This is a genomic window from Rhizobium ecuadorense, assembly GCF_001187535.1.
GTDB classification, from domain to species: domain Bacteria; phylum Pseudomonadota; class Alphaproteobacteria; order Rhizobiales; family Rhizobiaceae; genus Rhizobium; species Rhizobium ecuadorense.
Genome location: NZ_LFIO01000947.1, coordinates 1 through 54,951, shown reverse-complemented (window position 1 = coordinate 54,951; position 54,951 = coordinate 1). Strand labels below are relative to the sequence as shown.

Below are 54,951 nucleotides of genomic sequence, written 5' to 3'. Positions count from 1 at the left end.
ATTCGACGAGGCCGGCCTCTTCCAGGATCTGGATGCCGGTCGCTACAGTCGATTGCGGCAGGGAAAGCGCCTGGGCGATATCATTGATATTCATCGGCCCTTTGGCGCAGAGCAGCTTCAGCATCTCGACCCGCGCCGGCGCCGAAAGCGCCCGGATCGCCTCATTATTTTCGCCGGCGGCGATCGTCAAAAACGAACGTTCCATCATCCCCCCAAGAATTCCCGAGGGAATGATGTATATCGGAAATTGTGATACATCAAGTGGGGTGTTTAAACAATTGATGGAATGAGGCGGCGTGGTTCCGGCCTCGCGGGTATGACTCCCGAGGCCACACTCTCGAGCGGGAAATGCCAGCTCTGGCATTTGGGTTCTGCTGAGCAATAGACTGATTGGTCTGCGGCGGTGCCATGGAAAATTGTATTTCGCGGAAAAAACCGTGAGAAAGTACTACCGAGCGAATCGAGACAGAATTTGGAGAGTAAAATGGCGCGGAAGGCCCCGCGACGCGGAGAGCTGTTTGAGATCGATCTCGGCGATGGTCGTTACACCGTTGCAATGGCTTTAAAACATCCCTTGGTCGTTTTTTTCGACGTGATTTCAGGGGGCGAAATTGCACCCCAACCAAACACCGACATGTCGCTTGCCTTCAGATGCTGGGTCATGGATAGCGCGTTCCGCGGAACTGGCTGGCGAAGCATGGGTGTCTTCGAGCCAAATCCGGATTGGGAAGATATAGCTTTCGTAAAGACTGATGTCATTTCTGGCGCGGTAAAAGCATACCGGGACGGCGTCGAGGTACCTATCACAATTAGTGACGCCGCACTGATGGAACCAGCCGCCGTGTGGAGCGGGAACCATGTTATCGATCGTCTCAGGGATCATTTTGACGCGAAGCCCAATAAGTGGCTTGAATCTTTAAAAAATGTCGGGGGCGGGGTATCCGGGATCAGGAAATGATCTGAGGATGCTCTGCGCCGATAGTGCCGAGATGCAACTCATCGATCTGCCAAGAAATCTCACCCGGCAGCAATTGCCGGCTCCGCAGTTTCTGATCCACCCCCAACGTTGGACCGTCATCGCAGGCAGAATAGCTCAAAGCGAGGGGCAATTTCGAAGATGAGAAATTAGGATTTTACGAGCGCCGTTCTTCGCACCCTTGTGACCAAAGCCAGCATGTCATTCGAAGAGATTTCCAGATGATTCAGGATGCTGAAATGCCACTCAGGAAGGTCAAATCTGAGCTGGATAAAACAATGGCCGACATTGATTTCATGAAGATCAGCGGCCTCTTGTACGGTCGGAAGGGTGACTGTGAGATCCAGAAGCTTGTTGAATGGAACCTGTTCGGCAGGCCGATCAACAACTTCGCATGCGATTTCGGGCTGCGAAACTCGGATGCCCTGAAATTTTCTGAAGAGTGTTTGAAGCTTTATAGTGGGGCGTTTTTCGGATCCGAAAGTCAGGCGAATTGGCCATTCAATGTGAGATGCCAGCTCGGGCAATATTATTCATGGGGGGTGCGCAGCTCGTTACAGCTGAGCGACTACAATCAGAACCTGTTGCTGATGCTCGACAAAGCCCGATCCGATATCCTGAGGTTCACCGGCGAAAAAGCAGGATCGGTCAGCACGATAGAGGAGTATTGCGATTTACTGATCGGCAACCCCGATTGGATGCCATGGGATTGGTCGCATGGCGCGGCAAGAGCAGCTGAATATGTCTTTGTCGCATCAAAGATCGGCATAAGTCCATCTGATATGCGGGGTAATCTCGCGCAATATGAAAATGTAAACATCAAATCGGGACTCAACAGAAGCGTTAACGTTCATGAATATCTGGAAAAAGTAATTCGCCACCTTGAGATAAGTCGTGGGGTGGCGAAATGACAGAAGATGAGCGTGAACTGATCATGGAGCTCGTTGCGCTGCCTTACACCAGATTCGCCAGGGAAGCGATTTCGAAACAGGCGTTCCTCGGGCGATTTCGGGACGGGGGAGACGGGAAGGTTCTAGCAAAGGAACTCTTAGCCGAGGCGATCGAATCGAAGATTGCAGATGACGTGGAATGCGCATTGATCGTTGGCTTCAGCTTCGGCTTTACCAATGAGAGTCTGGATCTCCTTTTGCAGTTGCTACAGGAGGGCTGGCATTTCAAGCATGAGGATGTTGTCTCTGCTCTGGCCGATCTGAAAGCACCGGAAGCCGTCGAGGCCCTTTACGAAGTCACCCATTGGGTCCCGAGCTATTTGGAGTTTGACGACGCCCGAGCGCTTGCCGTCAAAGCTATTTGGGCACTCGGCGCGATCGCCGACCCCCGGGCGCAGGCCTTCTTGATGGCGTTAAGCACGGATCAAAATATCATCATCCAGCAAAACGCATTAAAGCAGCTGTCGATGCGGGCGGGAAGGTTCACGTAGCGGATGGGTTGCTGAAGCTCACTCGACCTTATAGGCAGAATTATCGTCAGCGGAAGGGCGCACGGGCAATGAAATATATAAAGGTCAAATGGCTGCATTCGCTGCCGGACATGCCCGTGCTTCTCTACAGCGAATTGGATCCTGATATGTGGGAGGTCCGAAAGGTCGAGGCCTACGCCGACGGCACGACAGACTTTGCCGATTGTGATGAGAGTTCGGGCAGCACCGAGCTGGGTATCGAACCTTGCCCTTTATTGGAGGTCATCGCGGCCGATCCCGAGTTTGAACCGGAGGTGATATCGAGAGAAGAGTTTGAGGCGGTGTGGCAACACGCAAAAGGGACGGCTAGAGCGAGGGGCGTCCGGAATGATCGGACGAACCTCAGCATTGGCTCAACAGCTGACGACGACGGATAGCACCCTGACAGCCTGAAAGATCGGAAGGCAGATCACTATGGATTCTATTTCAAGGCTGTGCGCCTGGTTCGAGCGCCAATGCGTGGGCGAATGGCATGAGGACCATGGAATCAAAATCGATACCATCGACAATCCTGGTTGGTCGATGAAAGCCGATCTCGCGGGAACGGGCCTTCAGAACAAGGAGTTTCCGGAGATCCGAGTTGAACGATCGCAGCATGACTGGTTTGTTGCTCGCAGAAATGATCAAGCCTTTGAGGCATTTGGTGGGCCAATGAACCTCAATGAAATGATTGAAAGTTTCCTCGCTTGGACGGAATAGTTGCCGCTGAGAGCGTGAGGGTGGCTTTGCAAGGAATGGAATGTCAATGCCGACTGGACGTAAAATAACCCTCCTGCCACGCAGCCTTACCTCGGCCGATTTGCCTGATCCATTCTGGGAAATCGATCTTCTCAAGGAGCAGGGTTATGAAGCTCCGGATCCCGCCAGGGTGAAATTTCAACTATCGCTAGACATTGGACCAGTTGGCTCCGCGGCGGCAGATACCTTTCAATGTATAGTTGTTACGGAGGAGCTGAAGAGCACTCTGAGGGGAAATGCGAAAATTATCTTGATGGATACATATAGCTACGGCAAATTCAAGGAGAATATTCTCTCAATAATTGCCAATTGCGAGGCTGATACCTGGTACGGCTGCATAGTAAATCTTCGAAGATATTTCTCATGGGAATATGAAGGCATGTATAGCGAAGCAGAAATTCGAAGGCTTAACGATCGATAGTTGCATGTGCCAGAAGGTGTAATGGCCTGGGGATGTTGAAATGGCTTACATTGCTGCGACAAATGAATGCGGGTTGATAATAAGAAAAGCCGCTCTGATTGAAAAGAAGCTTTCCCGCCAAGTCCTTGTCGAAGTGATGCAGGGCATCGATCTCATTGCGGAAAACGGGGATCTCCTGACGTTCGGACCCTTGTTCGGGGAAGAAGCCTACCGGGCAATCATGGGGCGCCTCGAAGCGGCCGGTCTTGACTATGTGGACGATTATTTCGGCCTGGATATGCCGGTGCCCTCCTGGATTGAAATTGGTGTTCAATGGCGAAGCTGAGGATCGGCGATATTGTCGAGATCAACACGGCGAAGGGATTGGCCTACGCGCATTACGCGCATAAGCACAAGCAATATGGTGCGTTGCTGCGCGTATTCGGGAAACTCTTTGATGCCCGGCCTGATAGTTTCGCCGATCTCGTGTGCAGCCGACCGGCGTTTATGTGCTTCTTTCCGCTTAACGCGGCCGTTCATCGACGTATCGTATCAATCGCAGGCGATGAGGCGCTGCCATTTGAAGCCAGGAAATTCCCTGCATTCCGTGCTGGTGTTGTAGATCCGGCTACGCGAAAAGTAGACGTTTGGTGGCTGTGGGATGGCGAGAAAGAATGGCCGATCGGGCAGTTAACTGCCCAACAACGTCAGTTCCCGATTCGAGGAGTATGGAACGATACATTATTGGTCGAGCGAATTGAATCTGGCTGGACGCCGGAAACAGACCCGACGTAGGGGCAGTAGACAGGGCACTATCGGCGACCTGCTTGGCGGCGTCAAAACGACCACCGGCCCCCAGTGGCGACTCTGTCCTTCAACGCGGCGCTGCGGCTGCCGTGCCTGGTGCTGGCATAAGAGCTGTACTGGAAGGTACGGGTGGCGGTGGGTGGCGAACCATCACAGGGTATCTACACCATGACGACAAATGATATTGCTGGCCTGAGGTCATTCCTCGGCGGATACTTCCACGAAGATTGGGAGATGGATGCGTCCGAGCCTGACGAAGTCATCGCCCAGTTTTTGAGAAGCAGGCCTAGCCGGGACGAGATCGATCGAATCATTGCTCAGATCGGTCGCTACCTGGGCGAAAAGAACGATGCGGTTATCGAGCGTGGTTTGCTCGAAGAATTGGGTTGCTACTACTTGCCAACTGCGGACGATATGAGCGCGCGCAATTGGCTTAAACATGTCGTCGACCTTCTCAGTAAAGGGTGAGTTGCGGCCAAGCTCAGCTCTTGCCGCTGCTCCTCTTCTCGTCCGACGTGACGAACCCGATAGACCGTTTGGGTGGATCCGGGGTATGCCGATGCCAGCCGGCTGATCCGCAAAAGCCATCGAAATTCGAGTAACCATGGCAATGACTGGGGATAAATATGAACAGCGGCGATCTTTCTCAGCGATCAACACTCGACCTGATGAGCGTCATCCATGTGAGGGATTCCAGTCATGAAAATAAGTATGAGGCCACGGAATCTCTTCTCAAAAGATGGCGGCAAGGAATTGACTTAGGGCCTCTCGTCAACCTGCTTCTTTCAGAGAGTTCGCGTGATCGTCTCCGCGGCGCAAGCTATATCAGTGAATTGGGGCAAGAGGTTGAGGGCTTGAATGTGGCTGCGACAAGGCTCGCTGATGACGCCCTCCCAACCTGTCGCAGGGCGTTCGTCGAATATGTCGAAAATTCAGCCTACTATGAACAAGCGGTCGCGAAGGCGCTAGCCAAGTGCCTGTTAGACACAGATCTCTACGTGAGGTCGGCCGTCATTGCATGGGCCAGCCGTACATCCGATGAGACGTTTGAGGACTTTTCCCGGATGGTCGGAACTGGAGCCGGTCGCCGAGAGCCTAGATTCCGCAATCCTCTTAGCAATGATTTTTGGAACGAATCTAGCCTAAGACGTGCCGTTCGAGGCCTCGATATCATTCGTCGTCTCCGCGAAGGTAAGCAGATCCCCCAGATCAGGACAGACTTTCCGGGAGAGGACAGCTTTATATTCGATATCGTTGAATTTTCGCAGACGCGGCGCGAGCGCCTTGCCAGATGGCAAAAAAGATGACCTTGTCCTCTTTCCGCTTTGGCGGCGTCCAACACCTTCCGCCTAATGAAAGATCGCAAGGATTTGGGTTCGCTAAATCTGCTCGTTATCACGATCTGCTCGATCACATTGCCGAGAAAATTCCATTTTTGAAGCGGTCGGTTGCCGGGGGTACCCGATGTGGCACCTGAAACACCGATCCTATCAGGGACTACCGAACCAAATTCAACTCAGCAACTTTAACATAGTCCCATGAACGACCAGTCGAAGATTGAGCATTTCATTGAACGAATCGTGGCCGGCGCTTCACAAGCTCAGCTGGAAATCGAGTCCCGGGAACTCGACTTGAACGAAGTCGGCCTACATGGTCGAACACCGCTCATGGTCTCGGCGGCTGAAGGTTTGCTTGCAGCGGTTGAGACGCTGGTGCGGAACGGTGCATCAGTACACGCGACTGGTCGCGGTGAAATGACGGCGCTGCACGAGGCATCTGCGAATGGCGAAGCAGGCGTTGCAAACTACCTACTATCCCTTGGCGCGGACGTGAACGCCGAGACCGTCGATGGGGTGACCCCGCTGATGTGCGCGGCGGCCTGGGGAAACACCGAAGTTGCAAAGCTATTGTTGGAGAACCACGCGGACCTGACAAGGACCGATCGCACTGGCGCAACGGCCGCCGATATTGCACGCGAGAAAGGTGAGGACGACACCGCGGACCTGATCAACTCATACTCGTCGCAGAGGCGATTGTTGGGATCATGAGTCGATGTCGACTGGAAGTAAAATAACCGGCGTGCCACGCAGCCCTACCTCGGCCGGCTTGCCATCGGCGATGATCCCAGCCCAGCCCAGCGTCGCGAGATTGATGACTTAAACGCGTGGTTTGGCGATGGGGCGGAGCAGGACTTCTCATCGAGGTTAAGCGGCCCATGCTGGTGCGTCCAGCATGGCGTAGTATCGTTCTTCGGCCTCGACTGGCGGAATGTTTCCGATAGGCTCCAGAAGGCGATGTTTGTTGAACCAGTCGACCCATTCGAGCGTGGCGAAACTCCACGGCTTCGAAGTTACGCCACGGCCCTCACCGGTGGATGACCTCGGCCTTGTAAAGACCGTTGATCGTTTCGGCGAGCCTGGGAGGCGGAGCTTCAAGATCGAAAAAACGAAGAGAAGAAAAGTAATCAAGATAAAAAAGGTGGGAATGATGATAGACACAACGAAAGCGAGAACAACGCAAATGGCGGAACCTGGGGGCAAAAATCAAGATAGGTATGGTCTCTCATCCCATTCAACTGCATCGTTGCTTGACTTGATAAAGGATGAAAAGATCGCCGACGAGGACTTAAAATTTGATGCTCACCTACACTTGATCAGAAGGTGGCAGGATGGCCAAGATTTGGACTTCCTTGTTGGGTTCTTGATTTCTCCAATTACTGAGGAACGATTGAAGGGCGCTTACTATCTCGGTGAATCGGTGCCCAAAAACGAGGTCGTGAGGGATGCCGCAATCGAGCTTGCCGATGACCCCCTCGGCTATTGCCGACGGATATTCATCCAATACGTTTTAATTTCGAATCTTTATGATGACGTCGTTGCTGCTCGCTTGGCAAGCGGCCTATACGATTTCGACATCCACGTTCGAATTGAAACAATAAATTGGGCAGCCTCCACGCACGACCAAAGATTTGACCATTTTTCCAAATTAGTTTTGTCGGGGGCGGGCGCCAGAAAGCCTGAACCCTGGCGGGCCTTCGACCTCAAGCGCGGTGCGAGAGGGCTGGAAATTGCACGACGCATAAGAGACGGCGAGGTCATCGAGAAGATTGCGGAGGACACGCCGGGCGAGGATAGCTTCACCTTCGACTACCTAAAGAATTTTGAGGGCCAGTTATCGCGCTATCGAGAAAAACGCAAGGCACACCCGTTGCACTAGGATCCGTTGAGATTCATCGTGAGTTTATGACTGCTGCGCTCGCCTCCGGTTGCAGGTCTGCATCCGTCAGCGTCCCCAGGAAGGCGACGATGTCGTCGATCTCGGGGTCGGTCAGCGCCGGGGCGTCGCCCGGCTTCCGGCCGAAGGGCGGATCCTGGTTGAGATTGCCCCAATAGGCTTGCGGCAGGTCGTCATATTTGCGCACCGAGCCGTCGGCATTTTTCGGATACCAGCGGCCGGGATCGCTGTCGCGGGTGGCGTAGAAGGAGACGACGTCGCGCAGCGTGTGGAAATAGCCGTTGTGGAAGAAGCTCTTTTTCAGCGCGACATTGCGCAGCGTCGGCGTGCGGAACAGGCCACAATATTCGCTGTGCCCGGCAAGGTCGGTACGCTGAGGGCCGCAGAGGCCGAGATCGTGATAGTTGGGGTCACTGTTGGCCGGGATCGCCATGTTGCGCGGGGCGGCAAGGCCGAGGAAGCCGAAATCGGAAAATTGCGGCGGCTCGCCGTCATTGGCGGGTTCGCTCAGGTGGCAGCTCGAACAGTTGCCCTTTGCGGGATCCTCGAACAGCTGGCGGCCGTGCAATTCCTGCGCGCTCAGCGTCGCCTTGCCGGCGAGAAAGGCGTCGTAGCGGCTGGAATAGGGATAGAAGTCCGGGCCGCTCTGCTCGAAGGTGGCGAGCGCCTCGGCGGCAGCGTCGAACGTGTCCTGCGGATTGTCCAACACGCTGTCGCCGAAGGCTGCCTTGATGGCGTTGGCATAGGGCGCCTTGCGCAGCTTGGCCGCGACCTCGGCCGCATCCTTGTTGGCCATCTCGAAAGGTGAGAGCAGCGGGATCTTCGCCTGGTCGGCGCCGTGATCGACACGGCCGTCCCAGGTCAGGCCGCCGGTCGGGCCGTTGTCGACGCTTTCGTCGCCCTCGTCCTCGGAATCGTAATAATGCTCGCTGAAGGACGGCACCGCCTGCAGATAACGCAGCGTCGGCACGGCGCGCAGGCCCGGCTGGTGCATATCCTTTCCGCCCATCTCGACCGGCTTGGCCGATGCCGGGCCGAAGGCGTGAGCGGGGTCATGGCAGGAGGCGCAGGCCTGCAGCCCCGAGGCCGATAGCGATGGATCTGAGAATATCTTGCGGCCGAGCGCGGTCAGCGTCTCGGCCCGGGCGAAGGCCTCGGCGCGCGACATCGGGCCGGGATTGATGCCGAGGGCGACCGCCGCGCTGCTTTGCCGCAGGGGCAGAATGACCAGACAGAGCGCCGCCGCACCGATTCCGGCCGCCAGACCGGAGCGCGCCAGCCCCGTGATTTTCGTCGTCATGATAAGGATTCCAATAGCTTGGGACTGCCACCCATCATGATCGAACCTCGCTGCAACAATTTGATGACGGCCTTCTGCTGCGACCCCACGGCAAGCCCGACGTCACAAAGTTGATAGATGGCGGGAATAGCGTCGGTGCGCCCCCGAGCGTTTCCCGCTCCCTCTAGCCAACGCCCCCAGCCATGAGGTTATCCCGTGAAAAGACTGAAACTCCTCAACGCCCTCTGTCTCGCCGGATCGGCGATGGTGCCGCTCGCGATAGTGACGGCAGCCGACGCCGCTCCCGCCGGTTACGACAAGATCGACAATATCGTCGTCATCTATGCCGAAAACCGCAGCTTCGATAATCTCTACGGCGGCTTTCCCGGCGCCGATGGTCTTTCCAATGTCAGCGCCGATCAGGCGCGCCAGCTCGACCGCAATGGCCAGCCGCTCGCCGAACTGCCGCCGGCCTGGGGCGGGCTGACCGCCAAGGGTGTCACGCCTGCCATCACCGAGGCGCAGTCGGCCCATCTCGCCAATGCCAGCTTCGCGATCGACGATCCCAAGGGTTTCGCGCAGGCGCCGTCGGTCATCACCCGCGATCTCTGGCACCGCTTTTACCAGGAGCAGATGCAGATCGACGGCGGCAAGAACGACAAGTTCGTCGCCTGGGCCGATTCCGGCAGCCTGGTCATGGGCCATTATGACGGCTCGATCCTGCCGATGTGGCAGGTGGCGAAGAAATACGTCCTTGCCGACAACTTCTTCCAGGGCGCCTTCGGCGGCTCTTTCCTCAATCACTTCGCGCTGGTCTGCGCCTGTGCGCCCTATTACCCGGATGCCGACAAGAGCCCGGCCAAGCCGGTGATCGCCAAGGTCGATGCTGACGGCACTTCCTTGACCGTGGCGGAGAACGCCCCGAAATCGGCGCTGGAAGGCGCCCCGAAATTCGTTTCCGACGGCACGCTGACGCCCGATTTCTACGCCGTCAACACCATGCAGCCGCCCTATCAGCCAAGCGCCAATCCGCCGGCCAAGGATGGCGATCCGGCCCTGGCCGACCCTGCCGCGGCGACGACGCTGCCGCCGCAGCATGCGGTGACCATCGGCGACCTGCTGTCGCTAAAAGGCGTCAGCTGGGCGTGGTACAGCGGTGCCTGGCAGGCGGCGCTGGACGGCAAGAATGCGACGCCGGTGCCGAACTTCCAGTTCCACCACCAGCCGTTCAACTATTTTGCCAATTTCGCGCCCGGCACCCCGGCGCGCGCCGAACATCTCAGGGATGGCGGCCTTGCCGGCGAAGCCTTCCTTGGAGATATCGACGCAGGCAAGCTGCCGGCGGTTTCCTTCTACAAGCCGCAGGGCAACCTCAACGAACATGGCGGTTATGCCGATGTTTCGAGCGGCGACCAGCATCTTGCCGATATCGTCTCGCACCTCGAGAAGAGCCCGCAATGGGGCCATATGCTCGTCATCGTCACCTATGACGAGAATGGCGGCTTCTGGGATCACGTCGCGCCGCCGAAGGCCGATCGCTGGGGCCCGGGCAACCGTATCCCGGCCTTCATCATCTCGCCCTTCGCCAAGGGCGGCAGCGTCGATCACACCCAGTACGACACGACGTCGATCATCCGCCTGATCACAGCGCGCTACGATCTGCCTGTTTTGGCCGGCATCGTCGCCCGCGACGAGGCGCTACGCAACAACGGCCAGCCGCCGATGGGCGACCTGACCGCCTCGCTCGACCTGACGCATTGACACTTGCGGACGGCCTTGGCGCTGACCGGGGCCGCCCTTTCCCGTGCATGGCGTCATCAGCGCAGCAGCGGCCGCAAGGCGGCCTAACGGCAGCCCGACGACGCAGGCGGTGGTGACCTCTTCGCCGCGTACCAACGGCACGGGCGAGGTGTTCAGCCGCACCTATTATGACGGTCTCGGCCGACCTGGGCGGGTGGAGACGCCGGGAGCGTCCGCAACTACTGCGTGAACTGGTACGCCGAGTTAGGCCTGCGCCATCCCTATCACATCAGCACCTGGGGCGATAAAATCGCCGTTTTGGTCGAATCGACCCCTACGCGAACGCCCTATTCAAGAAGCGATCGAACTGACGTAAAAAAGCGGACAGCGTGACAAGTGACAACGGCTGGGGTCAGCGTTCGAGTTATGATACCGGTAAATCAAGGGATCCAAAGTGACGACGAAATTACGGAAAGGACAAGCCTCTATTGCAGAAAGGCTCGGGCATGAAAAAGAATAAAGATTCCGTCGAGTTCGTGGAGGTTAGTTCCGCTGAGCGAAATCGAATTCAAGAGATAATCGCGGCAGCTAGGACCCTCGACTGGGAAAAATTTGTGACGCTAACTGATTTGCCGTTTCCAAATCTTGATTCGATGCGAGAGCAATTCGATGAGGCAGCTCCAATCGTCGCCGCCGTCTCCGAGCCTGTTACGCTTCAACAGATATCTGCAATTACCCGTGATGATGGACAGCGCCAGATATCAGCTGATATCGATACGAACGGAGCCACTAGGCTTCCAATCGTTATCTCTCTCTGTAGTTCAGATAATGGCCCAAACCCGACAATTACGATCACAGTTTTTTTGAAGCAGTTTTTTTGGTGAGCCGTGAATAAAATAAGATGGCGGATTGTTGCTGGCTTGTCTCTTTACAGTATCAAACCCGCGCACTCCTGTTCTCGTCCTTTCGACACTGAGCGTGCGGCTTGCTTCGGTGCGAATTGGCTGGATGGTATCGCCCGGTGCGAGTGATGCCACATTTCATGTGCGGCTCGGTCGTTGAAGTGTAGCCGTTACGAGACACAATCGGCAACTTGCAGCCAGTTTGCGAATAATTTTATTTTATAGTGCCGACCGCAAGACGATCCGCTACCAGGCGAACCGACCGCCGGAGACGGAGTTGCGAGCAAAGCTGCGTGACCTTGCCAACGAGCGTCGGCGTTTCGGCCGGAGCGACCCCTTCTGCGTGCTTGCCGTCACCGGCGCAGCAGCGGCCGCAAGGCGGCCTGGGTTTCCTTCAGCAGTGGCAGATAGCGCGCCTTCATCTCTGCGGCCGGGACGAGGGCGGCCGGCGCGCCGATATTGATCGCCGCTACCGTTTCGCCGCGGTCGTTTTCGACGGGCACGGCGATCGAGCAGAGGCCGATCTCCAGCTCCTGGTCGATGATGGCATACCCCTCGGCGCGCACGCGGCGGAATTCGGCGATCAGTTCCTCCGGATCGGTCTTGGTATTCGCCGTGTTTTGCTTCAGCTCGCTGCGGGCCAGGATGGCGCGCGCTTCGCTCTCAGTGAGTGCTGCGAGCAGCACGCGGCCCATCGAGGCACAATAGGCGGGCAGGCGGCTGCCGGGGGTGAGATTGATCGACATGACGCGGCGCTGCGAGGCCCGCGCGATATAGACGATTTCGGTGCCGTCGAGCACCGAGGCAGAGGCGCTCTGGCCGGCCTTTTCCGAGAGATGATCGAGATGCGGCTGCAACAGCGCCGGCAGCGGCGTTGCCGAGAGATAGGCATGGCCGAGCCTGAGAATCTTCGGCGTCAGTGTGAAGAACTTGCCGTCATAATCGGCGTAGCCAAGCTCGGCGAGCGTCAGCAGCGAGCGGCGCACGGTGGCGCGGTCGAGATCCGTCAGCTTGGCGGCCTCGGCGATCGACAGCCGCTGCCGCGTCTCGCCGAAGGCTTCGATGACTTTCAGGCCGCGGGCAAAGCCGCTGACGAAATCGGTTTCACGCATGTGTCGATCTCCACTGACAAGCCCATTTTGTGCGATATATGAACAAATGTCAAATATCGCACAAAATATCTTGCCGCGGGGGCTGCCGCATCCTATTCCTGAGCCCGGAGGACGGGAGGACCAGTTCCCGACCGCTCAGCCAAGGAGATATCCGCATGGATAAGACAGTCGGGAGCACGGCGGAGGCCGTTTCCGAGATCGGTGACGGCGCGACCGTGATGATCGGTGGTTTCGGTGGTTCGGGCGCGCCGATCGAGCTCATTCATGCCTTGATCGACAAGGGCAGCAAGAACCTCACCGTGATCAACAACAATGCCGGCAACGGCCGCATCGGCATTGCTGCGATGATCGATGCCGGCATGGTCAGGAAGATGATCTGCTCGTTCCCGCGGTCGTCGGATCCGCGCGCTTTCACGGACAAATACCTGGCCGGCGAAATCGAACTCGAACTGGTGCCGCAGGGAACGCTGGCCGAGCGCATCCGCGCCGGCGGGGCCGGCATTCCGGCTTTCTACACGCCGACGGGTTATGGCACGGAACTGGCCGACGGCAAGGTCATTGCCGAGTTCGACGGCCGCCATTACGTGCAGGAGCGTTGGCTGAAGGCCGATTTCGCCATCGTCAAAGCGGCGGTCGGCGATGTCCATGGCAACCTCACCTACAACAAGGCCGGCCGCAACTTCAATCCGCTGATGTGCATGGCGGCGGCGAAGACCATCGTCCAGGTTTCGTCGATCGTGCCGGCCGGCGGCATCGACCCCGAGCATGTGGTGACCCCCGGCATCTTCGTCGACCGTGTCGTCGCCGTTCCCCATCCGCAGCAGGAAGAAGAACTCATTCGAGCCGGAGTGGCCTACGTATGACCGCCAACACCCATCCCATCAATACAAGGGAAGACATCAAGCTCTCCAATGCGCAGATCGCCTGGCGCGCCGCGCAGGACATCGCTGACGGCGCCTATGTGAACCTCGGCATCGGCTTTCCCGAAATGGTCGCCCGCTATCAGCCGCCCGGCCGTGAAGCGATCTTCCACACCGAAAACGGCATCCTGAATTTCGGCGAGCCGCCGGCTGAAGGCGAGGAGGACTGGGATCTGATCAACGCCGGCAAGAAGGCGGTGACGCTGAAGCCGGGTGCGGCCTTCTTCCATCACGCCGACAGCTTCGCCATGGTGCGCGGCGGCCATCTCGATGTCGCGATCCTCGGCGCCTACCAGGTCGCCCAAAGCGGCGATCTCGCCAACTGGCGGGTCGGCAGCAAAGGCGTGCCGGCCGTCGGCGGCGCCATGGACCTGGTACACGGCGCCAAGCAGGTCTGCGTCATCACCGAGCACGTCACCAAGACCGGCGAGCCGAAGCTGGTGGAGAAATGCACCTTCCCGCTGACCGGTGTTGCCTGCATCACCCGCGTCTACACCAGCCACGCCGTCATCGACATCGTCGACGGCCGCTTCGTCCTGCGGGAGAAGCTGGCTGCGATGTCGCTGGAGGAATTGCAGGCGATGACCGGCGCGCCGCTGCATGTCGCAGGGCCGGTTGCCGACCTCGTCGTCCCAAAGCTCTGAGGAAAAGCCATGACCGAAGCCTTTATCTGCGACTATATCAGGACGCCGATCGGCCGCTTCGCCGGCTCGCTCTCCCCGGTGCGGGCCGACGATCTCGGCGCCATCCCGCTGAAGGCGCTCATGCAGCGCAACAGCGGCGTCGACTGGGAGGCCGTCGACGATGTGATCTTTGGCTGCGCCAACCAGGCGGGCGAGGACAACCGCAATGTCGCCCGCATGTCGGCGCTCTTGGCCGGCTTGCCGATCGCTGTCCCGGGCACGACGATCAACCGGCTCTGCGGCTCCGGCATGGATGCGGTGATCACGGCGGCGCGCGCCATCCGCGCCGGCGAGGCCGAGTTGATGATCGCAGGCGGCGTCGAAAGCATGTCGCGCGCGCCCTTCGTCATGCCGAAGGCCGAGACGGCCTTTTCGCGGGCCGCCGAAATTCACGACACGACGATCGGCTGGCGTTTCGTCAATCCTGTGATGAAGAAGCAGTATGGCGTCGATTCCATGCCGGAGACCGGCGAGAACGTCGCCGAGGATTATCAGGTCAGCCGCGCGGATCAGGATGCCTTTGCGGTGCGCAGCCAGGCAAAGGCCGCTGCCGCCCAGGCGAGCGGACGGTTGGCGAAGGAGATTACTGCGGTGACCATCCCGCAGCGCAAAGGCGATCCCGTTATCGTCGACAAGGACGAACATCCGCGGGCGACGACAACCGAGACGCTGGCGAAACTCGCGACCCCTTTCAAGAGGGAAGGCGGCACGGTGACCGCAGGCAATGCCTCCGGCGTCAATGACGGGGCGGCGGCGCTGATTATCGCTTCGGAAGCGGCGGCGCGAAAATACGGCCTGACGCCGATCGTCCGTATTCTCGGCGGTGCCGCTGCCGCCGTTCCGCCACGCGTGATGGGCGTAGGGCCGATCCCGGCCTCGCGCAAGCTGATGGCCCGGCTCGGCATGACCCAGGAACAGTTCGACGTGATCGAACTCAACGAGGCCTTCGCCAGCCAGGGGCTGGCGGTGCTGCGCGCGCTCGGCATTGCCGACGACGATCAGCGGGTCAACCGCAATGGCGGCGCGATCGCGCTCGGTCATCCGCTTGGTATGTCGGGCGCCCGGATCACCGGCACGGCGGCGCTGGAGCTTCGCGAAACCGGCGGAAAATATTCGCTGTCGACCATGTGCATCGGCGTCGGGCAGGGCATTGCGATCGCGCTCGAAAGGGTCTGAGAGCGTTGCGCCCGGTGCCCGGCTTCTGTAGAAATCGGGCATGCTGATCCGACCCGCAGAAAACGACGATCGAGATGCCATCTGGAGGATCATCGGCCCGACGATCCGCGCCGGCGAGACCTATGCGCTCGACCGCGATCTCAGCCAAGCCAATGCGCTCGCCTATTGGATGGGGCCGGACCGCGAGACCTTCGTCGCCGAAGAGGATGGTGTCATCCTCGGCACCTATTACATCAAGGCCAATCAGGCCGGCGGCGGCCGCCATGTCTGCAATTGCGGCTACATGACCGATCCCGCAGCAAGCGGCCGCGGCGTCGCCCGCCGGATGCATGAGCATTCCCTGCAGCACGCCCGTGAAAACGGCTTTCGCGCCATGCAATTCAATTTCGTCGTCAGCAGCAACCGCCGCGCCGTCGAGCTCTGGCAATCGCTCGGCTTCGACATCGTCGGCCGTCTCCCCGGCGTCTTCCTTCATCCCACTGAGGGTTATGTCGACGCATTGGTGATGTTTCGGACTCTGTAGGACTGCCCGGCGAAAAAAGATGGAAGGGCGCTGTCGAAATCGCAGCGGTTCGAACGTCTTATGATCGCGAGGCGCGGATTGCGGCAGAGGAGCCGCAGGCGTCGCGATCACTTCTGTCGACAGGGAGGTTATGAAGCCATGGGTGTTTCCTATCGTTGGGTCATTGTCGCCTTGGGCGCATTGATGTCGTGCGTGGCAATCGGTGCAATGTTCTCGCTGGCGATTTTCCAGGAACCGATCGCCACCGCCACCGGCTGGTCGCATGTCGGCATCGCCAGCGCGATGACGCTGAATTTCATCGTCATGGGCTTCGGCGGTTTCCTCTGGGTGGCGGCCAGCGACCGATTTGGCCCGCGCGTCGTCGTGCTGATTGGCTCCGTGCTGCTCGGCCTGGCGCTGGTTCTCGCGAGCCGCGCCGAGACGCTGTTACAGTTCCAGCTGACCTACGGCATCCTCGTTGGCCTTGCCGCCAGCACCTTCTTTGCGCCGATGATTGCGGCGACGACCGCATGGTTCGACGAAAACCGCGGGCTCGCGGTGTCGCTCGTTTCCGCCGGCATGGGTGTCGCGCCGATGACGATCTCGCCTTTCGCGCGCTGGCTGATCTCGGCTTATGAGTGGCGGCCGGCGATGCTGATCATCGGCATTGCAACTTGGGTGCTGCTGGTGCCGGCCGCCCTCTTGGTCAGGCAGCGCGCGTCTGCCGAGACCGCCGATGCCGGCACCGAGTTTGCCGCGGAGGGCGCCCGGCCACAGCTGTCGAAAGTCTTCCGGTCGCCGCAATTCATCGTGCTCGGCCTGACCTTCTTTGCCTGCTGTGCGGCTCATTCCGGCCCGATCTTCCACATGGTCAACTATGCGACGATCTGCGGCGTCGCGCCGATGGCCGCCGTCAGCATCTACAGCGTCGAGGGTCTGGCGGGCCTCGGCGGCCGGCTGCTCTATGGCAGCCTCGCCGACCGGATCGGGGTGAAACCGGTGCTGGTCGCCAGCCTGCTGGTGCAGGCGGGCGCACTCGCGACCTATCTCCTGGTCAGCGAGTTGACGGAATTCTATGCGCTCGCCATCGTCTTCGGCAGCGCCTATGGCGGCGTGATGCCGCTCTATGCGGTGCTGGCGCGGGAATATTTCGGCCAGCGCATCATCGGCACGGTGCTCGGCGCGGCGACGATGCTCTCCAGCCTCGGCATGGCCTTCGGCCCCCTCATCGGCGGCTGGATCTTCGATACCTTTGCCAATTATTCCTGGCTGTTCATCGGCTCGGCGATCGTTGGGCTCGGGGCCGCGGCAATCGCGCTGGCATTTCCGCCGCTCGCGCGCCAGAAGCCGCAGCCGGTCTTCGGGATGGCGCCTTGATGCAATGGAGATCGGTGAGGTCAGCCTTTCATCCTGGGGCTTACCCCTCCCCAACCCCTCCCCACAAGGGGGAAGGGCTAACGTGCAGCACCGCCTCATGCAGCCATCAATCGTATCAATCTGCCGAACGGTAGCGGGCAAGAGCTATCTTTTGGTCACCGTCGGTCACCGCAGCTTAGCCCCTCCCCCTTGTGGGGAGGGGACTTTCCGATCCGAACAAGCCAGCCACTGCATTTCCCCGACGATGCAAATCTCCCGCTTTCGTGCATTGCCCTTCGCCGATTTCGGCTGATAGACTTCCCCTGTCTGTTTCATCACCTATGTCCTTGTCTTTCGGGAGGCTGTCTTAGCCATGGCGGAACTTGCTCAATCGCTCGCATCGATCAAACTGCCGGATCTCGCCGGCAAGGCGGTGCTGATCACCGGCGCCTCGACCGGCATCGGGGCGGCGCTCGCCCGCGCCTTTGCGGCGCAAGGGGCGAAAGTCGGCGTGCATTACAATGCCAGCCGCGAGCCGGCGGAGGCGCTCGCCGAGGAGATCAGGGCCGCCGGCGGTACGGTACATCTGATCCAGGGCGACGTGTCGCGGGAAGGCGAGACGGAGCGTGTCGTCGAGGAGACGGCAAAGACCTTCGGCCATCTCGACGGGCTCATCAACAATGCCGGCGGCATGCTGGGGCGTAAGCCGACCTCGGACTATACCGATGCGCATTATGCCGCTGTCATGGATCTCAACGCCCGCTCGGTGCTGGCGGCAACGCGGGCGGCCTATCCGTGGCTAAAGAAGCAGGGCGGCTTCATCATCAACACCACCTCGATTGCCGCCCGCAACGGCGGCGGCAATGGCGCGATCCTCTATGCGGCATCGAAGGGTTTCGTCTCGACGATTACCCGCGGTCACGCCAAGGAATTCGTCGCCGACAGGATCCGCGTCAACGCCGTGGCGCCGGGAGTCATCGCCACACCCTTCCATGAGCGCTATACCAATGACGAGCAGATGGAGCTGCAGCGCAAGTCGATCCCGATGGGTTTTGTCGGCACTTCGGAGGATTGCGTGGGCGCCTATCTCTTCCTCGCCTCGCCGACGCTCTCCGGTTACATCACCGGCCAGATCATCGAGGTCAATGGCGGCCAGCTGATGCCGTAAACGTCCCATCCGGCGCACAAGATCGTTGCTTTTCCCGGTTTATCACGGAACTTTAGAACCGCCGTAACGTTTCCCGCTTGGTCTTTTCATCGAGCGGGGCATCATGAGCTTTTCATTTTCGGAACTCGACTTCCTCAAGCCGGAGCTGGGGGCGGAGTATACGGGTTCCGGCACGCATTTCGCCGTCTTCTCGGCGCATGCGGAACAGATCGAGCTCTGCCTCTTCTCGCCTGACGGAAAGGACGAGATTGCCCGGATGCCGCTGCCGAAGCGCGAGGGTGACATCTGGTCGGGCTATATCGCCGGCGTCGGGCCGGGCGCCGTCTACGGTTATCGCGCCCATGGCCCTTACGATCCCGGCGCCGGCCATCGTTTCAATGCCAACAAGCTTCTGCTCGACCCCTATGCCAAACAGGTGACCGGCGCCCTCAAATGGGACGACGCGCTGTTCGGCTATCAGATCGGCGAGGACGACCTTTCCTTCGACGAACGCGACAGCGCGCCCTTCATGATCAAGGGCGTGGTGCAGGATCCGGATTTCGACTGGGCGGGTGAAGAGGCGATCCGAAGGCCTTGGCCCGACACGATCATCTACGAGGCGCATGTGCGCGGCCTGACGATGACCCATCCGAAGGTGCCCGACCGGCTGCGCGGCACCTTTCTCGGCATGTGCAGCGATCCGATCATCGACCATCTCGTCAAGCTCGGCATCTCGGCGATCGAGCTTCTGCCGATCCAATTTTTCCTCGACGATCGTTATCTCCTGGAACAGAACCTCAGCAATTATTGGGGCTACCAGACGCTCGGCTTCTTCGCGCCGCAATCGCGTTACCTCTCCGGCGACAAGATCACCGAGATCAAGACCATGGTGCGGAAGTTCCATGCCGCCGGCATCGAGGTGATCATGGATGTGGTCTACAACCACACCGCCGAGGGCAGCGAGAAAGGGCCGACGCTGTCCTTCCGCGGGCTCGACAATGCCAGCTATTACATCCTTTCGCCCGACGATCCCCGCCACACCTTCGATACCACAGGCACCGGCAACACGCTGAATGTCGCCCATCCGATGGTGATGCGCATGGTGCTCGACAGCCTGCGCTACTGGGTCGGGGTGATGCATATCGACGGATTCCGCTTCGATCTCGCCAGTACACTTGGACGGCAGGATCTGGAATTCGACCGCCAGGGCGCGTTCTTCGGCGCCATAAGGCAGGATCCGATTCTCTCCGGCGTCAAGCTGATCGCCGAACCCTGGGATATCGGCGAGGGCGGCTATCAGGTCGGCGGCTTCCCGCATCCCTTCCGCGAGTGGAACGACAAATTCCGCGACGACGTGCGCCGTTTCTGGAAGGGCGATGGCGGCATGGTGTCGGAACTGGCGGCCCGCGTCACCGGTTCGGCGCCGCAGTTCAACCATTCCGACCGGGGGGCGACCTCCTCGGTCAATCTTCTCTCGGCCCATGACGGTTTCACGCTGACGGATACGGTGTCCTTCGACGGCAAGCACAACGACGCGAACGGCGAGGACAACCGCGACGGCCATTCGGACAATCATTCCGACAATATGGGCGCCGAGGGCGCGACCGATAATGCCGACATCAATGCCGCCCGCGCCCGGCGTCGGCGCAACATGGTGGCGACGTTGATGCTCTCCCAGGGCGTGCCGATGATCCTCGCCGGCGACGAGCTCGGCAACAGCCAGGGCGGCAACAACAACGCCTATTGCCAGGACAACGAGATCGGCTGGACCGGCTGGGATGGGCTGGACGATCCCTTTCTCGATTTCTTCAGGCAGGCCGTCGCCTTCCGCAAGGCGCATCCGGTGCTGCGGCAGGAGCGGTTCCTGACCGGCGAGGTGAGCGAAGACGGGCGGATCGAGATCGCCTGGTACAAGCCGGACGGCAGCTTCATGGATGACGGCGCCTGGAACGACGATGGGTTACAGGTGCTCGGCGTCTATCTCTCCAGGAGCGTGCATGCCCCTGAGACCGAGACGATGGACGACCTCTTCCTCGTCTTTAATGCCGGCGGCGACTGTCAGATCCACCTGCCCGAGGTGAACGGGCTGCGGCAGTGGTCGAGGGTTCTCGATACCGGGACGGAGACGGAGGCCTTCGCCGTGCACGATCAGGACAATCCTGTGATGGTCTATGCCCAGAGCGTCGCGGTCTTTGCGCCGACAGGTCAGACCCAGCCGCCGGAGGGGGCGACCAAAGCCCAGCGCCGCCGCTGGTTCCAGTTCGGGCGTCGGAGCAAGTAGCAGAAAAAATGAATGCCGAAGCCATCACCGAACTTGGTCTCGTCTATGTCAGCGATGCCGAACCCGGCATCCGCAGGCGAAGGAAGGGCAAGGGTTTCAGCTATGTCATGCCCGACGGGACGACGCTTGCCGATGAATTGCAGCGGGCGCGCATTAGCGCGCTCGGCCTGCCGCCGGCCTATGAGAATGTGTGGATCTGTCTCTACGACAATGGCCACCTGCAGGCGACGGGCATCGATGCGCGCGGGCGCAAGCAATATCGCTATCACAAGGACTGGCAATCCTTTCGGAGTGCGGGAAAATTCCATCAACTGATCGAGTTCGGCCGGGCGCTGCCGAGGATACGCCGCACCGTGCTGCGCCATCTCGACACCGGCGCCGAGGATGTCAGCGGCGTGCTGGCCGCCTTGACGACGCTGCTCGACGAGGCGCATTTGCGCGTCGGCAACCAGGCCTATGTCCGGGAAAACGGCACCTATGGCGCAACGACCCTGCTGAAGCGACACCTCAAGATCGTCGACGGGCAGATCGAGCTGAAATTCCGCGCCAAGGGTGGCAAGCGTGTCCAGCGCAGCCTCAAACATCCCAGGCTGCAGAAGATTCTTGAGGAGATCGCCGATCTGCCCGGCCGCCAGCTCTTTGTCTGGAAGGATGAAAACGGGTCGTTGAAGCCGATCGATTCGGGCCGGTTGAACGCCTATCTGGCCGAGATATCGGGCATTCCGATTTCCGCCAAGACCTTCCGCACCTGGGCAGGGTCGCTGGCGGCTTTCAGCGCGGCGCGCGAGACGATTGCCGGCGGCGGCCGGCCGACGGTAAAGCAGATGTCGGAGGCCTCGGCCGAGGCGCTGCACAACACACCGGCGATCTCGCGCTCGAGCTATATCCATCCGGCGATCATTGCGCTTGCCGGCAACGATCATCCGGTGATCGAGAGCGGCAGCGAACCGCTGCGGGGCTTGCGGGCCGAGGAAAACAGGCTACTTGATTTCCTCACACGCGAGATCGAGGAATGAGCCCGAGCAATCCGCCGAAATCAGACGTAGTCCTGACCCATCCCGACCGGCTGTACTGGCCGGACGAGGGCGTGACGAAGCAGGGGCTCGCAGAATATTATGCGGCGGTCTGGCCTTTCATCGCGCCTTATCTCGTCAATCGGCCCTTGGCGCTGCTGCGCCTGCCGGACGGGATAAAGGGCCACCAGCGGTTTTTCCAGAAACATGCCTGGAAGGGCATGAATGCCCATATCGGGGAGATCGCCGATCCGGAGGAAACGGATGGCGAAGAGCTGCTGTGCATTGGCGATTTCGACGGTCTTATGGCGCTGGTGCAATCGGCCGTGCTTGAAATTCATCCCTGGGGCACGACGACCTACCATTGGGAAAGACCGGATACGATCACCATGGACCTCGATCCCGGCGAGGACGTGGCCTGGAGTGCGGTGATTTCTGCAGCGCTCGACGTGAAGGCGCGGCTCGAAGCCCGCGGCCTTGCCGCCTTCGTCAAGACCTCGGGCGGCAAGGGGCTGCATGTCGTGACGCCGCTTGCGCCGAAGGCCGGCTGGGCCGCGGTGAAGGATTTCGCCCATTCCCTTGCCGAAAGCATGTCGGCCGACGCCCCGGAAAGATATCTCTCAACCGCGACGAAGGCCAAACGCGGCGGCCATATCTATATCGATTACCTTCGCAACGGCCGCGGCAATACGGCGGTTGCCGCCTATTCGACACGTGCGCGGCCGGGGGCGCCGGTTTCGATGCCGATCGATTGGACCGAATCGAACGAGATCAGCGGCGCGGCCGCCTTCACGCTCGCCAATGTGCCGCAGCGATTGGAAACCCGTCCGAGCGACCCATGGCGCGATTTCTTCGATGCGGCCGCACCGCTGGAATGAATGGCTCTCCGCTCATCCCGCGCTGTCGAGTTCGGGATAATGCCGGAAAATCCCGTCCTCGTTGAAGGCGAGGCGGCGAGGGGAGGCGAGATAGCGCGCAATGTTCGGACGCGTCGCCACCCGATCATGCAGGGCAAGCAGTACAGGATAATCCGCCTTGCGTTTCGCCATGGCTTTCGGAAAGGCGTAGGTCAGGCCTTCGATCACCTGGAAGAGCGAGAGATCGACATAGGTGAGCGCATTTCCCACACTATGGTCGGGACCTGCAGGGTTCAGCCGCAGCACACGCTCGAAATAACCGAGGAATTTCGGAATGCGATCGCGGATGAAGGCGGCGGAGCGGGCTTTCGCTTCCGGCTTCTGGTCCTCGTAATAGAGCGAGGTGTCGATCGGATGATGGGTGTCATGCACCTCGGCGACGAAATCGGTGACGGTGAGCTGCAACCCGTTGGCGACATGGCGAAGGCCTTCGCCTGCAGGCGCAAGGCCGAGCCGCGGGCCGAGATAAAACAGAATGTTGGCGACATGCGGGATAATGAGGTCGCCGTCCTTCAGGAAGGGCGGGGCGAAGGGAATATGCGGTTCGCTGTCGCTCTTCATCAGCGCGAACATCGCATCCGTACCGCGACCGGGCTCACGGGTGACGTCGACATAATCGGCGCCAGCTTCCTCAAGCGCCAGCCGCACGAATTCGCCGCGGCCTTGAAGGCCGTCCCAATAATAAAGCTCGTATGCCATATCCGCTCATCCTTCGGTTGACGACACAAGTCTTTTCGCAGTTCGTTCCTGGCTTTTTCAAGGGTGCGCGCCGTGTGTCGGGCATCGTCGCCTCCTCTGTTGCAAAGGAATCAAACCAGTACTGCCCGGTGGCGGCCGCCCTTGCGCGCTATTGTTTCCGATAGAGTTTTTGCGATGCGGCGAAGGCGCGGCCGATAGCGAGGGAGGGTGGCTGCACCGGCGCGCGGGGATCGCGGAAAACCAGCCCGACGAGATTGTCGACGACGAGGATGAAGCCGAGCGCGAGGCCGAGATAGAGCAGTGCGGCGGTGAGGAGGAGCGACATCTCCATCCCTCTAGACGATCGCCGCCGAAGCACGGCCGTCGGCTGCGGCGAGCGAGAGGGAGTAAATATCGGTATGGCCGTCGTTCATGGCGATTTTCCCGGTTTTGCCATAAACAGCCAATGCTTGTTCTTGTTCCCGCTTATCGGGCGAGAACTCAGCTTTTTTGGGAAGCCTCAAAGCGTACAGCGTCATCCGGCCTCTGTTCACCCCCGCATGGAAGCCCGTCCTCCGGAAATTCGATAATGCACAACTAATTCAAGCTTATGACAAAAAGCACCAAAGGGCGCCGCGACGACGCCCTTTTTTGATCCAGCTGCTTGAATTCTTATCAGAGTGCCGTCTTGCGACTCGCCGTCCGTTTCGGTGCCGTCGTCACGACGCCGTTCGTCTTGCTGCCCGCGACGCTGCGCTTGGCCTTGGGTTTGACTTCCTTGCCGTCGGATGAGGCAGCGGAGCCCTCGAGCGTTTCGCGCTCGTGCCGTGCCTGTTCCCAATGGATGGATTCTCGCCCTGTCGGATAGCCCTCTTCTTCCCAGAGGGCGTATGCACGTCTTTTGATCCACTCATCCCGAGTTTCTGCCATCGCTGATCTCCAGTCACATGATGCCGTCGTTCGAACGCGATACTGTCGGGATGGTTCCAGAGGAACGGAACTCTTTCAAGCGAAATCGCCCCTGCAACCTGAAATATTTCGCGTTGCAGCATATTAGGGTTGAGAAGAGGCGCTCAGCGCGCCCCAAACTCCGCCGCCTTGTGCAGATCTGATACGAACTCCAGGCGCAACCTGTGCCGTTCTGCCTCGTCGCGAATGCGCAAGAGATAGGAGGGGTGGATGGTGACCAGAACGGGCGGATGGTTTGCCGGCTGCAGAATATGGCCGCGCGCCGGCGTCAGCTTCACCTTCGGCCCGAGCAACGCATAAACAGCGCTTGCGCCGAGCGCCACGACCAGTTTCGGTTGCAAGATGTTGAGCTCAGCGCCGAGCCACCAGGCGCAACGCCGGATCTCGCCGGCATTGGGTTTTGCATGCAGCCGCCGTTTGCCCCGTGGCGTGAACTTGAAGTGCTTGACGGCATTGGTGACATAGCAGCGCTTGCGGTCGAGTCTCGCCTCGTCGAGGCAGTGATCGAGCAGCTGGCCGGCGGGGCCGACAAAGGGCTTTCCGGTCAGATCCTCCCGGTCACCCGGCTGTTCGCCGACGAGGACGATCTCGGCCTTCCCTGAGCCTTCGCCGAAGACGATCTGCGTGGCATTCCTGTAAAGATCACAGCGGCTGCAGCCTTCGGCCTGATTCCTGAGTTCGGCGATGCTTTCCGCATCCGCGATTTCGAGCGCCAGGGCGGGACCGACGCTTGCGGCGATGTTCATGATGCGATCCTTATCTCCTAGGGATCAATCGTCATGCGCCGGGATTGTTCCTGCGCGCGCGATGGTCGCCGGGCCGGCAAAATGATCACGGCGAAAAAAATTCGCGTCATGGGAGAGAGCAGGCGCGATTGAACGCTGCCGTTTCCCGGCTATATTTGCCAGCGATGTTCTATCTCCTGTCGACCTACTGGCCGCATATCCTCTTTGTCGTTTCGATCGCCATGGGGGCCGCGGCGGCGATCCATGCCGCCATGACCAAGGAGGAGGTGCGTGCGGCGATCGGCTGGGTCGGCGTCATCATCCTGTCGCCGATTATCGGGGCGGTGCTCTATGCGATCGCCGGCATCAACCGCATCCGCCGCAAATCGCTGAGCATTCGCCGCGATGCGCTGCTGCCGGCGGCCGAAATCGACGAGTTGGAGACGTTCGACGCCGAGGCCGAGACCGTCATCAGCCAGTTCGGCCGCCGCTTTGCGGCGCTGCAGACGCTCGGCGATCGGGTGACGCGCAATCCGCTGACCTCGGGCAATACGATCGACGTGCTGGAGACCGGCGACGAAGCCTATGCGGCGATGAAATCCATCATCGACGCGGCGGCGCGCAGCATCCTGCTCGAAACCTATATTTTCGACCGCGACGCGATCGGGCTGCGCATCGCCGATGCGCTGATTGCGGCGGTCAAGCGCGGTGTCGAGGTCCGGGTGCTGATCGATGCGGTCGGCGCGCGTTATTCGGTGCCGAGCATTCTCGGCCATCTCAAGGAGGGCGGCGTCACCGTCGCCGTCTTCAACGGCAACGTCATCATGGGCTTGCGGCTGCCCTATGCCAATCTGCGCACCCACCGCAAGATCCTGATCGTCGACGGAAAGATCGCGTTGACCGGCGGCATGAATATCCGCGCGGGCTTCAGCGAGGAAGCGACGGGCGAAAGCTTTGCTCACGACACGCATTTCAGCGTCACCGGGCCCGTCGTTGCCGATCTCTTCGATCTTGCCGCGGAAGACTGGCGCTTCTCGACGCAGGAGCTGTTGAACCGCGAGTCCTGGCGCATCGAACCGCCGCAGCGCAGCCCCGGCGACCCCATCCTGATGCGCGTCGTCGCCTCCGGGCCGGACCGCAGCGTCGAGACCAACCATAAGATGTTGATGGGCGCCTTTTCCGTGGCGCGCCAATCGATCCGCATCATGTCGCCCTATTTTCTGCCGGACCGCGAACTGATCAGCGCGCTGGTGACAGCGGCGCGGCGCGGCGTCGAAGTCGATATCGTCGTGCCCGCGGTCAACAACCTCGTGCTGGTCGACCGGGCGATGACGGCGCAATTCGACCAGATCCTCAAGGGTTACTGCCGCATCTGGCGCTCGACCGGCAGTTTCAGCCACTCGAAGCTTTTGACGATCGACGGCACCTGGGCCTATGTCGGCTCATCCAATCTCGACCCGCGCTCGCTCAGGCTGAATTTCGAGGTCGATCTCGAAGTGCTGAACGAGGGTTTTGCCGGCGAGATCGACGAGCATATCGAGGAAACCCTGAAATCGGCAACGCCGGTGACGCTCGACGGCTTGCGCGCGCGGCCCTTCCCCGTGCGGCTGCTTGAAAAGGTTTTGTGGCTGGGTTCGCCCTATCTCTAATGCATGTCGCTCAAAAGTGTGCAGCGGTTTTGGGAGGACGACATTCATAAGACATAAATCTGGCGCGTTGCATGAATCAAGTCGATGCGACGCGCCTTTTTTGCGGTCGGACATGGCAAGTTCCGCTGGCCCTCCTATACTGCCGAGAGAAGCCTTTTTGATCAACGGAATGACTGCGCCTTCCGATGCACGCCAAGAAAGACAATCTTCCTTCCAGCATTCTCGCCTCGATCCGGAGCAGGAAGAAGCGGCTCGACCCGGCCTATACGGAAACACGGCCGCGCAGCGACGGAACGCTGATCGCCTCCTACAACGTGCACAAATGCGTCGGCACCGACCGCCGCTTCGATCCGGAGCGCACCAGCCGGGTGATCCATGAAATCGGCGCCGACGTCATCGCGCTGCAGGAGGCCGATACGCGCTTCGGCGAGCGCACCGGCATTCTCGATCTCGGCCGGCTGGAGCGGGAAACCGGGCTGATCCCGGTGCCGGTCGCCGGCATGGCCAAGGCGCATGGCTGGCACGGCAATGTCGTGCTCTTCAAGAAGGGGCTGGTGCATGACGTGCACCAGGTCAAGCTGCCGGGGCTGGAGCCGCGCGGCGCCCTCGTCGCCGAGATCGAGCTTGAGCAGGGCGGGGTGCTGCGCATCATCGCCGCACATTTCGGCCTGCTGCGCCACAACAGAGCCCAGCAGGCCCGCATGCTGGTCGAACTCATCAACGACCGACGGGAGATGCCGACCATCCTGCTCGGCGACCTCAACGAATGGCGGCTCGGCGACCGCTCCTCGCTCAACACTTTCCAATCCGCCTTCGGCCCGTTGCCGCCCGCCGTCCCCAGCTTCCCCGCCGGCCTGCCGCTTCTCGCCCTCGACCGCATCATCGCCAACCGCAAGGGCATCATCTCGGAGGTGGAGGCGCATGATACGCCGCTTGCGCGTATTGCCTCGGATCATCTGCCGATCAAGGCGCTTGTCGATCTGGGGTCAGCAGGCCGGTAGACCAGCTTTCGCAAAAGCGCGCAAACGCCTCCCGCCAGAATTGAGCACTCGGTTAGAGCAGGAGCGGCGAACAATTTTCGCGCCCAAACCTGCCATGCTGCCTCGACAAGCTGGGCGCCGTTCTTGACCTGGATCAAGGTCATCGCGACAGGATAAACTTACGGTCGATTTGTGGTCTTACGGCATCAACAACTCCGAAGGAGAACCACAATGGCGAATACAATCTTCCAGACCCGTTCCGGTGCGTCAACGGCGACGCCCGCGCAAGTTTCCGTCCCCATTCTCGGCGCAACGGTGGCGGCTTTTACGGCCGTATCGTTCCTGCTTTGCATACTTCTTGGCTTCGTCGCTCCCGAATGGGGGCTCCATAGGCCGTGGCTGCAGTTTTACCTCGGGCTCACCGGCTTCGACCTGTGGAGCGTGGTGCTCGGTACGGCTCAAAGCGTCGTCTTCGGGGGCTATGCGGGCGTATTGCTCGGAACCATTTTCAATGTCATCAGCCGCCGTTTTGGCTGAATAGCTACGCCCTTCGACTGCTGTCGCCAAGGCGGTGGCCTCTGTCGATCGGGCTGGCCCGGCGGTGTGTACCGAAGCACATAAAATCGCAGTCGCCCCGCTGCCGCGTCAGGCAGTAGCGGTGAACTGTTATCAGCCAAAGGAGAAGGCTTATGAGAGTGACGATTATCAACGCAGTCCTGCTGGCCGGGGCCATCACCGTCTGCGGGGCAGGTCTGACTTTTGCTCAGGCTAATGGGCCGGATCCGCATCATTCCGAAGAATCGCCGCAGGCCGCTTCGCCTTCGGACATGGGAGGAATGAACGGAAGCCAGGGAGCAATGCCCGGCTCCGACAAGATGCCAGGCGGGATGATGGGGCACGGCATGACGATGCGATCCGGCATGATGGGCGGCATGCCGATGATGGGCATGCGTGGACCGATGATGAAGATCATGTTCGCGGTCGCTGATACCGACGGGGACGGCGCACTTTCCTTCGAGGAGGTGACGGTGATCCACAAACGGATCTTCGGCAGCGTGGACGCTAACAAGGATGGAAAGGTCACGACCGAGGAAATTCAGGCCTTCTGGCAGCCTTAGCGAACCCGGCGGATCTGGGTCGGGGCTCTCTGGATGGTCGCGGGGCCTCAGAGGATATGATAGGATACTGACGAACTCATCGCGGGAGGGGTAAGTGCGCCGAGCCTTTCTCACTGTAATCCTTTGCACGCAGTTCGCCTCGATCGCGGCCGCGTCCGAGCTTTCGGTCTTCCATACGGCTTCATTCGGCAGCAACAGGTCGATCAGCCTCAGCGTGGCCGCGGGCGGCGCCGCCCGAGATCCCGCCTTCGATTTCGACGTCGTCATCGCGCTATCGGAACTCGACGGTGGCGGAGCAGTGCTCTATCGGGACGCCGGAAGACACCAGGCAAGCGTGCGATGCGTTTCCCCCGCCATGGTGCGGATCAAGTCCGCCAACTACGCGGTCGATGTTTCGGCGCGCCCGGGTGCCGACTGGAAGCACGATCTCTGGGCCGCGCTCTGCACCGCCCCGGTCTCGTAAGAGCAACGGTCAGCCCTTCCGGGGGCGGACTTCCATGAAGACATACGGCGCGCCGGCTCCGGAGGGGATCGCGTAGACGTCATAGGCGGCCTTGCCATCGTCTCCCATTCCCAGCGAGCCCGGTGGCATTCCCGGCACCGCTAATCCGCGGATGTGCGGCCGCTCCAGCAGACGTTCGACGGCTTCGAGCGGCACATGTCCTTCAAGGTAGTATTCCTCGACGACTGCGGTGTGGCAGCCCTCCATGCCGGGGGGTACCGCTAGCCGCGCCTTGACGGCGGCCAGGTCGTCCGTGTCGTGGACGTCGACGGAATACCCTGCCGATCCCATCGCCTTCGCCCATTCGTGGCAGCAGCCGCAGTTCGGATCCCTGTAGACCGTCATCTTGGTTGGAACGGTGGCATGCGCCCTACCGCCCGGAAACGCCAGGGCGGTCCCCGCCATTACGATGAAGCTTCTTCTATGCATCGTCTCCACCTCTGGATGTCCAGCGCCCGACTGGGAGCCGGGCGGTGGAAGGTTTGCTATTTTACCTCGGTGACGGTCAGCTTGCCGTTCACGCGCTCGGCGACGAACTCGACGTTGGCGCCCTCCTTCATCTTCGCGAGGATCGCCGCGTCTTCGACCCGGAACACCATGGTCATTGCGGGCATGTCGAGGTTCTTCAGGTCTTCGTGCTTGATGGTAACCTTCTTCGCCTTGGCGTCGACCTTGTTGACGACGCCCTTGGTGAATTCCTGAGCGAAGGCACCGAAGGCTGCGCTCGCCGAGAGAAGAGCAGTCAGCCCGATCTTGATCATTGCGGATTTCATCTTCATGGCTCCTGTTATTGAGGATTATTTCCCAACGACTGTGACGTCGCCGTGCATGCCGGCTTCGTAGTGGCCAGGGATCAGGCAGGCGAACTTGAACTCGCCGTCGGTGGTGAACTTCCAGACGATTTCGCCGGATTGGCCGGCCGGCAGGCGGATGGAATTTGCGTCGGCATGTTCCATTTCGGGGAACTTCTCCATGACCGCCTTATGCTCGAGAATCTTGTCTTCCTCATCGAGCACGAACTCGTGGTCGACGGTCCCTGTATTCTTGATCGCGATCTTGACAGTCTGTCCCTTCCGAACGTTGAAGACGGCGGGGGTGAACAGCATCTTGCCGTCGTCGGTTTCCTTCATCGTGACACGGATCGTCTGTGATGCTTTCGTCTTGTCGCCGGGTTCGCCAATGGCCATTTTTTCACCATGGCCGCCAGCGTGAGTGCCGGAGGCGAGGGCCGGCGATGCGAGGGCGATGAGCGCCAGTGCCAATAGATAGTTCTTCATGCGTAGATCCTTTTTTGACGTAGGAGACTTGGCCTCAACCGTTTGTCGGTTTCGGCGTGATTTGGGTTTTCGCGTCTTTGGCCTTGGTCGCGTCCGGCAGTTCGCCGGTCCACTCCCAGGCCTGCGTTCCGGGCGGGTTTTCGTACCAGCCCGGATCGGTGTAATCGTCCGCCGAGATGCCCTCGCGGACCTTGACGACCGAGAACATGCCGCCCATCTCGATGGGGCCGTGGGGACCCCAGCCGGTCATCATCGGCACGGTGTTCTCGGGAATGGGCATTTCCATTTCGCCCATGTCGGCCATGCCCTTGGTGCCCATGGGCATGTATTCCGGCTGCAGCTTCCTGATCTTCTCGGCTACCTTCGATTTGTCCGCGCCGATGAAGGTCGGGATGTCGTGTCCCATGGCGTTCATTGTATGGTGCGACTTGTGGCAGTGGATCGCCCAGTCGCCGAGGTACTTGGCGTCGAACTCGTAGGCGCGCATCGCACCGACCGGGATGTCGATGCTCACCTCCGGCCACCGCGCCTCCGGCCGCACCCAGCCGCCGTCGGTGCATGTCACCTCGAAGTCATAGCCATGCATGTGGACGGGGTGGTTCGTCATCGTCAGGTTGCCGACGCGGACCCGTACCCTGTCGTTCCTGGAAACGACGAGCGGGCTGATGTCCGGGAACACCCGGCTGTTCCAGCACCACATGTTGAAGTCGGTCATCTCCATGATACGCGGCACGTAGGAGCCGGGATCGATGTCATAGGCGTTGAGCAGGAAGACGAAGTCGCGATCGACGCGCATGAACTTCGGGTCCTTCGGATGGACGACGAAGAAGCCCATCATGCCCATCGCCATCTGCACCATCTCGTCGGAATGCGGGTGGTACATGAAGGTGCCGGACTTCACGAGGTCGAACTCGTAGACGTAAGTCTTGCCGACGGGGATGTGCGGCTGCGTCAGTCCGCCGACGCCGTCCATTCCCGATGGCAGGATCATGCCATGCCAATGGATCGTCGTGTGTTCCGGCAGCTTGTTGGTGACGAAGATGCGCACGCGGTCGCCTTCGACCGCTTCGATCGTCGGGCCCGGCGACTGCCCATTGTAGCCCCACAGGTACGCGGTCATGCCGTCGGCCATCTCCCGCTCGACCGGTTCGGCGACGAGGTGAAACTCCTTGACGCCGTTGTTCATTCGGTGAGGAAGGGTCCAGCCGTTGAGGGTGACGACCGGCTGGTAGTCCGGACCGGAGGTCGGGTGGAGCGGCGGCTGCATGTCCGCCGATTCCATCGTCGGGGCATCGGGGAGGCCCATTGCCGATGTCTTCGTCCAGGCGCCGGCCGCAAGCAGTGCGGCACTCGCACCGAAAAGTTGTCGTCTATTGAACATGATGGGTTCCTTTCTCAATGGCCGCCGCCACCGCTGCTTTCGGAAGCAGCGGCGACCTCGGTCTCTGCCGACGCGTTCGTCGCGCCGCCGCCGTAGATCGCCGGCGCGAGGTTGGCTTCGGCCAGCCAGAAATCGCGCTTCGCGTTGACGGAGAGCAGGATGGAGTTGATCTTGTCGCGGGTATCGGTGAGCAGCTCGAAGGTGTTCGAAATCATGCCATTGTAGGTCAGCAGGGATTCTTCCTCGACCTTGGTGCGCAGCGGCACGACATTATTGCGGTAATGCCGCGCGATGTCGTAGTTCGAGCGGTAAGCCTCGTAGGCGGAGCGCGCTTCCGAGCGGACGTTGACGGCCTTCTCCGCAAGCTGGTTCGCCGCACGCATGTACGCCACCTCGGCCTTGCGCATACGGGCCTTGCCGGTGTCGAAGATCGGGATCGAAAACTGCAGCTCGACCTGCGCGGTCGTCCTTGTCTTCTTCTCGTCGTCCTCGATTTCCCGTTCCGTTTCGAAACCGGTCAGGATTTCGAGGTCGGTGACATAACGGGTCGCTTCGGTGAGGCCGTAGGACTTGGCGGTGACCTCGAGTTCGAGCTTCGCGACCTGGAGGTCTATCCGGTTTCGGAGCGCCTCGGCCTCGATGGTGTCCCTTTTGGCGACGGACCTGGGCAGCGGCGGCAGGCTGTTTGGAATCTGATAGTCCAGATCCATGCCCCAGAGGCCCATGAGCCGGGTCAGTTCTTCCTTGGCGAGACGGGCCGACAGGCGGGCCTTCGCGGTCTCTCCGGCGAGTTCAGCGACGAACACGTGCTCGCGGGCTTGGGCACCCTTGGTCATCGCCCCGGTCTCGCCGAGTTTTTCGGCGAGTTCGGAAGCCGCGTCCGCCGCGGCCTGGGCGCGCTGGAGCTGGCCGACGTTCTCCCAGCCCGCCACCGCCCCGATCCAGGCACGCCGCGTATTGGCGGCGACCTGGAGCGTTCGCACGGCTGCGATCAACTGTGCCTGCCGGAAACGAGTATCGGCGATCGCTATGTCCCGGTTCCTGGTCGCAAGCGCCAGGATGTTGGTCGCGATCATCCCCTCGATGGTCTTGAACGCCTCCAGTTCCGGCGTCCCCATTCCCGTCGTGCCGATGGACGCAGTCGGATTGATGAACATCGTCGACTGCCAGGCGTCGGCAGCGCTGTCACCCAGATCGGCGTAGACGGCCTGCAGGCCCTTGTTGTTCAGGAGGGCGATCTGGACCGCCGTCTCCACGTCGAGGGACTTGTTTCGAGCGAGCAGGCTTTTGACCTGCGCGGACGCCGACCGGGCCTGGCTCTGGCTCTGGATCCAGACGGTCTCTTTCGCCGTGACAATGGCGGTCTTGTTGGAAACGGCCGTGAAGCCTGCCTCCTTGCCGGAATACTCGGCGCCTGTGACGCAGCCGCTCAGCACCAGCGGGAATGCCAGTGCCGTCGTCAATTTTCTGAGGTCGATCACGAGGCGTCTCCCTTGGCCGGAGCCTGCAGATCGTTCTGTCTGCGCCATGGCTTGGGATCGACAGGCTGTCTGATGGTGTAGCCGGAGATCGGCGAGCGGTATGCCACGGCGCGCGCGGGCGGCTGTTCGACTGCGGCGGCAGAGGCCACCACGTCGGGAGGAAGTGTGGAGCAGCCGCCGATGACAAGCGGCAGCCCCACCAAGAAAAGCGAGGGTTTCATTATGAAATGTCCGAAAAAGAGATAGCCTACCGGGCGCTCGCCCAGATACGGGCAGGCGACCGACTGGACCCGTCAAGCGGGTGCGTCTCTAATCAGATATTCGGGGGACGGTGGAGAGCCGGCAGTTCGCCAAGGGCGGTACGGTCGTCGGCGAACTGCCGGATTGAGGTCACGACGGGTCCGCCGACGTCGGGGCCTTCACAGATGATGCCAAAGCCGCCGCAGAAGTCCTTGCAGCATTCCTGCTTGACGAGCTTCGATGCACCGTCGCCATCATGGGATACGTCGGATACATCGCCATGCGAGTGGCCGTGATGGGCCGCTTCCGTCATGTCGTGGCCCTCGTCGGACGGTGTGATGTCCGAGACGGCGGCCTTCAGCTCGGGGAACGAGGAGCCATGCATCGCTGCGTTGGCGTTCGACAGCGAGTACCCCGCCAGTGATACGATGATCACCAGCCGCATCATCATGAGCAGCCTGCTCACTGTGATTCGGTACATCTTGCCCATTTCCAACGAACTACATGCAAAGCAGCGCAATTTCAATTAGGACAACGTCTCGTCGATGTTCGAGTCCTTTATGTGGCGCGAATATAACGTTGTGCACAGCTTCACGATCCTCGGGTCGTCGCCAAGACGGGCCGCTAAATCGTGTCGACGCCGGCCATATCACAGTTCCTGGGCCGACCGCTTTCGGCGCGGAAACACCATCCGGTCGACCGTCTCGTCACGGGCGATGAGCGTGTGCCAGGCCGCCGCGGCGAGGTGCAGCGCGACCATCCCCAGGATGATCCTCGACCCTACGACGTGGTACTGCGCGATCCCGAACCAGAAATAGCTTGCGACGAATCCCATGCAGGCCTGCGCGATGATCGCTGCGTAGAAGGCGTGATGAAGTACCGCTGCGACCCGCCCGGCCCATGTGCCGGAAGGGCGTGTCTGCGGCGGCTGGATGATACGAAGAGCCAGCCTGATGCCCATCAGCAGGCCGATCGCCATTCCCGCGTAGTTGTGGAGGTGGTGCTGGACAACATCCCAGTGCGACGGGGTCATGCCCATGTGGACGGCGTGGTGGGTTCTTTCGATGCTGCCGCCCGTCAGGTACTGGACCGGCACCAGGAGGGCGACCAGCCAGTGAAGTCCTATCTGGGTCAAAGAATAGCCAGCTTTCATCGAGCCCCTCCCGGAAGAGGCGCAGACTAACCGGCGTCAGTTAATGCTTCCTCATCGGCCAATTTCCTAAACGCCCGCCCGCCATAGATCATCCGGCACGGGGAACAATTCTGCTGCCGTACGGTTCTATGGCAAAAGGGAAATCCAGCCGAATGAAACTTGGGAGCATATTCCGCCACGCTCAGATCGTCGTCGTCGCCCTATTGGTGACGGCGCCTTTCGGCGTGGCCCTTGCGTCTTCCGCCGTTCAAATTCAGCGCTGTGCCGTTGCGGTGGAGCATCATCACCATGGCGGAGATGAGTGCGGGCAGCGGACCTTGTGCTGTTCGACGACGCACTGCTGTCCGATCCTTCCGGAACTCGCCGCGGTTGCGGCGCCGCGCCTGGAGCCGGGTCGGCACGAAACGAAGCCGTTCGGCTACCGGCCGCTGCTGCTGATCCGCGCGATCGATCCGCCGCCCCGAAGCTCGGCTGCATAAGACCCAATCCATCTTCAATTAGATATCGGAGCACGATCATGAATATGCTCTCCAAACTAGCCGCTTGCGCGGTTGCCACCGCTGCGTCCTTTGCAATCCTTCCATCGGGCGCTTCCGCCCAGTCGACGACGGCCTATCCGGAGAAATGCAAGTCCCAGGGCATGGGCATGTCAAAGGCGGACATGCCGTCAGGCGGCATGCAGATGGGCGAGATGACCGACTACCAGAAGGCGTCGATGGAAGGCATGAAGGACATGCACATGAACATGATGCAGGGGATGATGAAGAAGGACGCCGACCTCTCTTTCGTCTGCGGCATGATCGCCCACCACATGGGCGCGATCAGCATGTCGGAGGTTGAGCTCAAGTACGGCGACAACGACGAGGCCAAGCAGATGGCCCGGAAGATCATCGAAGCCCAGAAGAAGGAGATCGAAGAGATGTCCAAGTGGGTGGACAAGGAAGCCAAATAGGAGATGCCGCCATGCATCATATGTCGACTGAAATGAAGGCCTGCATCGACAACTGCCTGGCCTGCTACGGCGAATGCCTGTCGATGGCCATGGGCCATTGCCTTGAACTGGGCGGAGAGCGCACGAAGCCCGCGCACTTCAAGCTGATGATGGCCTGCGCGGAGATCTGTCGGACCTCCGCGCATTTCATGCTGATCGGCTCCGAGCACCACAAGCATGTCTGCCGGGAATGCGCCGAAATCTGCGCCCAGTGCGCCGAGGACTGCGAACGGATCGGCGACATGCAGAGCTGCGTCGACGCCTGCCGCCGCTGCGCCGATAGCTGCCGCAAGATGGCGGCTTAATTGGGAAGGCGCCCGCCCTTTTGCTGCCCAAATAGGAACGGATATCCGGTGAAGCAAAGGATATCCGTAGCGGTGACAAAGGGGCGGGTTGGACCGCAGCGTTGATGAGACAGACCACTTGCACGAACAACGTCGGACTGCTTTCCATCATGGCAGCGCTTTTGATGACGGCAGTCCCGTCGTCGGCCGCCGAGGATGTTGTTGTCCTTCGGCAGGCGGACATGAAGGCCATGGCCGCCGCGGCGAAGTCGATCTCCGGCATGTTCAAGGATCCGGCGAGCTATAAAGCCGTCGAGTTCAGGTGGGCGGCCGACACCATCCGCGATAAATCGGGCGTCGTCCTCGCCGGACACTTCTCAATCGAGGCCGCCGGCCCGCAGTCGAAGGCCAAACCGAACATCTTGGAGGAGCGCGACCGGTTCGACCGTATGGCGAACGATCTGCGCGACTACGCCGTCGCGCTGGACGCCGCGGCGGAGAAAAATCCTGGACCAATGCCCGCGAGCATGCGCATGAAGCCTGGAGAGCCCATGGGCGGCGGCCCCTTAGGCACTCACGTCCGCAACGAGCAGGAGCTGTCGGAAATGCCGGCGGAACACGCGTTCCACCTTATGCTTCAGACCTGCGCGACCTGCCACGCCAGATTCAGGATGGAATGAGGCCGACCACCCGCGGCCGTGGATTGCTGGCCTTGTTCAAGCTCTAAACGAAACCCAGCTTCATCTGTTGCTCTCCCGGCGACGACGCCGATTCGGAGGTGGAAAAGGACATTTTGGAGGGGCGGATGAGATGCTGATGCAACACCCCTTGACGCCTTCCCATCTTTGAGAAATGCTAAGATGTCAGACCAATTTCATGGCCTGACTGCCTGATAAGAAAATGGGGAACCATGAAGGCAAAGCTTAGCGATAGGCCGGTGATCCGGCCGCTTCCCGCCATGGACCGCGCGCGTCAGGTGACCGATGCGCTGGCGGACTATGTCGAGGATGCGCGCCTGCAGGCCGGTGATCGGCTGCCGGCGGAGCGGGAGCTGATGGCGGCCCTTGCGGTCGGGCGTTCGACCATTCGCGAGGCGATCCGGCATTTTCAGGCGCTTGGGGTGATCGAGACGCGCAAGGGCAGCGGCACCTATCTGCTGAAGCCGGTGTCCCGGGCAACGATCCATATGCCGCTGTCGTTCGATGCGGTGCATCTGCGCGATGCGCTGCTGCAGACCCTGGAGGTTCGCCGCGGCATCGAATGCGAAGCGGGCATGGTCGCAGCTAGACGGCGCACGGCAAAGGATCTCGTCGTCATCGAGGAGAAACTCAACGAGATGGAGCGGGTGCATCTGGAGAAGGGCACCTCAGGGCCGGAGGATCTGGCCTTCCATCTCGCCGTCTACGACGCCACCCACAATCCGCTGTTTCGCCAGCTTCTCGAACAGATGCGCGAGACCTTCGAGCGCTTCTGGGAACATCCCTTCGACCGGCAGGATTTCGCCCGCCGGTCCTTTCCCTTTCACCGCACCCTTTTCAACGCCATCGCTGCCGGGGATGCCGAGGCGGCGCGCGCGGAAACATTGAAAATTCTCGACATCGTCGAGGAAGACATCAAGGAAATGTCCAAATGAGCAGCGGCGCCGACCCGTTCGATCTTGCCTCCATCATCACCGCCCATGACGACGGCAATTTCGCCGATGCGGTCGTGCCGCCGATCTTCCAGACCTCGCTTTTCACCTTTTCCGATTATGACGAGATGATCACCGTCTATCGCGGCGAGAAGGTACGGCCGACCTATACGCGCGGGTTGAACCCGACGGTGCGGGCCTTCGAGGAAATGCTGGCCAAGCTCGAAGGCGCTGAAGATGCGCTGGGTTTTGCCAGCGGCATGGCGGCGATCTCGTCTTCCGTGCTGAGCTTCGTCGAGCCGGGCGACAGGATCGTTGCCGTCAAACACGTCTATCCCGATGCCTTCCGCCTGTTCGGTACCATCTTGAAGCGGATGAAGATCGAGGTGACCTATGTCGACGGGCGCGACGAGGAGGCGGTTGCCAGCGCGCTGCCCGGCGCCAAGCTTCTCTACCTGGAAAGCCCGACGAGCTGGGTGATGGAGGCGCATGATGTCGGCGCGCTCGCCGCCCTCGCCAAGCGGCACGGCGTCGTCTCGATGATCGACAACAGCTGGGCAAGCCCGTTCTTCCAGCGGCCGCTGACACTCGGCGTCGATCTCGTCATCCATTCGGCCTCGAAATATCTCGGTGGCCATAGCGATGTGGTGGCGGGCATCGTTGCCGGCTCGAAAGACATGATCGCCCGCATCAAGGCCGAGGCCTACCCCTATCTCGGCGGCAAGCTTTCGCCCTTCGACGCCTGGCTTTTGATCCGCGGCCTGCGCACGCTGCCGCTGCGCATGCGGGCGCATGAGGCGTCGGCGCTTGAAATCGCCCGGCGCCTGCAGAAGCTCGATGTGGTCGAGACGGTCTGCCATCCCGGCCTCGCCAACCGCCTGCCCGCCGGGCTCAACGGCACCTCGGGCCTGTTTTCCTTCATCTTCCGCGAGGGTGTCGATATCCGCGCCTTCGCCGATCACCTCAAGCTCTTCAAATTGGGTGTAAGCTGGGGTGGACATGAAAGCCTGATCGTACCGGGCGAGGTGGTGCTGCAGCAGAAGGCACAGCCGAATTCCGCACATGCCTTCGGCATCCATGCGCGATCCGTACGCCTCCATGTCGGCCTCGAAGGAACCGAGGCCCTGTGGAGGGACATCGAGGAGGCGCTCGCCGCCGCCTCGCAATCCTGAAACCCGAGAAACCTAAAAGGGGGAACTGAGCATGAAAAAACTAATAATCTCGACGCTCTTTGCTTCGATGATGGCGGGCACCGCCTTTGCCGACACCACGCTCAAGCTTGTCGAAGTCATCACCAGCCCGGAGCGCACCGAAACGCTGAAATCGATCGTCGGCAAGTTCGAGGCCGCCAATCCCGGCATCAAGGTCGACATCATCTCGCTGCCCTGGAACGAAGCCTTCCAGAAGTTCGCGACCATGGTGTCGGCCGGCGACGTGCCCGATGTGATGGAGATGCCGGATACCTGGCTGTCGCTCTATGCCAATAACGGCATGCTCGAAAGCCTTGAGCCGTACCTCGAAAAGTGGGAGCACACCAAGGAACTGACGCCGCGCGCCCTCGAACTCGGCCGCGACGTCAAGAACACCGCCTATATGCTGCCCTATGGCTTCTATTTGAGGGCGATGTTCTACAACAAGAAGCTGCTTTCGGAAGCCGGTGTTGCCGCACCGCCGAAGACGTTGGAGGAATTCACCGCCGCGTCGGAAAAGGTCTCCAAGCTACCGGGCAAATACGGCTACTGCATGCGCGGCGGACCGGGCGGCCTCAACGGCTGGATGATCTTCGCCGCCTCGATGGCCGGCTCCAACAAATACTTCAACGAGGACGGCACCTCGACGATGAACAGCCCCGGCTGGGCCAAGGGCATCGAATGGATGGTCGATCTCTACAAGAAGGGCTATGCGCCGAAGGACAGCGTCAACTGGGGCTTCAACGAAGTCGTCGCCGGCTTCTATTCCGGCACCTGCGCCTTCCTCGATCAGGATCCGGATGCGCTGATCGCCATCGCCGAACGCATGAAGAAGGAAGATTTCGGCGTCATGCCGCTGCCGAAGGGGCCTGACGGCAAGTCCTTCCCGACCATCGGCTATGGCGGCTGGTCGATGTTTGCGACCAGCGGCAACAAGGATCTCTCCTGGAAGCTGATCGCCACCCTCGAAGGGCCGGAAGGCAATATCGAGTGGAACAAGCGCATCGGCGCCCTGCCGGCCTATACGGCAGCCGAGAAGGATCCCTTCTATGCCGGCGACCAGTTCAAGGGCTGGTTCGAGGAACTGGCGGATCCGAACACGGTGCCGACGGTGATGCCGACCTACCTCGAAGAATTCGCCTTCTTCAAGGATTCGCTGGCGATCAAGACCTCGCAGCAAGCCTTGCTCGGCGATATCTCGGCAAAGGATCTGGCCGACCAGTGGGCGGACTATCTGACCAAGGCGCAGCAGAAGTTCTTGTCGAAGAAATAAAGATAGAGGGCTTCGAGATTGAAGCCCCCTCATCCGCCCGCCGGCACCTTTACCTGGGTCGAGCCACTGGTCTCGACCCGTCCTTCGGACCCCCGAGGGGAGAAGAGACTCGTGGCGGCGCCGCTTTCCCCTTCTCCCCAGCGGGGAGAAGGTGGCCCGAAGGATCGGATGAGGGGGCTCCGGTCTCTCCATTCAGAAACATCACCAATTCCCGACCGGGTAGACAATGGAAATTACGCACTGATGACCATTTCCGCCGATACGCTCGACATGCGTCGCGACCGCAGGCCATGGCTGCGTCGACTTGCCGACGCTTCGGAACCCTATCTCTACAGCGCGCCGTCGCTGATCCTGATCATCGCTGTGATGCTGGTGCCGCTGACATTGGGCGTTTCCTACGCCTTCCGCGATATCCAGCTGCTCAACCCGTTTTCCGGCGGCTTCATCGGGCTCGAGCATTTCCGCGAGCTTGCGGGTGATGCCGCCTTTTACGGGGCGCTGAGGAACACGCTCTGGTGGACCGGCGCTTCCGTCGTCCTGCAGTTCGTCTTCGGGCTCATCCTGGCGCTTTTGCTCGACAAGCCCTTCCCGGGCCGGGCGATCGCGCAGGCGCTGGTCTTCCTGCCCTGGGCCGTGCCGTCCTTTCTTGCCGGCCTCAACTGGGCCTGGCTGTTCAATCCGGTCATCGGGCCGATCCCGCACTGGCTCTTCGGGCTCGGGCTGATGCATGAGCCGGGCAATATCCTTTCCGATCCCAATTATGCGATGTGGGGGCCGATCGTCGCCAATGTGTGGTGGGGCATTCCCTTCTTCGCCATCACGCTGCTGGCCGCCCTGCAGGCGATCCCGCGCGATCTTTACGAGGCGGCGTCGATCGACGGCGCCGGCTGGTTCCAGCGCTTCCGCTCGATCACCCTGCCGTTTCTGGCGCCGACCATCGCCATTACCGTGCTGTTGCGTACCGTCTGGATCTCCAATTTCGCCGATCTCATCGTCGTCATGACCAACGGCGGGCCGGCCGACCGGACGCAGATCGTCGCAAGCTACATCTTCACGACCGCGTTCAAACGACTCGATTTCGGTTATGCCTCGGCAATCGCGCTGGTGCTGCTCGCGCTGCTGCTTGCCTATTCGATGCTGATCATCCTGCTGCGGCAGACGCTGCTGAACAAGGATTGAGCCGATGAGACGATCCGTCATCCCCACCGTCGCGCACCGTCTGGCGATCCTCTGCTATATCGCCTTCGCGCTCTTCCCGCTGTTCTGGCTGCTCAAGGTCTCGGTGACGCCGAACGACCTGCTTTATAGCGAAGGTGTGCGCATGTGGCCCTCGCGCACGACCTGGGATCACTATGCCTTCGTGCTGCAGCACAGCGCCTTTCCGACCTTCTTCAAAAACAGCCTGATCGTCTCGGCCTCGACGGCGGTGACCGTGACGATCTGCGCCTCGCTCTCCGGCTACGCGCTGTCGCGCTTCAATTTCCGGGCAAAATACTGGATCGTCGCGCTGATGCTGCTGACCCAGATGTTTCCGCTCGTCATGCTGGTCGCGCCGATCTTCAAGATCCTGTCGCCCTTGCATCTGACCAACAGCCTGGCCGGGCTCGTCATCGTCTACACCGCCTTCAACGTGCCCTTCGCCACCTTCCTGATGCAGTCCTTCTTCGATGGAATTCCCAAGGATCTGGAAGAGGCGGCGATGATCGACGGGGCAACGCAGTTCACGGCGTTTCGCCAGATCATTCTGCCGCTCACGCTGCCGGGGATTGCCGCCACGCTGGGTTTCGTCTTCACCGCCGCCTGGAGCGAGTTGCTCTTCGCGCTGATGCTGATCAACGGCAATGACGCGGCGACCTTCCCGGTCGGGCTGCTCACCTTCGTTTCGAAATTCTCGGTGGATTTCGGGCAGATGATGGCGGCGGGCGTCATGGCGCTCATTCCGGCCGGCCTCTTCTTCCTGCTCATCCAGCGTTATCTCGTCCAGGGCCTGACGGCCGGCGCGGTCAAGGGTTAAACAAATGGCATCGATCGATATCCAGAATATCCGTAAAGCCTATGGCCATGTGCAGGTGCTGCACGGCGTCGACCTTGAGATCAAGGACGGCGAGTTCGTCGTGCTCGTGGGCCCCTCCGGCTGCGGCAAATCAACGCTCTTGCGCATGATCGCCGGGCTGGAGGATGTCACATCAGGCGAGATCCGCATTTCAGGCGCCCGGGTGAACGAGCTGCATCCGAAGGACCGCGACATCGCCATGGTGTTCCAGTCCTATGCGCTCTATCCGCATATGAACGTCGCCGGCAATATGAGCTACAGCCTGAAACTGCGGAAGACGGCCAAGGAGAAGATAGCAAGTGCCGTGGCAGCGGCAGCCGGCAAGCTCGGCCTCGACCCGTTGCTCGAACGGCGGCCGAAGGCGCTTTCCGGCGGCCAGCGCCAGCGCGTCGCCATGGGCCGCGCCATCGTGCGTCAGCCGAAGGCCTTTTTGTTCGATGAGCCGCTCTCCAATCTCGATGCGCGCCTGCGCGAACAGATGCGCGCCGAAATCAAGAAGCTGCACGGCGACCTGAAGGCGACCTCGATCTACGTCACCCATGACCAGATCGAGGCGATGACGCTGGCCGACCGGATCGTCGCCATGCATGGCGGCGTGGTGCAGCAGGTCGGCAGTCCGCTGGAACTTTATGACCGCCCTGCCAATCTCTTCGTTGCCGGCTTCATCGGCTCGCCGGGGATGAATTTCCTCGAGGCGAGCTATGTCGAAGGCGGCGTCAAGCTGCAGGACGGCACGATCGTGCCGCTGGCAAAGCCGCTGCCGCTTGAAGATGGCGCCAAGGTGACGCTCGGCATCCGGCCGGAGCATGTGCTGATGACGAATGACGGGGCGGGCCTCGCCACCGATGTCGAACTCGTCGAACCCACCGGCTTCGGCATCATCCTGCATCTTGCCCTGCATGGCCTGCCGTTCAAGATTTTCACGCTCGATCGCGAAGCGCTGAAGGCAGGCCCGAAGGTGAACGTGGCCTTCCCGGCGAAATATCTGCATGTGTTCGACGGCGAGGGAAAACGTTTGGGATGAACGGCCGATTCTCGCGCGCTGCGAGCGGAAAATCTTTTGCCGCATCGCCCGGGAGGATTATATCACTGGGGTGATCATGCTGGACTGGATGCCATGACCGATACCGTTCTCGACCGCTTTCTCCGTTATACCGTTATCGACACCCAATCCGACCCTGCCTCGTCGACGCAGCCGACCACCGAAAAACAGAAGGATCTCGGCCGGGTGCTGGTCGAGGAATTGCTGAAGATCGGCCTTGCCGACGCGCATCTCGACGAACACGGTTATGTCTATGCGACCATTCCTGGAAATAGCGACAAGGCGGTGCCGGTCATTTGTTTCTGCTCGCATATGGATACGGCGCCCGATTTCAGCGGCACCGGCGTCAAGCCGCAGATCGTGCGGAATTATGCCGGCGGCGACATCAAACTTACCGGCGATCCGAGCCGGCTCATCCGGGTTTCCGAGCATCCGGAGCTGAATAACCAGATCGGCAACGACATCGTCACCACCGATGGCGCGACCTTGCTCGGCGCCGACGATAAGGCCGGGCTGGCGGAAATCATGACGGCGGCGCAGTTCCTGGTCGACAATCCCGATATAAGGCATGGGACGATCAAGATCCTGTTCACCCCCGACGAGGAAGTCGGGCGCGGCGTCAACAAGGTCGACTTGAGGAAACTCGGTGCCGACTTCGCCTATACGATGGACGGCGAGACATCAGGCCACATCGAGGACGAGACCTTCTCGGCCGATGGCGTCGAGATCGCCATCTCGGGCGTCGCGATCCATCCCGGCTTTGCCAAGGACCGGATGGAAAACGCCATCAAGATCGCCGGCGCCATCATCGACCGGCTGCCGAAGGAGATGGCACCGGAGACCACCGAGGGCAAGCAGGGCTTCATCCATCCGGTCGGTGTGACCGGCTCGATGGAAAAGGCGTCGCTGAGCTTCATCATCCGCGATTTCACCGACAAGGGGCTCGTTGAAAAGGAGGTGATGCTCGAGGCCATCGTCAAGAAGGTGATGGCGGGCTATCCCGGCTCGGCCTATCATTTCCAGGTCAAGGAGCAGTATCGCAACATGAAGGTGGTGCTCGACCGGCACCCCGAGATCGTCGACAACGCCATCGAAGCGGTGCGCCGGGCCGGCATGACGCCGGTGCGCGGCAGCATCCGCGGCGGCACCGATGGCTCGCGCCTCTCCTTCATGGGCCTGCCATGCCCGAACATCTTCGCCGGCGGCCATGCCTTCCACTCGCCGCTCGAATGGGTCAGCCGCCAGGATATGGAAAAGGCGGTCAAGACGATCGTGGAACTGGCCAAGGTCTGGGAAGAGCGCGCTTAAGGCGCGCCTTTATTTCGCGAAAAACCGAAACAGCTTTAGCCGCCGTTCGCCTCAACGCTGCCGCGCAGCATGACGCTGTCAAAAGCGGGGCGGGGGATGGGGATCGCGATCCGCATTCCCGGGTCGGGTTCGATCGAGGGTTCCGGCAAGGTCACCGGCGCCGTGATCTGCATCGGCATGGGATTTGCGATGGGCGCCATCCGTGCCGTGGGCGTCGCATTGATCGGCGACATCGTGCTCGCTGTCGGCATCGGATCCGGAGCCGGTAGAGGAACCGGAACGGCCGAGGGGATTAGCGCCTCGAATTGCGGCGGCAGCATGCTTTCACCAGGCACATAATTCATCGCCACCTCATAGGCGGGCAGGGGCGGCGGTGTTTGGAGCATGCCGTCGGCGCCGCGCTTCTCGTAGAAGGCATTGCCGCCGGCGACCGCCACATAATGCATGTTGTTGTAGGGAAATTTCAGCCCATCGGTGTGGAAGAACATCGCATCCTTGACCGCAGGATGGCGGGCGCCTTTGAGGATCGCATCGGCGGCGGTCGCAAGCTCGGTTTCGGCCTGCGGCTTGACTTCGCGCGTCATCACGCCCGGCGCAAACTGCTTTTCCTGGGCGACGACGCCGCAAATCGACGGGGGATAAGCCCCTGACGTCAGCCGGTTCATGACGACGGTTCCGACGGCCATGTAGCCGTCTTCATCCGAATGCTGCGATTCGAAATACATCGCGCGCTGCAGGCAGTCACGGTCCTTGTTCGTATAGTTGAAGGTAACTTTCGCCGGTTGCTTCGTCTTCGCCGCCGTTGCCGCCGGTTTCGGTGTCGTTGTGCAGCCTGTGGCCGCCAGTCCTACGAACAAAACCCCGATCAGGGATTTTCCAAAGGAAATCTCCGCCCTCAACGCAAGGTGCCTCCTGTGGGATTAGTCCTACTTATTAACGTGAAAATCTTTTACTCGTCATGTGACAAAAATACAAACAACCATAGATCACAAAAACCAAAAGGGACTCTCGCCACATGAGAGTCCTGCGAGGAGGCGGGTCGTGACAACAACCTCCATCAGCTGCGGAACAGCTTCCAGCGGGTCGGCTTGAAGGCCACGCGGTGGCGGTCAAGTCTGTCGGCCTCGCTCGGCGGCAACTCGATCTCGATATGCGGGCGGTCGTTGCCGATATCCAGTTCGATGTGCCGGGTGCCGGCGACACGGCGGCTGGAGACCGGCTGGCCGGCGATGCAGTTTTCAGCCGATTCGCAGAGCCTGACATCATGCGGGCGGAAATAGAGCTGCGCCGTGCCATCAGGCTCGCCCTCGGCATTAAGGCCGAGCGAGCGGCCTTCGAAGCGGATGTCGCCCTCTGAGATTTCGACCTGCAGGCAGTTCGACTGGCCGATGAAGCCGAAGACGAAGGGCGAGTTCGGATTGTCGTAGACTTCGTCAGGCGTGCCGACCTGCTCGATCGCCCCCTGGCTCATGACGACGACGCGGTCGGCAAGCTCCAGCGCCTCGTCCTGGTCGTGGGTGACGAAGACGGTGGTGTGGCCGGTGCGGTCGTGGATCTCGCGCAGCCATTTGCGTAGGTCCTTGCGCACCTGGGCGTCGAGCGCCCCGAAGGGCTCGTCGAGCAGCAGCACGTTCGGCTCGACGGCCATGGCGCGGGCGAGCGCCACGCGCTGGCGCTGGCCGCCGGAAAGCTGGGCCGGGTAGCGTTTTTCCAGGCCGGAGAGCTGCACGAGGTCGAGCAGCTCAAGCGCCCGCTTGCGGATATCGGCCTTGGCGGGCCGCCGCGCGCTGTTTCTGACCCTCAGGCCGAAGGAGACGTTGTCGAGCACCGTCATGTAGCGAAACAGGGCATAATGCTGGAAGACGAAGCCGATATTGCGCTGCTGCACCGATTTCTTCGAGGCATCCTCGTCGCCGAAGAAGATCTGCCCCTCCGTCGGGCTTTCGAGACCGGCGATCAGGCGCAGCAATGTCGTCTTGCCGGAGCCCGACGGGCCGAGCAGGGCGATCAGCTCGCCGGAGCGGATGCCGAGCGAGACATCGTGCAGTGCCGGAAAACGATCGAATTCCTTGCGGATGTTTTGAACGCGTACTTCCATTCCAAATCCTTCAGTGCCGCCGGCTGGCTGAGATTTCAGCGCTATAGCGCATTTCCAGCAGCGTCTTCAAAACAAGAGTGACGAGCGCCAGCAAGGCCAAAAGCGTGGCGACGGCAAAAGCGCCGGTGAAATTATACTCGTTATAGAGAATTTCCACCTGCAGCGGCATGGTGTTCGTCTGGCCGCGGATATGGCCCGACACCACCGAGACGGCGCCGAATTCGCCCATGGCGCGGGCGTTGCAGAGAAGCACGCCGTAGAGCAGGCCCCATTTGATGTTCGGCAGCGTCACGTGCCAGAAGGTCTGCCAGCCGCTGGCGCCGAGCGAAAGGGCCGCCTCTTCGTCGGCCGTTCCCTGTTCCTGCATCAGCGGGATCAGCTCGCGGGCGACGAAGGGAAAGGTGACGAACATGGTGGCGAGGATCAGCCCCGGCACCGCAAACAGGATCTTGATGTCGTGGGCGCTGAGCCACTGGCCGAGCCAGGTATTGGCGCCGAACAGCAGCACGAAGACCAAGCCCGATATGACCGGGGAAACCGAGAAGGGCAGGTCGATCAGCGTCGTCAGGAAGGCCTTGCCCTTGAACTCGAACTTGGCGATCGCCCAGGCGGCGGCAACCCCGAAGATGAGGTTGAGGGGAACGCTGACACCGGCAACGATCAGCGTCAGGCGGATCGCCGAGAAGGTTTCGGCATCGCCGAGCGCCTCGATGAAGGGGCCGGCACCCTTGCGGAAGGCCTCGACGAAGACGGCTGCAAGCGGCAGCAGCAGGATCAGCAGCAGGAAGATCAGTGAGACGATGATCAGCGTGAAGCGCGCGATCCGGTTTTCGGTGGTGACCGAACGCAGCTTCACCGGTTGAGCGGTTGCATCAAGCGCCATAGCCGTACCTCCGCCTGCTCCAGCTCTGAATGAGATTGATAACCAGCAGCATGGAGAACGAGATGATCAGCATGATCGCCGCAATGCCGGTCGCCGCCGCATAATTATACTCTTCGAGCTTGATGATGATCAGCAGCGGCGCGATCTCCGATTTGAACGGCAGGTTGCCGGCGATGAAGATGACCGAGCCGTATTCGCCGACGCCGCGGGCAAAGGCGAGCGCAAAGCCGGTGAGCACGGCCGGAGCGAGCCCCGGCAGCAGCACGCGGAAAATCGTTTGGAAGCGGTTGGCGCCGAGTGTCGCTGCGGCTTCCTCCACCTCCTTGTCGATTTCCTCCATCACCGGCTGCACGGTGCGCACCACGAAGGGCAGGCCGACGAAGATCAGCGCCACGACGATGCCGGCAGGCGTAAAGGCGATCTTGATGCCGAGCGGCGTCAGGAACTGGCCGATCCAACCGTTCGGCGCATAAAGCGTCGTCAGCGCGATGCCGGCAACGGCGGTCGGCAGCGCGAAGGGCAGGTCGACCATGGCATCGATGATGCGCTTGCCGGGAAAGCGGTAGCGCACCAGCACCCAGGCCAGCAGGATGCCGAAGACGGCATTGACAACAGCGGCGATGAAGGCGCTCCCGAAGCTGATGCGCAGCGCGTTCAGCGTGCGCGGATCGAGCGCGATCGACCAGAATTTCTCCCAGCCGAGCGCGCTCGACCGGACGGCAAGGCCCGAGAGCGGGATGAGGATCAGAAGGGTGAGCCAGGTCAAGGTAAAGCCGAGCGCCATTCCGAAACCCGGAATGACACTCGGCCGCCTGAACCGCCACCGCGTGGGGCTATGTGCTTTCATGAAGTCTATTATTGGGCCGGCTTGTAGATCTGGTCAAATACCCCGCCATCGCCGAAGAATTTCGGCTGTGCGCTTTTCCAGCCGCCGAAGTCGTCGATGGTCGCAAGCGTCAGCTTCGGGAAGCGGGCGATATCGGCCGGATCGGCGGCTTCCGGCTTGATCGGCCGGTAATAGTGCTTGGCGGCGATCTTCTGGCCTTCGTCCGAATAGAGGTAGTTGAGATAGGCTTCGGCGACCTTGCGCGTGCCCTTCTTGTCGACATTGCCGTCGACGATGGCGACCGGCGGGTCGGCGCGGATGGAGAAGGTCGGCGTGACGATCTCGAACTGGTCGGGACCGAGTTCCTCGAGCGAGAGATAGGCTTCGTTTTCCCAGGCAAGCAGCACGTCGCCGAGGCCGCGCTGAACGAAGGTGGTGGTGGCGCCGCGGGCGCCGGTATCGAGAACCGGAACGTGCTGCAGCAGCTTGGCGACGTAATCCTGCGCCTTGGCTTCGTCGCCGCCATTCGCCTGCTTGGCCCATGCCCAGGCGGCGAGGAAGTTCCAGCGGGCGCCGCCGGAGGTCTTCGGGTTCGGCGTGATGACCTGCACGTCGTCCTTGACCAGGTCGCCCCAATCCTTGATGCCCTTCGGGTTGCCCTTGCGAACGAGGAAGACGATCGTCGACGTATAAGGCGTCGAATTGTTGGGGAATTTTGTCTTCCAGTCGGCCGGGATCTTGCCGGTGGCCTTGGCGATGGCGTCGATATCGCCTTCGAGCGCCAGCGTGACGACATCGGCGTCGAGGCCGTCGATGACCGAGCGGGCCTGGGCGCCGGAGCCGCCATGCGAAGCCTGGATCGTCACGGTCTCACCGCTGTCCTTTTGCCACTTGGCGGCAAAGGCGGCATTGAAATCCTTATACAATTCGCGGGTCGGATCGTAGGAAACGTTGAGCAGCGTCTGATCCGCGAAGGCAGGAGCAATGCTCCCGATCGCGAAGCTGCCCGCCATGACCGCGGCCGCGAGGAGCCGGGTGAGCCGTTGTGTCTGCATGGGAACCCTCCTGTTTTCTGTCTTAACTCTATCAAGTCAGTCGTATAATGAAACGAAGGTTCTTCCCGCTCCTCCCCTATCGTTAGAATGTCATTCCATTTGAGGGGTGATTTTGAAATAGACGTGCCGGAGTTGGCCGCGGCCAATTGTTGACCAGTACCGTCGGCCGCCGGACCGTGTTTTTTCCGCCACAGTTCCTCCATGAAAGCGCCATGGTCGTGCGGATTTTTGCCCCGATTTTGCCGCGATGACACTTGTGCATTCCTATATGGCGACCGTGCGGTCGTATTCTCCGACCGCTACGTGGGGGCATCCCTTGACCATGCGCCCCACATTCCAAACCTGTTTAGGGCCATTGAAAATGAATATCAGAACTATCCTTTTTGCCTCCGTAGCCGCCCTTGCCGCGGCCTCCGGAGCCCGCGCAGCCGACGCCATCGTGGCGGCGGAACCCGAGCCCGTGGAATATGTTCGCGTTTGCGACGCCTACGGGACCGGCTATTTTTATATTCCGGGAACGGAAACATGCCTTTCGATCGGCGGTTATATCCGTACCGAAGTACGCTTCGGTGACCATATCTCCGGCGATTCCGACGTCAATTTCTGGACTCGCGGTCAGGTCACTTTCCAGGCCAAGAACGACACCGAGTACGGCACGCTCACCGGCGTCATGACGCTGCGTTACAATGCCGACAATGCTTCCGATCAGGAAGCTCTGTTGGATGAAGGCTATATCGATATTGCCGGCTTCCGCGTCGGTAAGCTTTACAGCTGGTGGGATGATGACATGAGCGGCGAGACCGATACGCTCGCCAGCAACGAAACGACCCACAACTCGATCCGTTATCAGTACGAGGCGGGCGCTTTCGCGGCCGGCATCTCGGTCGACGAACTGGAAGAAGACTACGCCACCAAGCCGGGCGAAGGCCCGAACAACTTCGGTGTCGCAGGCCAGGTCTCCTACAAGGCCGGCGCCATCAGCGCCTACCTGCTGGCCGGTTATGACACCGACACCAGCGAAGTCGCGGTCCGCGGCATCGTCTATGCCGATATCGGCCCGGGCACGCTCGGCATCGCCGGCATTTGGGCAAGCGGCGCCAACTACTACTACGAAGAGTCCGAATGGACGATCGCAGCGGAATACGCCTTGAAGATCAACGACAAGTGGTCGGTTACCCCCGGCTTCCAGTACTTCGAAAACATCGCTCTCGAAGCTGACGGCAATGGCTTCACCGGCGGCAGCGCCTACACGACTGGTGTCACGATCGACTACCAGATCGTCGAAGACCTGCGTTCGAAGCTCAGCGTGCAGTATCACGATGAGGACGAAGGCGACGACGACGTGTTCGGCTTCCTGCGCTTCCAGCGCGATTTCTAAGACAGTCTGACTACAGACGGGGAGGCGCGACCTTTGGGTCGCGCTTCTTTTACACCCTGGAATCGGCGATGAAATCGGAATAAAATTCGTCGGCCGTTCTTGCCTTGCGCATGGCGGCAAGCACGCCGTCAGATTGCAGCCGCCGCGCGATGGCGGACAGCACGTTCAGATATTCGCTGCGATTGTTTTCCCCGAAGAGCAGCACGAAAGCGATATCGGTCGGGATATCGTCGATCGCTTCGAAATCCAGCGGCTGGGCGAAGCGGATGAGCAAGCCCCGCGGGCTGCTCATGCCGTCGATCGCCGCATGCGGAATGGCGATGCCGTTGCCGATCCCGGTGGAGCCGAGCTTCTCGCGCGCTTCGAGCGCCTTCAGGATGGACTGGCCGTCGACGGAGAAAGCCTTGGCCGCCTTATCCGCTATACCCTGCAGCGCGCGCCATTTCGTCGGCGCCGGCACGCCGATGAAGGTGTGTTCCGGGCGGATGATGTTGGGAAGGTTCATGTTATTCTCGATGCTGTTTGGGCTCGATACTGTTCGGGCAGCGGGAGGGAAGGGCGGTCAGTCCGGTTCCCTGAGCCGGTAGCCGACGCCGGTCTCGGTGGTGATATAGTGCGGCTGGTCGGGAATCTGTTCGACTTTTTGCCGCAGCTGCCTGATATAGACGCGCAGATACTGCACATCGGCGGCCGGCCCCCATACCTGCTTTAGAAGAAACTGGTGGGTCAGCACCTTGCCGGCGTACTGGGCGAGCACCCGCAGGATGTCGTATTCCTTCGGCGACAGTTTTATGTCCTGGCCGTCGACCTTGACGATGCGCTTGACGAGGTCGATCGACAGCCCGCCGGTCTGAAAGATCGCCTTTTCCCCTTGCTGCTGCAGCCGGTGGCGCAGCGCCACACGGATGCGGGCGCCGAGTTCGTTGACGCCGAAGGGCTTGGTGACGTAATCGTCGGCGCCGCTTTCCAGCGCTGTGACGATGCCGGCCTCGTCGGTGCGGCTGGAGAGGATGACGATGGGCATGGAAAGTCCTTCATCGCGCCACGCCTGAAGCAAGTCATGGCCTGATGTGTCGGGAAGGCCGAGGTCGAGCACGATGAGGTCGGGCATGCCGTCGGCAATCGACTGGCGGGCGCTCGCGGCGTTTGCCGCCTCCTGCACCTCATAGCCTTGCGCGGTGAGGCCGACGCGGAGCAGCTTGCGGATCGGCGGTTCGTCGTCGACGACGAGAATTTTGACGGCTGAACCGGTCATTTGAGTTCATCCAGTTTCGGAATGTCGGTGGGTTTCGGCAGGCGGATGGTGAAGACGGCGCCAGGGCCGCCCGTCCGGTTGCCGGCCGTGATCGTGCCGCCCATCGCCTCGATGAAGCCGCGGCAGATGGAAAGGCCGAGGCCCGTGCCGGCGCGCACCTGATCGCCCTTGCGCACCCGGTAGAAGGTGTCGAAGACACGGGTGAGGTCGGCCGGCGGGATGCCCGGGCCCTCGTCCAAGACCTGCAGGACGACGTTGTCGGCATCAGCCCAGCCGCCGATATGGATCACCGAGCCCTCGGGCGCATATTTCGCAGCATTGTCGAGCAAGTTGAAGATCACCTGCTCGAACAGGACAGGATCGACGCGCACCATCGGCAGGTCGGTGGGAATGCGCATCTCGGTCTTGTGGTGCTCGAGGATCTTGGTGGCGCGGCGTAGCGCGCTGCCGACGATATCGCCGGCATAATGCGGCGCGGAATTCGGCTCCATCGCCCCGGATTCGATCTTGGTCATGTCGAGCAGGTTGGCGATGAAGCGGTTGAGGCGCTCGGATTCGTCGACGACGGTGGAAAGCAGGTCGCTGCGATCTTCCTCGGGCATCGAGGCGAAATAGTCGCGCAGCGTGCCGGCGGCGCCGAGGATGGCGGCAAGCGGCGTTTTCAGGTCGTGCGAGATCGAGGTCAGCAGGGCCGAGCGCAGCCGGTCGGCTTCGGCCGCGAGCCTTGCCCGGTCGACATCGGCGACGAGCTGGACACGTTCGATGGCAAGGGCCGCCTGGTCGGCCAGCGCGTCGAGCAGCCGCTGCTGTTCCGGCGTCAGCAGCGGTCCGTCGCGGCGGTCGCTGTCGAGGCCGATGACGCCGACGGCGGTGCGCCCGGTTCTGAGCGGCACGTAGAGGCGCTTGGCGCCGGGCAGGGTGTCGGCGCCGCGGCCGGCGGCGTGATTGTGCTCCCAGGCCCAGCGGGCGGCGGCGATATCGGCGTCGTCGAGCGTGTCGTCAGGGGGATAACCGGCCTTGACGGCGATGCTGCCTTCCTCGGGCAGCAGCAGCACGACCCGGACCTTCAGCATTGAGGCGAGCTGGAAGGCGGTCGCCCAGAGCACGTCGTCGAGCGTGCCAGTGCCGGCGAGCTTTTTCGAGAAGAGATAGAGATCTTCGGTGGTGCGCGCCCGCTGCCTCGCGGCGGCGGCCTGGCGCTGCACGGTCGCGGTCAGATTGCTGGCGATGATGGCGACGCCGAGGAAGAAGAACAGGGCGAGCACGCTTTCCGGATCGCTGATCGTCAGGGTGTAGCGCGGCGGCAGAAAGAAGAAGTTGAAGGACAGTGCGCCGAGGATGCAGCTGTAAAGCGCTGGCCGCAACCCGTGCAGGACGGCGGAAGTCAGCACCGCCATCAGGAAGACCAGCGCCAGGTTGCGCACGTCGAGCACCTGGTCGAGTACGATGCCGACGGCGAGCGCGATGGCGACATAGACGGTCGCCAGCAGATAGGCCCGAAAATCCAGTGGCGGCGCGGTGGCGGCCGCCTTGATGCCGCGCGCCGTGGTGCCGTCCTTCTCGGTGCCGGAGATGACATGGACGCTGATCTCGCCGGTCTTGCGGATCAGCTCGTCGGTGATCGAGCGGCTCCACCAGTCGCGCCAGGTCGGCTTTTTCGGGGCGCCGATGACGATATGGGTGACATTGTTGGCGCTGGCGTGGCGGACGAGCTCTTCTGCCACCTCGCGGCCGGGAAGGGTGATCGCCTCGCCGCCGAGCTGTTCGGCAAGCCGCAGCGTGGCGGCGACGGTATCGCGTTCGGCTTCGGTCAGATTGATCGAGCGGTTGGTCTCGATATAGACGGCCGCCCAGGGGGCGCGCAGGCGCGAGGCCATGCGGGCGGCGTAGCGCACCAGCGAGGCGGAGCGCGGATGATGGTCGACCGAGACGAGCACACGCTCGCCTGCCGCCCAGGGGCCCGATATGGCATGGGCCTGCATATGGGTCAGCAGCTGGTCGTCGACGCGCTGGGCGGTCTTGCGCAGCGCCAGTTCACGAAGCGCTGTCAGATTGCCCGGGGTGAAATAATTGGTCAGCGCCCGCTCGGCGGTGCGCGGCATGTAGACCTTGCCGTCATGCAGGCGCTTGATGAGATCATCGGGCGTCAGATCGATGATCTCGACGTCGTCGGCAAGGTCGATGATCGAATCCGGTACCGTCTCGCGCACCCGGATGCGGGTGATCTGAGAGACCACGTCGTTCAGGCTCTCGACATGCTGGATGTTCAGCGTCGTATAGACGTCGATGCCGCGATCGAGCAATTCCCTGACGTCGAGGTAACGTTTCGGATGGCGGCTGCCCTCGGCATTGGTATGGGCAAGTTCGTCGACCAGCACGAGATCGGGCCTGCGGGCGAGGATGCCGTCGAGGTCCATTTCCGCGAGCGACCGACCCTTATACTCGATTTCGACGCGGGGGATGATCTCGAAACCGGCGACCAGCGCCTCGGTCTCCTTGCGGCCATGGGTCTCGACAACGCCGATGACGACATCGAGGCCATCGGCGATCTTGGCGCGGCCGGAGATCAGCATCTCATAGGTCTTGCCGACACCCGGGGCGGCCCCCAGAAAGATCTTCAGACGGCCACGCGTTTCCGCCCGGGCTTTTTCGAGAAGCGCATCGGGCGATGGCCTGCCGGCCTGGTCGCGATTGTCGTCTGGCATGCGTGTGGTCTTTCTGCATCACGTCGGTTAAGCCGAGGGGTCGGCATGTTTGGTTCAACTGGTGCAAGGCACTCCGGAGCCGAGCATCCACACGGCATCCACCAGCGGCCGCGGCATGGATCCTCGGGTCAAGCCCGAGGATGACGGAGAGTGGGGTTGGCTTT

General features: G+C 61.1%; 64 protein-coding genes and 2 pseudogenes (1 of these 66 only partly in view). 41 read left to right on the top strand and 25 right to left on the bottom strand.

What is annotated here, in order from left to right:
- A protein-coding gene (locus AF337_RS16985; protein ID WP_049733024.1) for an ArsR/SmtB family transcription factor crosses the window boundary here: on the bottom strand, positions 1-205 show its 5' end (the start). 719 nt of this gene lie to the left of the window's left edge; only the first 205 of its 924 coding nucleotides appear in the window; its start codon is at positions 203-205; its stop codon lies beyond the left edge, outside the window.
- A gap of 279 nt (positions 206-484) precedes the next feature.
- On the opposite strand from AF337_RS16985, the gene AF337_RS16980 reads away from it, so the two are divergent.
- The 11 genes from AF337_RS16980 (at position 485) to AF337_RS16930 (ending at position 6,449) form a co-directional block, all read left to right on the top strand.
- Positions 485-958: an Imm26 family immunity protein gene (locus tag AF337_RS16980; protein ID WP_049732971.1), complete on the top strand. Its 474-nt coding sequence runs from the start codon at positions 485-487 to the stop codon at positions 956-958.
- Between the two features lie 239 nt (positions 959-1,197).
- On the top strand, positions 1,198-1,887 hold the full coding sequence (locus tag AF337_RS16975) for a hypothetical protein (protein WP_049732970.1): 690 nt from the start codon (positions 1,198-1,200) through the stop codon (positions 1,885-1,887).
- On the top strand, positions 1,884-2,417 hold the full coding sequence (locus AF337_RS16970; protein WP_049732969.1) for a HEAT repeat domain-containing protein: 534 nt from the start codon (positions 1,884-1,886) through the stop codon (positions 2,415-2,417). Before AF337_RS16975 ends, AF337_RS16970 begins: the two co-directional genes overlap by 4 nt.
- 68 nt (positions 2,418-2,485) lie before the next feature.
- Positions 2,486-2,833, top strand: coding sequence for a DUF6881 domain-containing protein (locus AF337_RS16965; RefSeq protein ID WP_063844337.1), 348 nt, complete (start codon positions 2,486-2,488; stop codon positions 2,831-2,833).
- 37 nt (positions 2,834-2,870) lie between these two features.
- Positions 2,871-3,155, top strand: coding sequence for an immunity 53 family protein (locus AF337_RS16960; RefSeq protein WP_049732968.1), 285 nt, complete (start codon positions 2,871-2,873; stop codon positions 3,153-3,155).
- Between the two features lie 46 nt (positions 3,156-3,201).
- A complete protein-coding gene (locus tag AF337_RS16955; protein ID WP_049732967.1) occupies positions 3,202-3,615 on the top strand; it encodes an Imm8 family immunity protein in 414 nt (137 codons plus the stop codon).
- A gap of 40 nt (positions 3,616-3,655) precedes the next feature.
- Entirely contained in the window at positions 3,656-3,940 is a 285-nt protein-coding gene (locus AF337_RS16950; RefSeq protein WP_049732966.1) for a hypothetical protein, read from the top strand.
- Positions 3,928-4,389, top strand: coding sequence for a hypothetical protein (locus AF337_RS16945; protein ID WP_049732965.1), 462 nt, complete (start codon positions 3,928-3,930; stop codon positions 4,387-4,389). Before AF337_RS16950 ends, AF337_RS16945 begins: the two co-directional genes overlap by 13 nt.
- A 180-nt stretch (positions 4,390-4,569) precedes the next feature.
- Positions 4,570-4,869 carry a contact-dependent growth inhibition system immunity protein gene (locus AF337_RS16940; protein WP_152971111.1) on the top strand — a complete coding sequence of 100 codons (300 nt, stop codon included), beginning with the start codon at positions 4,570-4,572 and terminating at the stop codon, positions 4,867-4,869.
- A 158-nt stretch (positions 4,870-5,027) separates the two neighbouring features.
- Positions 5,028-5,708 carry a hypothetical protein gene (locus tag AF337_RS16935; protein ID WP_049732963.1) on the top strand — a complete coding sequence of 227 codons (681 nt, stop codon included), beginning with the start codon at positions 5,028-5,030 and terminating at the stop codon, positions 5,706-5,708.
- A gap of 231 nt (positions 5,709-5,939) precedes the next feature.
- Entirely contained in the window at positions 5,940-6,449 is a 510-nt protein-coding gene (locus AF337_RS16930) for an ankyrin repeat domain-containing protein (protein WP_049732962.1), read from the top strand.
- A 156-nt stretch (positions 6,450-6,605) separates the two neighbouring features.
- Here the strand turns inward: AF337_RS16930 and AF337_RS40565 are convergent.
- A pseudogene (locus AF337_RS40565) lies at positions 6,606-6,816 on the bottom strand (IS3 family transposase); the annotation flags it as partial.
- Positions 6,817-7,080: 264 nt separating this feature from the next.
- Here AF337_RS40565 and AF337_RS16925 point away from each other — a divergent pair.
- Positions 7,081-7,617 carry a hypothetical protein gene (locus AF337_RS16925; RefSeq protein ID WP_152971110.1) on the top strand — a complete coding sequence of 179 codons (537 nt, stop codon included), beginning with the start codon at positions 7,081-7,083 and terminating at the stop codon, positions 7,615-7,617.
- A 13-nt stretch (positions 7,618-7,630) separates the two neighbouring features.
- Here the strand turns inward: AF337_RS16925 and AF337_RS16920 are convergent, their stop codons facing one another.
- Positions 7,631-8,935 (bottom strand): cytochrome-c peroxidase, encoded by a 1,305-nt coding sequence (locus AF337_RS16920; protein WP_049732960.1) that lies wholly within the window; start codon positions 8,933-8,935, stop codon positions 7,631-7,633.
- 195 nt (positions 8,936-9,130) lie between these two features.
- Here AF337_RS16920 and AF337_RS16915 point away from each other — a divergent pair, with 195 nt between their 5' ends.
- From AF337_RS16915 to AF337_RS46525, 3 genes and pseudogenes are all read left to right on the top strand, one after another.
- A complete protein-coding gene (locus AF337_RS16915; protein ID WP_049732959.1) occupies positions 9,131-10,675 on the top strand; it encodes an acid phosphatase in 1,545 nt (514 codons plus the stop codon).
- Between the two features lie 485 nt (positions 10,676-11,160).
- Complete coding sequence (locus AF337_RS16910; RefSeq protein WP_049732958.1) at positions 11,161-11,538, top strand: hypothetical protein; 378 nt, start codon at positions 11,161-11,163, stop codon at positions 11,536-11,538.
- Positions 11,539-11,779: 241 nt separating this feature from the next.
- Positions 11,780-11,959: pseudogene (locus AF337_RS46525) on the top strand (hypothetical protein); the annotation flags it as partial.
- Here AF337_RS46525 and AF337_RS16905 read toward each other — a convergent pair.
- Positions 11,910-12,668 carry an IclR family transcriptional regulator domain-containing protein gene (locus AF337_RS16905; protein ID WP_049732957.1) on the bottom strand — a complete coding sequence of 253 codons (759 nt, stop codon included), beginning with the start codon at positions 12,666-12,668 and terminating at the stop codon, positions 11,910-11,912. The pseudogene AF337_RS46525 and the gene AF337_RS16905 overlap by 50 nt on opposite strands.
- Before the next feature lie 155 nt (positions 12,669-12,823).
- On the opposite strand from AF337_RS16905, the gene AF337_RS16900 reads away from it, so the two are divergent.
- The 9 genes from AF337_RS16900 to ligD all read left to right on the top strand — a co-directional run bounded on the left by AF337_RS16900 (position 12,824) and on the right by ligD (position 22,624).
- On the top strand, positions 12,824-13,531 hold the full coding sequence (locus tag AF337_RS16900) for a 3-oxoacid CoA-transferase subunit A (protein ID WP_049732956.1): 708 nt from the start codon (positions 12,824-12,826) through the stop codon (positions 13,529-13,531).
- On the top strand, positions 13,528-14,232 hold the full coding sequence (locus AF337_RS16895; protein WP_049732955.1) for a CoA transferase subunit B: 705 nt from the start codon (positions 13,528-13,530) through the stop codon (positions 14,230-14,232). Before AF337_RS16900 ends, AF337_RS16895 begins: the two co-directional genes overlap by 4 nt.
- A gap of 9 nt (positions 14,233-14,241) precedes the next feature.
- Positions 14,242-15,447, top strand: coding sequence for a 3-oxoadipyl-CoA thiolase (gene pcaF, locus AF337_RS16890; RefSeq protein WP_049732954.1), 1,206 nt, complete (start codon positions 14,242-14,244; stop codon positions 15,445-15,447).
- Between the two features lie 40 nt (positions 15,448-15,487).
- Complete coding sequence (locus tag AF337_RS16885; RefSeq protein WP_049732953.1) at positions 15,488-15,970, top strand: GNAT family N-acetyltransferase; 483 nt, start codon at positions 15,488-15,490, stop codon at positions 15,968-15,970.
- Between the two features lie 138 nt (positions 15,971-16,108).
- Positions 16,109-17,326 carry an MFS transporter gene (locus AF337_RS16880; protein WP_049732952.1) on the top strand — a complete coding sequence of 406 codons (1,218 nt, stop codon included), beginning with the start codon at positions 16,109-16,111 and terminating at the stop codon, positions 17,324-17,326.
- Between the two features lie 352 nt (positions 17,327-17,678).
- Positions 17,679-18,473: an SDR family NAD(P)-dependent oxidoreductase gene (locus AF337_RS16875; protein WP_049732951.1), complete on the top strand. Its 795-nt coding sequence runs from the start codon at positions 17,679-17,681 to the stop codon at positions 18,471-18,473.
- A 103-nt stretch (positions 18,474-18,576) separates the two neighbouring features.
- Positions 18,577-20,733: a glycogen debranching protein GlgX gene (gene glgX / locus AF337_RS16870; RefSeq protein WP_049732950.1), complete on the top strand. Its 2,157-nt coding sequence runs from the start codon at positions 18,577-18,579 to the stop codon at positions 20,731-20,733.
- An 8-nt stretch (positions 20,734-20,741) separates the two neighbouring features.
- Complete coding sequence (locus AF337_RS16865; RefSeq protein ID WP_049732949.1) at positions 20,742-21,749, top strand: DNA topoisomerase IB; 1,008 nt, start codon at positions 20,742-20,744, stop codon at positions 21,747-21,749.
- Positions 21,746-22,624, top strand: coding sequence for a non-homologous end-joining DNA ligase (ligD, locus tag AF337_RS16860; RefSeq protein WP_049732948.1), 879 nt, complete (start codon positions 21,746-21,748; stop codon positions 22,622-22,624). The genes AF337_RS16865 and ligD overlap by 4 nt, the downstream gene beginning before the upstream one ends.
- Before the next feature lie 12 nt (positions 22,625-22,636).
- Here ligD and AF337_RS16855 read toward each other — a convergent pair whose 3' ends face one another.
- The 5 genes from AF337_RS16855 to AF337_RS16835 all read right to left on the bottom strand — a co-directional run bounded on the left by AF337_RS16855 (position 22,637) and on the right by AF337_RS16835 (position 25,056).
- Entirely contained in the window at positions 22,637-23,362 is a 726-nt protein-coding gene (locus AF337_RS16855) for a glutathione S-transferase (protein ID WP_049732947.1), read from the bottom strand.
- A 148-nt stretch (positions 23,363-23,510) separates the two neighbouring features.
- On the bottom strand, positions 23,511-23,687 hold the full coding sequence (locus tag AF337_RS43695; protein ID WP_167347770.1) for a hypothetical protein: 177 nt from the start codon (positions 23,685-23,687) through the stop codon (positions 23,511-23,513).
- Between the two features lie 10 nt (positions 23,688-23,697).
- The gene (locus AF337_RS16845) at positions 23,698-23,880 is read right to left on the bottom strand and encodes a hypothetical protein (protein WP_049732945.1); all 183 of its coding nucleotides are present in this window, start codon (positions 23,878-23,880) and stop codon (positions 23,698-23,700) included.
- Positions 23,881-24,016: 136 nt separating this feature from the next.
- On the bottom strand, positions 24,017-24,271 hold the full coding sequence (locus AF337_RS16840; RefSeq protein WP_049732944.1) for a DUF2934 domain-containing protein: 255 nt from the start codon (positions 24,269-24,271) through the stop codon (positions 24,017-24,019).
- 143 nt (positions 24,272-24,414) lie between these two features.
- A complete protein-coding gene (locus AF337_RS16835; protein WP_049732943.1) occupies positions 24,415-25,056 on the bottom strand; it encodes a UdgX family uracil-DNA binding protein in 642 nt (213 codons plus the stop codon).
- Between the two features lie 164 nt (positions 25,057-25,220).
- On the opposite strand from AF337_RS16835, the gene AF337_RS16830 reads away from it, so the two are divergent.
- The 5 genes from AF337_RS16830 (at position 25,221) to AF337_RS16810 (ending at position 29,245) form a co-directional block, all read left to right on the top strand.
- Entirely contained in the window at positions 25,221-26,684 is a 1,464-nt protein-coding gene (locus tag AF337_RS16830) for a phospholipase D-like domain-containing protein (RefSeq protein WP_049732942.1), read from the top strand.
- A 185-nt stretch (positions 26,685-26,869) separates the two neighbouring features.
- Positions 26,870-27,685: an endonuclease/exonuclease/phosphatase family protein gene (locus AF337_RS16825; protein WP_049732941.1), complete on the top strand. Its 816-nt coding sequence runs from the start codon at positions 26,870-26,872 to the stop codon at positions 27,683-27,685.
- A gap of 210 nt (positions 27,686-27,895) precedes the next feature.
- On the top strand, positions 27,896-28,201 hold the full coding sequence (locus tag AF337_RS16820) for a hypothetical protein (protein ID WP_049732940.1): 306 nt from the start codon (positions 27,896-27,898) through the stop codon (positions 28,199-28,201).
- A gap of 152 nt (positions 28,202-28,353) precedes the next feature.
- On the top strand, positions 28,354-28,782 hold the full coding sequence (locus AF337_RS16815) for an EF-hand domain-containing protein (RefSeq protein ID WP_049732939.1): 429 nt from the start codon (positions 28,354-28,356) through the stop codon (positions 28,780-28,782).
- Between the two features lie 94 nt (positions 28,783-28,876).
- Positions 28,877-29,245 carry a hypothetical protein gene (locus AF337_RS16810; protein WP_049732938.1) on the top strand — a complete coding sequence of 123 codons (369 nt, stop codon included), beginning with the start codon at positions 28,877-28,879 and terminating at the stop codon, positions 29,243-29,245.
- 9 nt (positions 29,246-29,254) lie between these two features.
- On the opposite strand, the gene AF337_RS16805 is transcribed toward AF337_RS16810, so the two are convergent.
- From AF337_RS16805 to AF337_RS16770, 8 genes are all read right to left on the bottom strand, one after another.
- Positions 29,255-29,713, bottom strand: a complete 459-nt coding sequence (locus AF337_RS16805) for a DUF411 domain-containing protein (RefSeq protein ID WP_049732937.1) — start codon at positions 29,711-29,713, stop codon at positions 29,255-29,257.
- Positions 29,714-29,769: 56 nt separating this feature from the next.
- Positions 29,770-30,057, bottom strand: a complete 288-nt coding sequence (locus AF337_RS16800; protein ID WP_049733023.1) for a copper-binding protein — start codon at positions 30,055-30,057, stop codon at positions 29,770-29,772.
- A gap of 24 nt (positions 30,058-30,081) precedes the next feature.
- Entirely contained in the window at positions 30,082-30,561 is a 480-nt protein-coding gene (locus AF337_RS16795) for a cupredoxin domain-containing protein (RefSeq protein WP_049732936.1), read from the bottom strand.
- A 34-nt stretch (positions 30,562-30,595) separates the two neighbouring features.
- Positions 30,596-31,942, bottom strand: coding sequence for a multicopper oxidase family protein (locus AF337_RS16790; protein ID WP_049732935.1), 1,347 nt, complete (start codon positions 31,940-31,942; stop codon positions 30,596-30,598).
- Positions 31,943-31,956: 14 nt separating this feature from the next.
- Positions 31,957-33,423, bottom strand: coding sequence for a TolC family protein (locus tag AF337_RS16785; RefSeq protein WP_049732934.1), 1,467 nt, complete (start codon positions 33,421-33,423; stop codon positions 31,957-31,959).
- The gene (locus tag AF337_RS16780) at positions 33,420-33,644 is read right to left on the bottom strand and encodes a hypothetical protein (RefSeq protein ID WP_049732933.1); all 225 of its coding nucleotides are present in this window, start codon (positions 33,642-33,644) and stop codon (positions 33,420-33,422) included. The genes AF337_RS16785 and AF337_RS16780 overlap by 4 nt, the downstream gene beginning before the upstream one ends.
- Positions 33,645-33,736: 92 nt before the next feature.
- Entirely contained in the window at positions 33,737-34,144 is a 408-nt protein-coding gene (locus AF337_RS16775; RefSeq protein ID WP_049733022.1) for a hypothetical protein, read from the bottom strand.
- Between the two features lie 168 nt (positions 34,145-34,312).
- Entirely contained in the window at positions 34,313-34,816 is a 504-nt protein-coding gene (locus AF337_RS16770) for a cytochrome b (protein ID WP_049732932.1), read from the bottom strand.
- A 152-nt stretch (positions 34,817-34,968) separates the two neighbouring features.
- Between AF337_RS16770 and AF337_RS16765 the strand changes: the two genes are divergently transcribed.
- The 11 genes from AF337_RS16765 to pepT all read left to right on the top strand — a co-directional run bounded on the left by AF337_RS16765 (position 34,969) and on the right by pepT (position 44,587).
- Positions 34,969-35,295 (top strand): hypothetical protein, encoded by a 327-nt coding sequence (locus tag AF337_RS16765; protein ID WP_049732931.1) that lies wholly within the window; start codon positions 34,969-34,971, stop codon positions 35,293-35,295.
- 38 nt (positions 35,296-35,333) lie between these two features.
- Positions 35,334-35,768: a CopM family metallochaperone gene (copM, locus tag AF337_RS16760; protein WP_049732930.1), complete on the top strand. Its 435-nt coding sequence runs from the start codon at positions 35,334-35,336 to the stop codon at positions 35,766-35,768.
- Between the two features lie 11 nt (positions 35,769-35,779).
- On the top strand, positions 35,780-36,112 hold the full coding sequence (locus tag AF337_RS16755; protein ID WP_049732929.1) for a four-helix bundle copper-binding protein: 333 nt from the start codon (positions 35,780-35,782) through the stop codon (positions 36,110-36,112).
- Between the two features lie 104 nt (positions 36,113-36,216).
- Complete coding sequence (locus AF337_RS16750; protein WP_049732928.1) at positions 36,217-36,771, top strand: cytochrome c; 555 nt, start codon at positions 36,217-36,219, stop codon at positions 36,769-36,771.
- A 230-nt stretch (positions 36,772-37,001) separates the two neighbouring features.
- Positions 37,002-37,724, top strand: coding sequence for a FadR/GntR family transcriptional regulator (locus tag AF337_RS16745; protein ID WP_049732927.1), 723 nt, complete (start codon positions 37,002-37,004; stop codon positions 37,722-37,724).
- A complete protein-coding gene (locus AF337_RS16740) occupies positions 37,721-38,893 on the top strand; it encodes a PLP-dependent transferase (protein WP_049732926.1) in 1,173 nt (390 codons plus the stop codon). Before AF337_RS16745 ends, AF337_RS16740 begins: the two co-directional genes overlap by 4 nt.
- Before the next feature lie 31 nt (positions 38,894-38,924).
- Positions 38,925-40,184, top strand: a complete 1,260-nt coding sequence (locus AF337_RS16735; RefSeq protein ID WP_049732925.1) for an ABC transporter substrate-binding protein — start codon at positions 38,925-38,927, stop codon at positions 40,182-40,184.
- 243 nt (positions 40,185-40,427) lie between these two features.
- Positions 40,428-41,363, top strand: coding sequence for a carbohydrate ABC transporter permease (locus AF337_RS16730; RefSeq protein ID WP_049732924.1), 936 nt, complete (start codon positions 40,428-40,430; stop codon positions 41,361-41,363).
- A 4-nt stretch (positions 41,364-41,367) separates the two neighbouring features.
- Positions 41,368-42,198, top strand: coding sequence for a carbohydrate ABC transporter permease (locus AF337_RS16725; RefSeq protein ID WP_049732923.1), 831 nt, complete (start codon positions 41,368-41,370; stop codon positions 42,196-42,198).
- A 4-nt stretch (positions 42,199-42,202) separates the two neighbouring features.
- The gene (locus AF337_RS16720; protein ID WP_049732922.1) at positions 42,203-43,261 is read left to right on the top strand and encodes an ABC transporter ATP-binding protein; all 1,059 of its coding nucleotides are present in this window, start codon (positions 42,203-42,205) and stop codon (positions 43,259-43,261) included.
- 93 nt (positions 43,262-43,354) lie between these two features.
- Positions 43,355-44,587 (top strand): peptidase T, encoded by a 1,233-nt coding sequence (gene pepT, locus AF337_RS16715; protein WP_049732921.1) that lies wholly within the window; start codon positions 43,355-43,357, stop codon positions 44,585-44,587.
- Between the two features lie 35 nt (positions 44,588-44,622).
- Here the strand turns inward: pepT and AF337_RS16710 are convergent, their stop codons facing one another.
- The 5 genes from AF337_RS16710 to AF337_RS16690 all read right to left on the bottom strand — a co-directional run bounded on the left by AF337_RS16710 (position 44,623) and on the right by AF337_RS16690 (position 49,449).
- On the bottom strand, positions 44,623-45,486 hold the full coding sequence (locus tag AF337_RS16710; protein WP_049732920.1) for a cell wall hydrolase: 864 nt from the start codon (positions 45,484-45,486) through the stop codon (positions 44,623-44,625).
- Positions 45,487-45,644: 158 nt separating this feature from the next.
- A complete protein-coding gene (locus tag AF337_RS16705) occupies positions 45,645-46,685 on the bottom strand; it encodes a sulfate/molybdate ABC transporter ATP-binding protein (protein WP_049732919.1) in 1,041 nt (346 codons plus the stop codon).
- Between the two features lie 10 nt (positions 46,686-46,695).
- Positions 46,696-47,568 (bottom strand): sulfate ABC transporter permease subunit CysW, encoded by an 873-nt coding sequence (gene cysW / locus AF337_RS16700; RefSeq protein ID WP_049732918.1) that lies wholly within the window; start codon positions 47,566-47,568, stop codon positions 46,696-46,698.
- On the bottom strand, positions 47,558-48,415 hold the full coding sequence (cysT, locus tag AF337_RS16695; RefSeq protein WP_049732917.1) for a sulfate ABC transporter permease subunit CysT: 858 nt from the start codon (positions 48,413-48,415) through the stop codon (positions 47,558-47,560). The genes cysW and cysT overlap by 11 nt, the downstream gene beginning before the upstream one ends.
- Before the next feature lie 8 nt (positions 48,416-48,423).
- The gene (locus AF337_RS16690; protein WP_049732916.1) at positions 48,424-49,449 is read right to left on the bottom strand and encodes a sulfate ABC transporter substrate-binding protein; all 1,026 of its coding nucleotides are present in this window, start codon (positions 49,447-49,449) and stop codon (positions 48,424-48,426) included.
- Between the two features lie 361 nt (positions 49,450-49,810).
- On the opposite strand from AF337_RS16690, the gene AF337_RS16685 reads away from it, so the two are divergent.
- On the top strand, positions 49,811-50,827 hold the full coding sequence (locus AF337_RS16685; RefSeq protein ID WP_049732915.1) for a porin: 1,017 nt from the start codon (positions 49,811-49,813) through the stop codon (positions 50,825-50,827).
- A 49-nt stretch (positions 50,828-50,876) separates the two neighbouring features.
- On the opposite strand, the gene AF337_RS16680 is transcribed toward AF337_RS16685, so the two are convergent.
- From AF337_RS16680 to AF337_RS16670, 3 genes are read right to left on the bottom strand one after another with little or no spacing between them, the layout of a single operon-like run.
- Positions 50,877-51,332, bottom strand: coding sequence for a PTS sugar transporter subunit IIA (locus AF337_RS16680; protein WP_049732914.1), 456 nt, complete (start codon positions 51,330-51,332; stop codon positions 50,877-50,879).
- 57 nt (positions 51,333-51,389) lie between these two features.
- Positions 51,390-52,082, bottom strand: a complete 693-nt coding sequence (locus AF337_RS16675) for a response regulator transcription factor (protein ID WP_049732913.1) — start codon at positions 52,080-52,082, stop codon at positions 51,390-51,392.
- On the bottom strand, positions 52,079-54,787 hold the full coding sequence (locus tag AF337_RS16670) for a sensor histidine kinase (RefSeq protein WP_049732912.1): 2,709 nt from the start codon (positions 54,785-54,787) through the stop codon (positions 52,079-52,081). Before AF337_RS16670 ends, AF337_RS16675 begins: the two co-directional genes overlap by 4 nt.
- Between the last annotated feature and the right edge of the window lie 164 nt (positions 54,788-54,951).

Coding starts and splice junctions, on each gene's coding strand:
- AF337_RS16980 (WP_049732971.1), top strand. CDS start 485: ATGGCGCGGAAGGCCCCGCGACGCGGAGAGCTGTTTGAGATCGATCTC.
- AF337_RS16975 (WP_049732970.1), top strand. CDS start 1,198: ATGATTCAGGATGCTGAAATGCCACTCAGGAAGGTCAAATCTGAGCTG.
- AF337_RS16970 (WP_049732969.1), top strand. CDS start 1,884: ATGACAGAAGATGAGCGTGAACTGATCATGGAGCTCGTTGCGCTGCCT.
- AF337_RS16965 (WP_063844337.1), top strand. CDS start 2,486: ATGAAATATATAAAGGTCAAATGGCTGCATTCGCTGCCGGACATGCCC.
- AF337_RS16960 (WP_049732968.1), top strand. CDS start 2,871: ATGGATTCTATTTCAAGGCTGTGCGCCTGGTTCGAGCGCCAATGCGTG.
- AF337_RS16955 (WP_049732967.1), top strand. CDS start 3,202: ATGCCGACTGGACGTAAAATAACCCTCCTGCCACGCAGCCTTACCTCG.
- AF337_RS16950 (WP_049732966.1), top strand. CDS start 3,656: ATGGCTTACATTGCTGCGACAAATGAATGCGGGTTGATAATAAGAAAA.
- AF337_RS16945 (WP_049732965.1), top strand. CDS start 3,928: ATGGCGAAGCTGAGGATCGGCGATATTGTCGAGATCAACACGGCGAAG.
- AF337_RS16940 (WP_152971111.1), top strand. CDS start 4,570: ATGACGACAAATGATATTGCTGGCCTGAGGTCATTCCTCGGCGGATAC.
- AF337_RS16935 (WP_049732963.1), top strand. CDS start 5,028: ATGAACAGCGGCGATCTTTCTCAGCGATCAACACTCGACCTGATGAGC.
- AF337_RS16930 (WP_049732962.1), top strand. CDS start 5,940: ATGAACGACCAGTCGAAGATTGAGCATTTCATTGAACGAATCGTGGCC.
- AF337_RS16920 (WP_049732960.1), bottom strand. CDS start 8,935: ATGACGACGAAAATCACGGGGCTGGCGCGCTCCGGTCTGGCGGCCGGA.
- AF337_RS16910 (WP_049732958.1), top strand. CDS start 11,161: ATGAAAAAGAATAAAGATTCCGTCGAGTTCGTGGAGGTTAGTTCCGCT.
- AF337_RS16905 (WP_049732957.1), bottom strand. CDS start 12,668: ATGCGTGAAACCGATTTCGTCAGCGGCTTTGCCCGCGGCCTGAAAGTC.
- AF337_RS16900 (WP_049732956.1), top strand. CDS start 12,824: ATGGATAAGACAGTCGGGAGCACGGCGGAGGCCGTTTCCGAGATCGGT.
- AF337_RS16895 (WP_049732955.1), top strand. CDS start 13,528: ATGACCGCCAACACCCATCCCATCAATACAAGGGAAGACATCAAGCTC.
- pcaF (WP_049732954.1), top strand. CDS start 14,242: ATGACCGAAGCCTTTATCTGCGACTATATCAGGACGCCGATCGGCCGC.
- AF337_RS16885 (WP_049732953.1), top strand. CDS start 15,488: ATGCTGATCCGACCCGCAGAAAACGACGATCGAGATGCCATCTGGAGG.
- AF337_RS16880 (WP_049732952.1), top strand. CDS start 16,109: ATGGGTGTTTCCTATCGTTGGGTCATTGTCGCCTTGGGCGCATTGATG.
- AF337_RS16875 (WP_049732951.1), top strand. CDS start 17,679: ATGGCGGAACTTGCTCAATCGCTCGCATCGATCAAACTGCCGGATCTC.
- glgX (WP_049732950.1), top strand. CDS start 18,577: ATGAGCTTTTCATTTTCGGAACTCGACTTCCTCAAGCCGGAGCTGGGG.
- AF337_RS16865 (WP_049732949.1), top strand. CDS start 20,742: ATGAATGCCGAAGCCATCACCGAACTTGGTCTCGTCTATGTCAGCGAT.
- ligD (WP_049732948.1), top strand. CDS start 21,746: ATGAGCCCGAGCAATCCGCCGAAATCAGACGTAGTCCTGACCCATCCC.
- AF337_RS16855 (WP_049732947.1), bottom strand. CDS start 23,362: ATGGCATACGAGCTTTATTATTGGGACGGCCTTCAAGGCCGCGGCGAA.
- AF337_RS43695 (WP_167347770.1), bottom strand. CDS start 23,687: ATGTCGCTCCTCCTCACCGCCGCACTGCTCTATCTCGGCCTCGCGCTC.
- AF337_RS16845 (WP_049732945.1), bottom strand. CDS start 23,880: ATGACGCTGTACGCTTTGAGGCTTCCCAAAAAAGCTGAGTTCTCGCCC.
- AF337_RS16840 (WP_049732944.1), bottom strand. CDS start 24,271: ATGGCAGAAACTCGGGATGAGTGGATCAAAAGACGTGCATACGCCCTC.
- AF337_RS16835 (WP_049732943.1), bottom strand. CDS start 25,056: ATGAACATCGCCGCAAGCGTCGGTCCCGCCCTGGCGCTCGAAATCGCG.
- AF337_RS16830 (WP_049732942.1), top strand. CDS start 25,221: ATGTTCTATCTCCTGTCGACCTACTGGCCGCATATCCTCTTTGTCGTT.
- AF337_RS16825 (WP_049732941.1), top strand. CDS start 26,870: ATGCACGCCAAGAAAGACAATCTTCCTTCCAGCATTCTCGCCTCGATC.
- AF337_RS16820 (WP_049732940.1), top strand. CDS start 27,896: ATGGCGAATACAATCTTCCAGACCCGTTCCGGTGCGTCAACGGCGACG.
- AF337_RS16815 (WP_049732939.1), top strand. CDS start 28,354: ATGAGAGTGACGATTATCAACGCAGTCCTGCTGGCCGGGGCCATCACC.
- AF337_RS16805 (WP_049732937.1), bottom strand. CDS start 29,713: ATGCATAGAAGAAGCTTCATCGTAATGGCGGGGACCGCCCTGGCGTTT.
- AF337_RS16800 (WP_049733023.1), bottom strand. CDS start 30,057: ATGAAATCCGCAATGATCAAGATCGGGCTGACTGCTCTTCTCTCGGCG.
- AF337_RS16795 (WP_049732936.1), bottom strand. CDS start 30,561: ATGAAGAACTATCTATTGGCACTGGCGCTCATCGCCCTCGCATCGCCG.
- AF337_RS16790 (WP_049732935.1), bottom strand. CDS start 31,942: ATGTTCAATAGACGACAACTTTTCGGTGCGAGTGCCGCACTGCTTGCG.
- AF337_RS16780 (WP_049732933.1), bottom strand. CDS start 33,644: ATGAAACCCTCGCTTTTCTTGGTGGGGCTGCCGCTTGTCATCGGCGGC.
- AF337_RS16775 (WP_049733022.1), bottom strand. CDS start 34,144: ATGTACCGAATCACAGTGAGCAGGCTGCTCATGATGATGCGGCTGGTG.
- AF337_RS16770 (WP_049732932.1), bottom strand. CDS start 34,816: ATGAAAGCTGGCTATTCTTTGACCCAGATAGGACTTCACTGGCTGGTC.
- AF337_RS16765 (WP_049732931.1), top strand. CDS start 34,969: ATGAAACTTGGGAGCATATTCCGCCACGCTCAGATCGTCGTCGTCGCC.
- copM (WP_049732930.1), top strand. CDS start 35,334: ATGAATATGCTCTCCAAACTAGCCGCTTGCGCGGTTGCCACCGCTGCG.
- AF337_RS16755 (WP_049732929.1), top strand. CDS start 35,780: ATGCATCATATGTCGACTGAAATGAAGGCCTGCATCGACAACTGCCTG.
- AF337_RS16750 (WP_049732928.1), top strand. CDS start 36,217: ATGAGACAGACCACTTGCACGAACAACGTCGGACTGCTTTCCATCATG.
- AF337_RS16745 (WP_049732927.1), top strand. CDS start 37,002: ATGAAGGCAAAGCTTAGCGATAGGCCGGTGATCCGGCCGCTTCCCGCC.
- AF337_RS16740 (WP_049732926.1), top strand. CDS start 37,721: ATGAGCAGCGGCGCCGACCCGTTCGATCTTGCCTCCATCATCACCGCC.
- AF337_RS16735 (WP_049732925.1), top strand. CDS start 38,925: ATGAAAAAACTAATAATCTCGACGCTCTTTGCTTCGATGATGGCGGGC.
- AF337_RS16730 (WP_049732924.1), top strand. CDS start 40,428: ATGACCATTTCCGCCGATACGCTCGACATGCGTCGCGACCGCAGGCCA.
- AF337_RS16725 (WP_049732923.1), top strand. CDS start 41,368: ATGAGACGATCCGTCATCCCCACCGTCGCGCACCGTCTGGCGATCCTC.
- AF337_RS16720 (WP_049732922.1), top strand. CDS start 42,203: ATGGCATCGATCGATATCCAGAATATCCGTAAAGCCTATGGCCATGTG.
- pepT (WP_049732921.1), top strand. CDS start 43,355: ATGACCGATACCGTTCTCGACCGCTTTCTCCGTTATACCGTTATCGAC.
- AF337_RS16705 (WP_049732919.1), bottom strand. CDS start 46,685: ATGGAAGTACGCGTTCAAAACATCCGCAAGGAATTCGATCGTTTTCCG.
- cysW (WP_049732918.1), bottom strand. CDS start 47,568: ATGGCGCTTGATGCAACCGCTCAACCGGTGAAGCTGCGTTCGGTCACC.
- cysT (WP_049732917.1), bottom strand. CDS start 48,415: ATGAAAGCACATAGCCCCACGCGGTGGCGGTTCAGGCGGCCGAGTGTC.
- AF337_RS16690 (WP_049732916.1), bottom strand. CDS start 49,449: ATGCAGACACAACGGCTCACCCGGCTCCTCGCGGCCGCGGTCATGGCG.
- AF337_RS16685 (WP_049732915.1), top strand. CDS start 49,811: ATGAATATCAGAACTATCCTTTTTGCCTCCGTAGCCGCCCTTGCCGCG.
- AF337_RS16680 (WP_049732914.1), bottom strand. CDS start 51,332: ATGAACCTTCCCAACATCATCCGCCCGGAACACACCTTCATCGGCGTG.
- AF337_RS16675 (WP_049732913.1), bottom strand. CDS start 52,082: ATGACCGGTTCAGCCGTCAAAATTCTCGTCGTCGACGACGAACCGCCG.
- AF337_RS16670 (WP_049732912.1), bottom strand. CDS start 54,787: ATGCCAGACGACAATCGCGACCAGGCCGGCAGGCCATCGCCCGATGCG.